The organism is Metapseudomonas boanensis (assembly GCF_018704125.1).
Lineage (GTDB): Bacteria > Pseudomonadota > Gammaproteobacteria > Pseudomonadales > Pseudomonadaceae > Metapseudomonas > Metapseudomonas boanensis.
In genome coordinates this window covers 1-56,914 of the sequence record NZ_JAGTIS010000015.1, presented here as the reverse complement: position 1 = coordinate 56,914, position 56,914 = coordinate 1, and the positions used below count along the sequence as shown (strand labels likewise).

The window sequence follows — 56,914 nt, the reverse complement described above, 5'->3', positions numbered from 1 at the left end:
CTCCTATCAGGAGTATTGAGGCAAATCTATGAGTGAGCAAGAATCTCGCCGCGAATCGCTACCTGCAAGTGTTAATCACTATCCGGAGCAGGTGCCGATGGCCGGCAGGCGACAGGCTATGTGCATGGAACTTGAGCGGGGGCGGCTAGTTGCCATGCTCAAGCGAGTTTCATTTAAGGGTACAAAAAGCTTTCTGTCCTGTAAGCAGGTGCTTTCTGGCGATCTTTTAGAATCCTATCTGACGCAATGGGACTGGGCTGGAATATCCTGTAATAGAGCCTTGGTTTGGTCAATCGATTTGATTGAGCGTTATGAGGATCGCTGGAACTGGAAAGCCCTTTCCATGAATACCGCGTTACCTTGGTCATTCGAATTGATTGAGCGTTTTGAGGAACGATGGTGCTGGTCGGGTCTTTCTCAAAATAAATCATTGCCATGGTCAGACGAACTGATAGCGCGCTTTGAGAGTCGTTGGGACTGGTGGGGGCTGTCCATAAGACAAGACTTGCCATGGTCAATCGAACTGATTGAGCGCTTTGAGGGGCGCTGGGACTGGGAGGCAATGGAGGGGCTTTCTAGTAATGAGTATCTGCCGTGGTCACTCGGGCTAATTGATCACTTTAAAGATCGTTGGGAGTGGGAGTGTCTTAGTTATAACTTTTCCATTCCGTGGTCGGCGGAGTTGATAGTGTATTATGCGGATTCTTTGAATTGGCGAAGTCTGAGTCTTGTTCCCACGCTTCCTTGGTCATTTGGGTTGCTCAAGTGTTTTGAGGGGCGTTGGGACTGGTCTGGGTTGTCTGAGAATAAAGGGTTGCCATGGTCAGTAGATCTGATTGAGAACTTTGAGGGTCGCTGGAATTGGCTGCAGCTTTCCAATAATACTGCTCTACCATGGTCCGTCGAGTTGATCGAACGTTATGAGGATTGCTGGTGTTGGTCTACGCTGTCTCGCAATGTGGCTTTGCCTTGGTCAATTTTTCTTGTGGAGCGTTTTAAAGATCACTGGGATTGGGATGTGTTGTTTAAAAATAAAAAGATCCCGTGGTCTGTCGGCTTTATCGATTATTTTTCGGGGCGATTTAAGTTGTCTGCATTGTCTGAAAACCAAGCCCTACCTTGGTCGATTGATTTGGTCGAACGTTTCGAAGATCATTGGGATTGGGTGGGTCTTTCTAGAAATATGGCTTTACCTTGGTCGCTTGAGTTGATTGAACGATTTCAGGGGAAATGGTTTTGGGAGGTGCTTTCTTCAAATGAGGCTCTGCCTTGGTCAGTAGAGCTAATTGAACGGTTTGAAGGGCTCTGGGGGTGGAGGCAATTATTTTCCAATAAAACCATTCCATGGTCTTTTGGATTAATTGATCGTTTTTCGGATAAATTGAAATGGAGTGCGCTGGGGAGTAGGAATCCCTTTTCTTTAACAGAGGCGCAGGTGGAGTATTTTGAGAGTGACTTAAATTGGTATAAGCTTTTGAGGGGGAATGACATCCTTTTTCCTGATCTTCGATTGATGGATGTAGAGGATGTTATGGCGCATCATTGCGCTGGAGCTTAACTTGTTAAAGGTAATGATGCGGTAGGGGCGTGTGGGTGGTTTGATTGTCGCTCTGGTCGTGCTTAAAGAATCGCCTTGCTATTAGGGTTTGGCGAATCTGAATTGAATTTCATGCGCTTTTATCAGGTCCTGAATTTTTTGGTGTGACGCGGGGGCTGTTTATAATGCGTGTTCCCAATTCAAATAAGGCTAACGCTGTCAGGGCTGCAATTGATGCTGCCAAGAAAGAGCGGTATGGTCTTTATATGCTCCGGTTGTGCTTGTTCGATGTGCTGAATGGGACTGCGCTAGAGGCGGCTTGGGTCGCTGAGATACTGCTTCCTCGGAGCGGAAAGCTGGATGAAGAGGGTCTGGAAATGATTTCAATGCTTCCTGGGTGGATTGATGCAGCGGAGGATGAGAGTCTTTGCGGCGTTCGGGAGGTAATAGAAATGGCTTTGCTTGTTTATTATCGCACATAAGGGTTTCAGAGCCTCACCATGACAGAGTTTTGTAGAAAGCGTTGGGAAGCCTGGGTAAGCGAAATTCGCATTACGTGGGTTTTAGTGCTTCTGCTCACAGTTGTACCTGCTGTGCTATTCGGCACGGCGATTCTTTCAATGATGGTGCTGATTGGTGTCGTTCTGCTGGGGATTCCCACTGCGCTGGCAGCATTTCTCGTTATTAAAGATAAAGCGTGGTGCGCACGCCTGTGCCGGCGAGTGGTCGTGATGATGGTTGTTTCAGCCCTGGCGGTTGTGGCGGTGTTAAAAACCGACAAGCTTACCCCGGGAATGGCATCGCCTATCGCCAAGGCGATCGAAGACTTCAAGCAGGAAAATGGGGGCTATCCGGAAACTCTTGCGGCCCTCAGCCCCAAGCATCTGCCAAGACTTCCGGCAGTACGGATTGCCGTCTTCCAGCCGGAGGTGATCTACCGAGTGAGGGAAGGACGTCCCTATTTGGCTGTGCCTTCAGCCGCCGGGGACTCCTTTTCAAAATACGAATACAGCTTCGAAGATCAACGCTGGGTTCACTACGATTGAATTACTACTGATCTTGTTGGGGCAGTATGGCTGCTTTCCGGTAGTTACCCATTTATCAGCGTATCGAAACGACTTTTCTGTCCCGATTCTCCTTGACAGCTGACACCGACAGATTGCCCATAGCTGCTTCTTGGATGTGCTCGCTCCACCAGGTCATCATCGGGCGCCTGCGCTCAATGTAGTCCGCCCGGTTGTAGGCGCTGCGAACCTCGTCCTTGTCGACGTGGGCAAGCGCTACCTCGATCAATTCTGGATCCCAGCCGTGTTCGTTGAGGATGGTGCTGGCCATTGATCGCATGCCATGGCTGACCAGGCGCCCTTCGAAACCCATGCGTTTCAGGGCCATGTTGGCAGTCTGACTATTGCAGTGGGTGCGCGGGTTACGGTCTGCAGGGAAGACGTATTCGCGATGTCCGCTGTAAGGCTTGATCGCTTCCAGAAGCGCCAGCGCCTGTTCCGTGAGCGGGACAATGTGCGTGCGGCGTTTCTTCATTCGTTCGGCGGGAATTGTCCAGACCTTCTTCTCGATGTCGATGTCCGCCCAGCGGGTGGTCGCTGCCTCGGCTGGCCGGGTCATGGTGTGAAGCTGCCATTCAATCAGGCAGCGGGTCGTTCTTTTGATGCTGGCATTGGCGATTGCCACCATGAGCTCTTTCAGCTCATCTGGGGGCAGTGCCGCCATGTTCTTCTTCTTCGGCTTCTTGAAGACGGAGCGGATCCCACTGAGCGGGTTCGCGTGAATCAGTCCCGAGTTGACCCCGTAGGTCATGATTTCGTTGAGCCGCTGCGTCAGCCGTTTAACGGTCTCAAGGCTGCCCTTGGTTTCGAGCGGGCGGAGCAGATTGATGACCTGAGGGGCGTTGATGGCAGAGATGGGGGTGGTGCCCAAGTCAGGGAAGATGTGTAGCGTGAGAGAGCGCCAGATGTCCTCGGCGTAGGCCTGGGTAACCGCATCCTTTTTCAGTTCATACCAGGCCGTTGCCACGTTCTGGAACGTATGCTCAGTCGCTGCCTTTTTGGCTTGTCGATCAGCATTGCGCCTTTCTTTGGGATCTAGTCCCTGAGCGACGAGCTCCCTGGCCTCAACGGTTCGCTTGCGTGCTTGAGCCAGGCTCACCTCGGGGAAGGTGCCTAGTCCCATGTTGATCCGTTTTTTGGTTACGGGATGGATATAGTTGAAATTCCACAGCCTTGAGCCATTGATTCTCACTCGCAATTGAAGTCCATTGCCATCAGTGAGCGTGTAGTCCTTTTCCTTAGGTTTGGCGGCTTTGACTTTGAGGTCTGAAAGGCGCGTGGCTTGGGCACCCATGGTGTATTCCAGTGCTGTTTGTGTATTCCAAAAATTACCAGCTGAGGGCTTGGAATACCACTTGGAATACAGAATCTCATGGATCCCGCTGGACGCTATCGGATCGTGATAACGCTGAAAGCCCCGTTTTTACTGGGTTTCAGGCACAAAAAAAGACGTCCGAGGACGTCTTTAGATGGTTGTATGGTGGAGCCGGGGGGACTTGAACCCCCGTCCGCCAGCTCTCCGCTTTCGGGACTACATGCTTAGCCAAGTCTACTGAGTTAGCTCATTGCGGCCCGACTGGCAGGGTGCTCTGAGCGAGCTGTATGAGTTTTAGCCGTTACGTCTACAGCGAACTTGGCGGCGATCCTGTTCTATCTGACAGTCGTTTCGGGTTTACAGGCATCCCCTAGTGACTGCTGGCAGCCGAAGCCGCCAGAAGGGTTAGGCCGCGAGGGCCGCCCCGTAGTTGTCGTCGTTGGCAACTAATAGTTTGCAGCAGCTAATTTACGAGGTCTGCTACCAGCTCGGCATGCCCCTAGAGTTTTGTTACCGGCGTCGAATCCTAATCGGCCCCAAAACTGCTGGGTGTACAACATCGTCTATTCTACGGCATGGGCCGCGCAGCGTCGACTGCGCATTTGGTGTATTCGTCCATGCCAGCTATATGGGGGCTTGCGGTATGATTGCAAGCTATCGTCAGGAAGACTTTTTGAGCTGAGACGTCGCCATGCCGCGTTCCGCCCGAACTCCCCTGCGCCAGTGGATATGGCGTGCATTCGTCCAAAGCGCCCTGATCCCGTTGGTGCTGGTGGAGTCAGTGCTGATCACTGCCTACCTGCTGACCAACAGCGCGATCCGTGATGCGCAGGTCGATTACCTGCAGCAGAGTGCGCTGGAGGACTTGAGCAGTGCGGTGCAGCGTGAGGGCAAGGTCATCGACGTGCGCCTGCAAAGTATCGAGGTGCCTACGCGACTGTTTCGTGACGCGGTTGGGCGTGCGCTGCAGGATCGCAGCTTCAAGCCGGACCAGCTCGAGCGTGACCGTCATGTGCTGAGTTCGGACGGTGTGCTCTATACCAAGACCGACAACGGCCGGGCCGCCTCCTTTTATGCCAGCAGCACGCCGGTAGAACGCCAGGACCACGACAAGGCGCTGCGTCTGTCGCAGGTGGACCCGCTGATGCGTTCGATCCGGGAGGCCAATCCGTTGGTGGCGGCGGTCTATTTCAACAGCTGGGACAGCTATAACCGCATCTTTCCTTTCTTCATGACGCCCGAGCAGTATCCCCATGACATGGTGATACCGAACTACAACTTCTATTACCTCGCCGACGCCAAGCACAACCCGCAACGCAAGATGGCCTGGACCGACGTCTACCTGGACCCTGCCGGGTTGGGCTGGATGATGTCGGCCATTGCGCCGGTCTACCGAGGCGACTTTCTGGAGGGGGTGGTCGGGCTGGATATCACCGTCGGGCAAATGCTCAGCGAAATCGGTGATCTCAAAGTGCCCTGGCAGGGATACGCAATGCTGGTGAGCCGCGACCACAGCATCATGGCCCTGCCCGAGGCGGGGGAGCGTGATTTCGGACTGCGTGAGCTGACCCGTTATTCCTATGAAGAGGCCGTTCGCCGCGAAGTGCTTAAGCCAGAGGATTTCAGCCTGACCCGCCACCGCGAGATGCAGCCGTTGCTGGATGCCATGGCCGCCGGCAAGGGCAACGTGCAGGAGGTGGAGTTGGGGGGACGCAAGCAGTTGGTGGCCTGGAGCGAGATTCCGCAGACCGGCTGGCGGTTGATGATGGTGGTGGACGAAGCGAACATCTTTCGCGAAACCAACCGCCTGGCCGAGCGCTACCAGCAGATCGGTTACCTGCTGATCGCCGGCTTGGCGTTCTTCTATGCCTTGTTCTTCGCTTGGATGTGGTCGCGCTCGCGGCGTCTCAGCAATGAGCTGGCGCAGCCCATGGCAGGCATCATGGGGATGATGCAACGCATTGGCGTAGGCGATTTCCGGCCTCCTGCACCGACCAGCCGAATCGCTGAGTTGCAGGCACTCGCTGAGGCTGTGCAGCTGAGCGGCTCGCAGCTGCAGGCCAGCGAGGAGGAGCGCCTGGAGGCCCGGCGCAACCTTGACCTGGTACTTGAGAGCACCACGGAAAGCCTGTGGGAGGTGGATGCGGGCAGCCAGTCGATCAAGATGAGCGGGCGCTTCGTGAAGCGTTTTGGTTTGCGCAGCGACCACTTGCCCCTCAACGAATTCAACGATCGGGTGCATCCGGATGACGTCGAGCGAGCGCGGCGCCTGCGCTTGCTGTTCTCCAGCAGCGAGCAGGACAACTTCGATGCCGAGTATCGCTTTGCCGACGCCGAGGGGAACTATGCCTGGCTGCTTAGTCGCGGCAAGGTTCTGGAGCGCGATTCCGACGGTCACGCCTTGCTGGTGGCGGGCACCCATGTGGACATCACGCGCTTGAAGGAAGTGGAGGAAGAGTTGCGTCTGGCAACGCGCGAAGCCCAGGCCGCCAGCCAGGCCAAGAGCCGATTCCTCTCCAGCATGAGCCACGAGCTTCGCACGCCGCTCAATGCGATCAATGGATTCGCCCAGTTGATCGGGCTGGAAGCCGAGGGGCGGGAGGATCGCAAGGTAGAGGGCGACTACGCCCACGAGATCGTCAACGCCAGTCGTCACCTGACCTCGTTGGTGGACGACATTCTCGACCTGTCGAGCATCGAGAGTCGCCGCCAACAGCTGCAATTGACGCCCGTGGATATCGGGCCGCTGCTGGCCAGCTGCGCTGAGTTGATCCAGCCGGAATTGCAGGCGCGCCGATTGCAGCTGCAACAGATGCCTCCGCCCGAGCCGCCTTTGCATGTGTTGGCGGATGCGCGCCGGCTGCGTCAAGTGGTGCTGAACCTGTTGTCCAACGCGATGAAGTACAACAGCCCGCAGGGAATGGTCAGCATGGGTTATGAGGTGCGTGCCGCAGGCGTGCGTCTGTGGGTGGCCGACAGTGGTCCGGGCCTGAGCCCGGAACAGCAGGCCATGCTCTTCCAGCCCTTCCAGCGGCTGGGGCGAGAGAATTCCACCATTCCCGGAACCGGGATCGGCCTGGTGCTCTGCCGTGAACTGGCAGAGCTGATGGGCGGTGAGATGGGCGTCAGTAGTGCGCCGGATGTCGGCAGTCGCTTCTGGATCGACCTGCCCAGTGCGGCGGAGCGCAGTGAGGCCGAGGTGCCGGCCGAGCCGGAGGTCAGCGAGCCTCAATCGCTGCCAGAGGTGCTATGCGTGGAGGACCACCCGGCCTGCCTGAAGGTGCTGCAAGAGGGGCTCAGGGACTTGGCTGATGTTCGCGGTGCCGGGTCGGTGGGTAGGGCCGTGACGATGCTGGAGGCCAGTACGCCGGCGTTGTTGCTGCTGGATCTGGATCTGCCTGACGGCGACGGTTTGGAGGTGCTCGATTTCGTTCGCGGCGATGCCCGCCTGGCGCAAACGCCGGTACTGGTGGTGAGCGCTGCGGTAGACGAGAAACTCCTGGCCGAAGCGCGTCGCCGGGGGGCGGATGCTTGCTTGAGCAAACCCGTGGACCTCAAGCAGGTACGGCGAATCGCGCTGTCGTTGCTCGGCCAGGAGGCTTAGGGCTACTCGCTGGATTGCAGCAGGTTCAGGGCTTCGCCCAGCACCTTGACCGACTCTGCGTGGTCGCCGGACTTGTGCAGCGCTTCACCCTCGGCGCGAAGCTTTTTCACTTCTTCAAGCACTGTGGGGTCGGCAGGCGGGTCGGTTTTCAGCAGCTGATCGATCTTGGCCATGTCGGCTGGGCAGTGTGCAGCCCAGAGCGGAGTACTGAGCACAGCGGCGGCAAGGAAAATGGCAAGACGGCGCATAGCGAACCTCCAGTCAGGATGGGGTGCCCTGCAGTATAGGAAAGGTCTGGAGGGGCGTTGGATTTGCCGTGGGGTGGATTGAGCGAAGTGGTACCCACCGTCCCACAGCGATGGGTATCGCGCATTTTACCAACTTGGCCGACCCCATCCGACGGTGTGACGAAAAGCTCCGCCCGCGCCTGCTCAGGCGTCGGGGCGGGGGCGGGTGACGCGGTCTACCAGGTAGACCAGCCCGTGATAGTCGATACCGCCGTGCTGGGTCAGGCCGACTTCGCAGGTTCGGCTGGTAGAAACACCTTCCTCGCAGTACTGCACCGCTTCCTTCAGCGAGCGCAGCGAATGGGCGTTCAGCTCGGGGGTGGTGAAGCCCTTGTCGCCGGCGAATCCGCAGCAGTGGATGCCTTCGGGAATGACGACCTCATTGGTGCAGCGCCGTACGATGTCGATCAGTCCTTGGGCTTCACCCAGGTGCTGGGTGCTGCAGGTGACGTGGACGGCCACCGGCTTGTCCTGCGGGGTGAACTCCAGGCGGTCGAGCAGGTGGCTGCGAATGAAACGCACCGGGTCGAATAGCTTGAGGCGATCATCCAGGGCGTCTTGCACCAGGCGCAGGGTGCAGGGGCTGGTATCGCAGTAGATCGGATCGAGCCCACCGCGGCTGGCCTTTAGCAGGGCGTCGATCAGCTCCCGACGCTTGTCATCGGCCTGCTGTGGATAACCCTTGGAGGCGAAGGGCTGGCCGCAGCAGAGGCTTTCCAGATTCTCGGGGAAAACGACCTGGTATCCGGCCTTCTCCAGCAGCATGCGAGTCTTGTCGATCAGCGGCACCTGCTCTCGGTCAGAGGCCGCTGGCCCCATGGCGCGGGATACGCAGGCGGTGAGGTAGATCACGCGCGGGCGTGCATCCACGGTCGCCGGGGTGAGCTGGATGGGCCGCGCAGCCTGGGGCACTGCTGGTGTCCATTGCGGCAGCCGGTTGCCGGAGAGCTGGCGCAGGGCGCCGGAGGTTTTCGCCAGCAGCGGCGCACCGAGTACCTTGCGCGCGCCGTTGGCCACGCGCAGTGTCAAACGCGCGCCCTTGAGCGCGGTCGCGAAGTGCCCCGCGAGCCAGGCGGCGCTGCCCGCGTGGTGGGCCTGGCCGCCGCGCAGCTTGCGTACCAGGTCGCCGGTGTTGATGCCGACCGGGCAGCGCTGGGCGCACAGGCCGGTAGCGGCGCAGGTTTCGATGCCCTGGTATTGATAAGCCTGCTCCAGCTCGGTGGTGTCGAGGCCGGCGCGCTTCTTGGCCTGGATATCTCGCCAGATGACGATGCGCTGGCGCGGGCTCAGGGTCAGCCCCTTGGACGGGCAGACCGGCTCGCAGAAGCCGCATTCGATGCACTTGTCGACGATCTCGTCGGCAGCGGGCAGCGGCTTGAGGTTCTTCAGATGAATATCTGGGTCTTCGCTTAGGACCACGTCGGGGTTGAGGATGCCCCGCGGGTCCAGCAGGCGCTTGATGCGCCACATCAGCTGGTAGGCGTCGCTGCCCCATTCCAGCTCGACGAAGGGCGCCATGTTGCGTCCGGTCCCGTGTTCGGCTTTGAGCGAGCCGCCGAACTCCACCGCTACCAGCTGCGTCACGTCCTGCATGAAAGCGTCGTAGCGGGCCACTTGTTCCGGGCTGTCGAAGCCCTGGGTGAAGACGAAGTGCAGGTTGCCCTCCAGGGCATGGCCGAAAATGATGGCTTCGGCGTAATGGTGCTTGTCGAATAGGGCGATCAGGCGGTTGACGCCTTCGGCAAGTTGTTCGATGGGGAAGGTGACGTCTTCGATGATCACCGTGGTGCCGGTCTGGCGAACGGCGCCGACGGCGGGGAAGGTGTCCTTGCGGATTTTCCACAGTTGGTTGTAGACAGTCGGGTCTTCGCTGAAATCGACCTTCTGCTCCAGCGGGAACACAGCGATGGACGCCATGATCTGGTTGAGTTGCTCGTGTAGCAGGCTCTGGCTGGCGGCGCGCGACTCGATCAGTAGGGCGCAGGCGCTGGCCGAAAGGCCTTTGACCCATTCCGGCATGCCCGGCTTGTTCTCCACCGAGCGCAGGCTGCGCCGGTCGAGCAGCTCCACCGCGGACACCGGCTGGCTTTTCAGCAGGGTGACGGCCTTGCAGCAGCTTTCCACATCGGGGAACACCAGCAGCGCCGAGGCCTTGTGCGGGTGTTCGGGCACGGTGTCGTAGGTCACCGCGCTGATGAAACCGAGCGTGCCTTCGGAGCCCACCAGCAGGTGGCTGAGGATGTCCAGCGGTTCGTCGTAATCGACCAGGGCATTGAGCGACAGGCCGGTGGTGTTCTTCAGGCGGTACTTGTGGCGGATCTTGATGGCCAGGTCGGCATTGGCGCGAGTCTGCCGTCCCAGTTCAGCCAATTGGTCCAGCAGGGTGGCGTGGCTGTTTCGGAAGGCGGCCACGCTGGACGCGTCTTCAGTGTCCAGCAAGGTGCCATCGGCCAGTACCAGACGCAGGCCGGCAAGGGTGTGGTAGCTGTTTTGCGCCGTGCCGCAGCACATGCCGCTGGCGTTGTTGGCGACGATGCCGCCGATCTTGCAGGCGTTGATCGAGGCCGGATCAGGGCCGATCTTGCGGCCGAAGGGGGCAAGCCAGGCGTTGGCCTGGGCGCCGATGACGCCAGGTTGCAGGCGAATCTGGGCGCCGCCGTCACGAATTTCGCGGCCGTTCCAGTTGTCGCCCAAAAGCAGCAGCACCGAATCGGTAATGGCCTGGCCGGAAAGGCTGGTACCAGCGGCGCGGAAGGTCACCGGCACGAGTTCGGTGTGGGCGGCCTGGAGCAGGGCGATGACTTCGGCTTCGCTCTCGACGCGGATCACCAGCTTGGGAATCAGTCGATAGAAACTGGCATCGGTACCGAAGGCCAAGGTGGACAGCGGATCATCGTAGCGACGTTCGCGGGGGATCAGCTTTTCGACCGTATTGAGGAACGGAATCGGCAGGCTCATGCATCCTCCAGGATCAACACCACCAGATCCTTCGGCCCATGGGCGCCGTAGGCGAGCACCTGCTCGATGTCAGCGGTCTTGGAGGGACCGGAAACGAGCAGGGCGTTGGTCGGCATGCCGGCCGCCCAGCGGTGCTTCTGCTGCACCTCGTAGAAGTTGTCCTGCACCTCGCTGGCGCTCAGGAGGGCGAAATGCACGGGTGGCACCAGGCTCATCAGCCGTGGCTCATCAGGCGTTGGCCATATGATCAGACTGCCGGTGGCGGCGATGCCGCCGAGGGTGCCGGTCAGGCTGGCGGCGGTGTCGTTGAAGAGCTCGGCCTTCCACTCTTCGATAGGTCGATCGTAGGCCTTGAGCGGAGTCTGAATGGCGTGTTGCTGCCAGTATTCCTGGACTTTCCGACCATGCTCGGTGCCAGGGGCGATCAGCAGGTTGGGCAGGCCGCGTTCGGTGACCAGGCGCGCGAGCAGGGCCGGCCACTCGTCACGACAGGTGAGGTGAGTTTCGGTGTGCACCGCTTCCATCAGTTGGCGCAGACGCGGGATGCGCTGCTCGACCGGGTAACTCCAGGGCTGGGTCACCAGGGCTTCGTCGAACTCGTCGGCAATCGGCGTGGTGCCTTCCAGGCTTCTCTTCAGCTTGGCGAGGATGTTCTGCTTGGCGCTCATGTCAGTCGTTCCCCAGGTGTTCGCGGGCCAGTTCGTGCAGGGAGCGCGAGGCCGGTTTCGGCGCGCTGTGGTTCTGCGTCCAGGGGCCGATGTTATTCGGCGTGAGGCCGCGCAGGCGGGTGGCCAGGAAGCTGAAGGCGCGGTACAGCGCAGGCGAGGTGTTGAGCATGCGCCAGCCTTTCCACAACAGCCGTTCGCGGGGCGAGTACTTGCTGCCTTGGCCGCGCATGACCTTGTGCGGATCGTCCGGTGCCTTGATGTTCTCTTCGCGCAGGCGGCGTAGAAGCGAGGGAATCGGAATCTTCACCGGGCACACTTCGCCACAGGCGCCGCACAGGGAGGAGGCGCTTGGATGGTCCGGGACCTTGTCCAGGCCCACAAGATGCGGGGTGATGATCTTGCCGATCGGGCCGGGGTAGACCTCGCCATAGGTGTGGCCGCCAACGCGGGTGTACACCGGGCAGTGGTTCATGCAGGCGCCGCAACGGATACAGTTCAGCGTCTGGCGCAGCTCGCTGTCGGCGAAGGCTTGGCTGCGGCCGTTGTCCAGCAGCACCAGGTGGACTTCATCTGGGCCGTCCAGTTCATCAGCCTTGCGTGGGCCGGAGATCATGTTGACGTAGGTAGTGATCGGCTGGCCCAGCGCGGAGCGGGTCAGCAGGGACAGCAAGGGCACCACGTCGCGCAGGTTCTGCACCACTTTCTCGATGCCGGTCACGGCAATGTGCACCGGCGGCACAGTGGTGGACATTCGGCCGTTGCCTTCATTTTCCACCAGCAGCAGGGTGCCGGTTTCTGCCACGGCGAAGTTGACCCCGGAGACGCCGATATCGGCCTCGAAGAACTTCTGCCGTAGGGTACGCCGCCCGATCTGGATAAGCTGGTCGACGTCCCTGGTGTACTCTACGCCGAGCTTGTCGTGGAACAGGGACGCGACCTGGCCGGCATTCTTGTGGATTGCCGGCATGATGATATGAGAGGGCTTCTCGTGGTCGAGCTGGACGATGTACTCGCCCATGTCCGATTCCAGGCATTCGATGCCATGGCCTTCGAGGACATGGTTCATTTCCATTTCCTCGCTGACCATCGATTTGCCTTTGATCACTTGCCGGGCCTCGTGAGCCTGGATGATCGAGAGGACGATGGCATTGGCCTCGTCCACCGTCTCCGCCCAGTGCACTTTCACACCGTTGCGGGTCAGGTTCTGCTCAAGCTGCTCGAGCAGCTCGGGCAGCCTGGATAGCGCGCGGGCGCGGATGCGGTTGCCCAGGGCACGCAGTCGCTCGCGTTCGTCGGCATCGCTGAAGGCGCTGGCGCGCTTGGCCATCAGCGAGTCCATGGCACTGCGGAAGTTGCGCCGCAACTGGCCATCCCCCAGGGCTTCGTGGGCCCTGGATTTGAAATCATCGTGCAGTTGCACCGCCGGGATACGGGCTTCCATGTTCATCGCCTTCCTCCGGTGCGTTGCCAGAGGAAGGTCGCCAGATGTTGCCCGCGCAGCGCTTCCTTTTGTTTCTCAAATGCGCCGTTGATGTTCATCAAGCAGCCGCAGTCAGCGCTGATCACCTGGTGGGCGCCGGACTCCTTCAGGGCACGGGTCTTGTCCGCGACCATGGCACCGGAAATATCCGGCATGCGTACCGAGAAGGTGCCGCCAAAACCGCAGCACTCACTCTCATGGTCATGATCGATCCGTTCCACCTGGCCCAGCTGCGCCAACAAGGCACGGCCGTGCAGGTGGGTGTTCATTTCGCGGCGTGCGCTGCATGACGTGTGCAGCGCCACCTTCACCGGGCTGCCTTGGTCCTTGAGCTGCACTTTGCATACATGCAGGAGGAACTCGGCCAGCTCGAAGGTCCGTGCCGCTAAAGCGCGGGCCTGCTTCAACAGTTCCGGCTCGTCCTTGAACAGCTCTGCATAGTGCTCACGCAGCATGCCGGCGCAGGAGCCGGAAGGCACCACGACGGGCCAGTCCTCCTGGAACAGCGCCAGCTGGGCCCTCGCGACCTTGCGTGCTTCCTCGGTGTAGCCGGATGTATAGGCCGGCTGGCCGCAGCAGCTCTGCCCTTGTGGGAAGTGCACCTTGATGCCTTCGCGTTGCAGCAGGCGGATGGCATCCAGGCCGGCCTCGGGGAAGAACAGATCGACTACGCAGGTACCGAAGAGGTAGACCTGTGCCGGCTTTTGCACGGGGTAGGTGCGTGGGGCTGGCAGGGGCGGCGCAACGCGGGTGGCGTTAGGCGCGGCGTCATGGAAAAGCTCGCTCATCTGGCGTTTCTCCGGGTGGTCCCGGTTATCCGTCCAGCATAGGCGCCAAAGCTTTCGGCAACCTTGCAGGGCGGGTTCTGGGTTGCTGGCGCCGGGCTGGCCGGCACCGTTTTATCTCAAGTCTTATCAACAGTCCTGTCGAGAGAGTCGACTGCCGCCCGGCTTGTCGAGAGCGGCAGGGAGACTCCCACGGCAGCTATCAATGAACCAGCATGCCGGTGAACACGTAGGCCTGGGCCAAGGTGATCAGGCCGACCATGGTGGCAAAGATCAGACTGTGCTTCAGGGTGAAGCGGAACAGGTCCGACTCCTTGCCGACCATTCCGGTTGCGGCGCAGGCAACGGCAATGGATTGCGGGGAGATCATCTTGCCGGTCACGCCGCCGCTGGTGTTGGCCGCGACCAGCAAGGTGTCGTTGACACCGATCTGGTGGGCAGTGGTTGCTTGCAGCGAGCCGAACAGAGCATTGGAGGAGGTGTCCGAACCGGTCAGGAACACGCCCAGCCAGCCGAGGAACGGCGAGAAGAACGGGAACAGCGCGCCGGTACCGGCCAGAACCAGGGCCAGGGTGGTGGACATGCCGGAGAAATTGGTGACAAAGGCAAATGCCAGCACCATGCCGATAGAGAGGATCGGCCACTTCAGCTCGACGAATGTTTCCTTAAGAGTGGTAAGACCAATTTTTACATGGATGGAAAGGACGGCCATGGAGATCAGGGCCGAAAAGAAGATCGCGGTACCGGTAGCCGATACCGGGTCGAACTTGTACACGGCCGGGATGGCTGTGGCGGTCGCAACGATCGGAGCGCCTTTCATCACCAACTGGTCCAGGTGCGGGATGGCGAACAGGAAGACGAACTGCTCCAGTGCGCCGCCCGGGGCGAACATGGCCTTGAAGGGTTTCAGGGTCCAGATGGTCACCAGCACGGTGAGAACCAGGAAAGGCGACCAGGCCTTGACGATTTCGCCAAAGCTGTAGGGTGAAGGTGTGGTGGTGCGCGGACCGCCGAAGCCGCCCAGCACGGCTGCGCCACCCGAAATGCCGACCACTTCAGCGTCTTCTGCACGCTTGGGTTGCCATACCTTGAGGAACAGGGTCAGGGAAACCAGGCTGACCAGCGCCGAGGTGATGTCCGGCAGTTCCGGACCGATGAAGTTGGATGTGAAGTACTGGGTGACGGCGAAACTGGCGCCGGCCACCAGGGCTGCTGGCCAGGTTTCCTTGATGCCGCGCCAGCCGTCCATCATGGCGACCAGCCAGAAGGGCACGATAATCGACAGCAGCGGCAGTTGACGGCCTGTCATGGCGCCGATCTTGAACGCATCGATGCCGGTGACTTGGCCTGCGACGATGATCGGGATGCCCAGGGCGCCGAAGGCTACAGGTGCAGTGTTGGCGATCAGGCAGAGGCCAGCCGCGTAGAGCGGATTGAAGCCCAGGCCGACGAGTAGGGCAGCGGTGATCGCTACCGGAGCGCCGAAGCCAGCAGCCCCCTCAAGGAATGCGCCGAAGGAGAAGCCGATCAGCAGCACCTGCAGGCGCTGGTCGTCGGTGATCGACAGCACCGAGCTGCGGATCACTTCGAACTGGCCGCTCTTTACCGTGAGTTTGTAGAGGAATACAGCGGCCACGATGATCCACGCGATCGGCCACAGACCATAGGCAAAGCCATAGCCGGCGGCGGCAAAGGCCATGTCAGCGGGCATGTCGAAAGCAATGATGGCGACTGCCAGTGACAGCGCCAGAGTAATGGTGCCGGCGATGTGGCCCTTCATGCGGAAAACCGCAAGGGCGAGGAAGAAGAACACGATGGGGATCAGGGCTACGAGCGCCGACAGCCCGAGGCTGCCGAGGGGGGTATAGAGCTGCTGCCAGGTTTGCATCTTGGGGTGGCTCCCTAATTGTTTTTGGAGTGCCTGTTAGCCGGATCGGGCGGTGACCGCCTCGCTTGTGGCGAAACGGCAGGCTAAGACCGAGTCGGCGCTATTTGTCGAATAATTGGTAATACCAATTTACAAAAGCGACGGCTCAGAGTAAAAGCCTTGTTGTGGTTGTGTCAATTTGTCGCCCTACAACTTTGGTCGATCGGTTGTTTTGGATGTTGTTCTTGTCTGTGTGTGATGCTCTGGTTAGGCTGCTGCGGCAAGCGCCAAAAGCGCCGAGTTATAAGGCCGCCTGAGGGGCGTGGAAGGGTGGATGGAGCTATGGGTTTTGGTCAGGTACGGCAGCGCCGTCTGTCGGACGATATCGTCAGCCAGCTGGAGTCGATGATTCTCGAAGGCACCTTGAGGGCGGGAGAGCGTCTTCCGGCTGAACGGGCGCTTGCCGAGCAGTTTGGCGTGTCCCGGCCATCGCTTCGCGAGGCGATCCAGAAGTTGGTAGCCAGAGGGTTGTTGGTCAGTCGGCAGGGCGGTGGCAACTACGTGGCGGCCGAGTTGGGCTCGACCTTCAGTGATCCGTTGCTGCTGCTGCTGGAGAACAACCCGGAGGCCCAGCGCGATCTGCTGGAATTCCGCCATACCCTGGAAGGCTCGTGCGCCTTCTATGCGGCGCAGCGCGCGACGCCGGTGGACCATGAGCGCCTGACCGAAGCCTTCGAGGCGCTGCAGGGGTGCTATGCGCCAGGCAGCAACGCAACTCGCGAGGAGGAGGGGGCGGCGGATGCTCGTTTCCACCTTGCAATAGCCGAGGCGAGCCACAACGCGGTGCTACTGCATACCATCAGAGGCTTGTTCGATCTGCTCAAGCACAACGTGGTAACCAATATTGGCGGCATGTACATGCAGCGCGGTGAAACCCGCGAGATGCTGATGAGCCAGCATCGCGCGCTGTACGAGGCCATCATCGAGAGGCGGGCGATCGAGGCGCGGGAAATCTCACATCAGCACATCCAGTATGTGCAGGAAGTGCTCGAGGAGTCGCAGTTGGAGGCTCAGAGAATGGCCCGGGCGCAGCGCCGTCAGAGGCACTGAGACGGCGGGCGAAGACTCGCCCGTTATTCCTTGCCTTTGCTGCGAATGGCGCGCTGGATCTCGCGGTCGGAATCGCGTTCCCGCTCCGTGGCGCGCTTGTCGAATTCCTTCTTGCCTTTCGCCAGCGCGATCTCGCACTTGATCAGGTGCTTCTTCCAGTACAGCGACAGTGCCACGCAGGCGTAGCCTTTCTGCTGGACTGCACCGAACAGTTTGCCCAGTTCGCGCTTGTGCAAGAGCAGCTTGCGCGTGCGAGTCGGGTCTGCGATCACGTGGGTGCTGGCGGTTTTCAGCGGGGTAATGTGGCTACCGAGCAGCCATGCCTCGCCGTCCTTGAGCAGCACGTAGCTGTCCACCAGTTGCGCCTTGCCAGCGCGCAGACTCTTCACTTCCCAGCCGGCGAGAGCCAGTCCGGCCTCGAACTTCTGTTCGATGGAATAGTCGTGCAGCGCCTTCTTGTTAAGGGCGATGGTGCCTTGGGGGTGTTTCTTTTGCTTAGCCATAGGCGGCGCATTATAGGGAGTCGAAGACGGCGCGGCTACGGTGGCGTAGGCTTGAGCGACGTCGGCGAATCCCTGACAATGCGGATCTTTTTTTGACCAGCCCGTCCCGGCACGTATCCGTGTGGCGAGGCTCGGTATCTGTTTCGAGGCCAAGATGACCACGCATATCCAGCGCTCCGCCCTATTGCCGTTCCCTGCGCAGGCGCTCTACGACTTGGTCAACGATGTTGAGAGCTATCCGGATTTCCTGCCTTGGTGCTCGGCTGCCGTGGTGATGGAGGAGAGTGAGGTGCATATGCTGGCTAGCCTAGAGGTGGCCAAGGGTAGCCTTACTCAGCGCTTCGTGACTCGTAATGCGCTGGTTGCCGGCCAGAGCATCGAGATGAATCTGGCAGAGGGGCCTTTCTCCCAGTTGCACGGTATCTGGCATTTCAAGGCGTTGGGCGACAAGGCATGCAAAATCAGCCTTGACCTGACCTTCGACTACGCCGGTCCTATCGTGAAAGCCACATTAGGTCCGCTGTTCAACCAGGCCGCCAATACCCTCGTCGATGCCTTCTGCCAGCGTGCGAAGCAGTTGTATGGCTGAGTCTTTGATCAAGGTCGAAGTGGTCTACGCGCTGCCTGATCGGCAGCAGTTGCTGTGTGTGCAGGTGGCGCCAGGAACCACCGCCAGGGCTGCGGTGCTGCACTCGCGAATGGGGGCGTATTTTCCGGAATTGGACTTGGCGACTTGCTCGCTGGGCATATTTGGCAAATCCCTGCCCAGGCCCGAGGAGCGAGTGCTGGAGGAGGGGGATCGGGTGGAGATATATCGGCCGCTGGTTGCTGACCCCAAGGAAGTGCGTAAACAACGTGCGGCCAGGGCGGTCCAGGCGCGGCAGGGGTCGCTGGGCGACTGATGCCGCAGGCAAGAAAAAGCCCGGGTCCAGCCCGGGCTTTTTTGTTTGTCGCGTATTACTGGGGCGCGGTTTCCAGCGGCTCCGGCATGGGCACAGGGATCGTTTCGACGCTGTCCACTTCCTTCTGGATTTGTTCTTGCAGTGAACCGGGTTTCGGCGGCTCGTCAGCCTTGGGTTGCTCGGCAGCTTGCGAGGGCTTGACCTCGGTGGTGCCGCTTTCGGTCCCCAGAATGGCTTCGTCGCGGCTCACGCCAGGCATGAAGTCACCGGCCAGGCCGATCAGTTGATCGTTGTTGTCGAACATCAGGCTGACGCGCTCTTGCATGCGCTGGCTTCCGCCTGGCTGCATGCTGTACAGATAATCCCAGCGGTTGGCGTGAAACGTATCGGTAATCAGCGGGTTGCCCATGATAAACCGCACTTGACGTCGGGTCATTCCAGGCTTCAACTGGTCTATCATGTCCTGCGTTACGACGTTGCCCTGCTGGATATCGATCTTGTAGACCCCAGGGAACGAGCAACCGGCGAGTGCGAGCAAGCCTGCGAAGGAGAGGCTGGTCAGCAGGAGCTTGGTGTTTTGCATCGGTGGGAGACTTCCACTATCTTGGCTGGGCATTAAAAGCCCGATCATACCTGCATTAAGGGAAGCTGCGAAAGCCGCATTCCTCGAGAAAGCTGACCATGGTTGAAAACAACGAACTGCGAAAAGTCGGCCTGAAGGTAACCTTGCCTCGGGTCAAAATCCTGCAGATGCTCGACTCTGCCGAGCAGCGCCACATGAGCGCCGAGGATGTCTACAAGGCGCTTATGGAGGCTGGCGAAGATGTGGGATTGGCCACCGTTTACCGGGTCTTGACCCAGTTCGAAGCGGCCGGTCTGGTGGTTCGCCACAACTTCGATGGTGGTCATGCCGTGTTCGAGTTGGCCGATAGCGGCCATCACGATCATATGGTCTGCGTGGACACCGGCGAGGTTATCGAGTTTTTCGATCCTGAGATCGAAAAACGCCAGAAGGAGATCGTCAAGGAGCGCGGCTTCGAGTTGGTCGACCACAATCTGGTGTTGTACGTGCGCAAGAAGAAATAATTCTTGCTGCGTGATGAGAAAGGCGGCCCTGGGGTCGCCTTTTTTGTTTCCCTGGGGCCGTTTCAGCCCTTCGCGCTGGTGACCATCTTCCTGGCGTGTGCCAGGGATTCGTCGGTCAGGTCGAGGCCGCCGAGCATGCGCGCGATTTCCTCGATGCGCGGAGCCTCGCCCAGCTTGGTCACTGCCGTCCGGGTTTCCTGGCTGCGGCGATCCTTGTGTACGAAAAGGTGGTGGTGCCCTTGGGCGGCAACCTGTGGTAGGTGGGTCACGGTCAGCACCTGGCCACGCTCGCCAAGGCGGCGCAGTAGCTGGCCGACCACTTCTGCGGTAGGGCCGCCGATGCCGACGTCGACTTCGTCGAACACCAGGGTTGGGACTCGCGAGGTTTGTGCGGTGATGACCTGAATCGCCAGGCTGATACGTGACAGTTCGCCACCTGAGGCGACCTTGGCCAACGTCTTTAGTGGGTGGCCGGGGTTGGCGCTGACGAGAAACTCCACTTGCTCCAGGCCGAAGTGCTGCGGCTCGTCGGTTTGGCTGGCGCGTAACTGGATGCTGAAGCGTCCGCCGGGCATTCCCAGGCGTTGCATCTCCGCCTCGACCGCGCTTGCGAGGTGGTCCGCTGCCCGGGCGCGCAGGTTGCTGAGCTCGCTGGCTTTCTCCTGATAGTGACGGGTATAGGCAGTCAGCTCCTCGGCGAGGCGCTCGGCGGCTTCGTCGTCGGCGTTGAGCGTTTCCAGCTCTTCCAGAAGGCTCTGCTGAAGATTAGCGAGGTCGCTCGGCTGGACCCTGTGTTTGCGCGCCAGGGTGTAGATCGTGTCTAGACGTTCTTCCAGCTGTTGTTGGCGCTCCGGGTCGGCATCGAAGTGGTCTAGGAATCGATTGAGCTCGCCCATGGCCTCCTCCACCTGAATCTGTGCGCTGGACAGTAATGTGACGGCTTCGCCAAGGGCCGTCGGTTGCGTCGGGAAGGCGGTCAGCCGGTTGAGGCTGGAGGTCAGTGCGCTTAGCACGTTGCCGGCGTCGCTTTCACTGCAGAGCTCGACCACTTGCCGGCAAGCCGCCAGCAGGCTTTCTGCATTCGCCAGGTTCTTGTGCTCGATTTCAAGCTGCTCGAGTTCGTTCTCGCCCAATGCGAGGCTTTCCAGTTCGTCGAGCTGGTAGCTCAGCAGTTGGTGGCGGGAGCGGTGTTCATCGCTCGATCGGGATATCCGTTCAAGTTCATGGCGGGTCTGCCGCCAGCGCTGCGCAGCCAGCTGGACTTGGCGGGCGAGTTCGCTGGCGCCTGCGTATTCGTCGAGCAGTCGACGGTGCGTATCGGTCTTCAGGAGTGACTGGTGTTCGTGCTGGCTGTGAATGTCGATCAGCAGCTCGCCGAGGGCCCTGAGGTCGCTTTGTGGGCAGGGGCTGCCGTTGATGTAGGCGCGAGAGCGGCCTTCTGCCGTGATCACTCGGCGAAGAATGCAGGGGCCTTCATTTTCCAGGTCGCGTTCGGCCAGCCAGGCGCGGGCCTCAGGGATATCGCCAATGTCGAAGCTGGCCAGGATATCCGCCTTGTCCGCGCCGGGTCGGACCACGCTGTTCTCGGCGCGGTCGCCGAGCGTCAGGCCAAGTGCGTCGAGCATGATCGACTTGCCGGCACCGGTTTCACCGGTGATCACCGACATGCCGCCTTCGAGCTCCAGGTCCAGATGCTCGACGATGGCGTAGTTGTGAATAGACAGGTGTACCAGCATGGTGCGACTCCCGCGCTGTGATGGCTGTCTATTTATACAGTGTTTGTTTTCTGGCTGACAATTACCCCTGGCCCTTGAACCGACAAATTGCGACCCCATATAGGCCGGCAGAACGGCGGGTTATTCCCGCAGCCGTCTTTTATGAGGAGGAACACATGGCCGACGAACAGACCCTGGATACCCAGACCCCGGAAGCGAATCCCACTGCCGAGGCCGCGTCGGGCGACGATCTGGCTGCTCGCGTGCAGGTGCTGGAAGAGCAACTGGCCGCAGCCCAGGATCAGTCGCTGCGTGTCGCCGCTGAGTTGCAAAACATTCGTCGCCGTGCCGAGCAGGACGTGGAAAAGGCGCACAAGTTCGCCCTCGAAAAGTTCGCCAACGACCTGCTGCCTGTAGTCGACAGCCTGGAGCGCGGCTTGGAGCTGACCAGTGCTGATGACGAGTCGATCAGGCCGGTGCGTGAAGGTATGGAGCTGACGCTCAAGCTGTTCCACGACACCCTCAAGCGTTACCAGTTGGAGCCGGTCGACCCCCATGGCGCCCCGTTCAATCCGGAGCACCACCAGGCCATGGCGATGGAAGAGAGCACTCATGCCGAGCCGGGCAGCGTGCTCAAGGTGTTCCAGAAGGGGTATTTGCTCCACGGTCGCCTGCTGCGCCCCGCCATGGTGGTGGTGAGCAAGGCGCCCACGCAAACCCCGCCCTCGATCGATGAGAAGGCTTGAAATCCTGGCTCGGGGCCCCATCTGTTAGATCAAGCGTTTATTTGCTGGCGCGGCTGGTTTGGTAGGCCGCGACGAATTCAAAAGTTTCGGGAGAGAGAATATGGGCAAAATTATCGGTATCGACCTGGGGACCACCAACTCCTGTGTGGCCATCCTGGAAAACGGTAGCGTCAAGGTCATCGAGAACGCCGAGGGCGCGCGCACCACGCCATCCATCATCGCCTACACCAACGATGGTGAGACCCTGGTGGGCCAGTCCGCCAAGCGCCAGGCTGTGACCAACCCGCACAATACTCTGTACGCAGTGAAGCGCCTGATCGGTCGTCGCTTCGAAGAAGACGTCGTGCAGAAAGACATCAAAATGGTCCCTTACAAGATCGCCAAGGCCGACAACGGTGACGCCTGGGTCGAGGTGAAGGGCCAGAAGATGGCGCCGCCGCAAATCTCCGCGGAAGTGCTGAAGAAGATGAAGAAAACCGCCGAAGACTACCTCGGCGAGCCGGTGACTGAAGCGGTGATCACCGTTCCGGCATACTTCAACGACAGCCAGCGCCAGGCTACCAAGGACGCAGGCCGCATTGCCGGTCTGGACGTCAAGCGCATCATCAACGAGCCGACTGCGGCCGCACTGGCCTATGGCATGGACAAGGCCAAGGGCGACCATACCGTGATCGTCTATGACCTGGGTGGCGGTACCTTTGATGTGTCGGTGATCGAGATCGCCGAAGTCGACGGCGAGCACCAGTTCGAAGTGCTGGCCACCAACGGTGACACCTTCCTGGGTGGTGAGGACTTCGATATTCGTCTGATCGACTACCTCGTCGACGAATTCAAGAAAGAATCCGGCATGGATCTCAAGGGCGACCCGCTGGCCATGCAGCGCCTGAAAGAGGCTGCCGAGAAGGCCAAGATCGAGCTGTCCTCCGCCCAACAGACCGACGTCAACCTGCCGTATATCACTGCAGACCAGACCGGTCCGAAGCACCTGAACGTCAAGATTTCTCGTGCCAAGCTGGAAGCGCTGGTGGAGGATCTGGTCGCGCGCACTATCGAGCCGTGCCGCATTGCGCTGAAAGATGCCGGCCTGGACGTGTCCGACATCCAGGAAGTGATCCTGGTTGGTGGTCAGACTCGTATGCCGCTGGTGCAGAAGCAGGTCGCCGACTTCTTCGGAAAAGAGCCGCGCAAGGATGTGAACCCGGACGAAGCTGTCGCCATCGGCGCTGCCATTCAGGGTGCCGTACTGGCCGGTGACGTGAAAGACGTGCTGCTGCTCGATGTGTCCCCGCTGACCCTGGGTATCGAAACTCTGGGTGGCGTGATGACTGCGCTGATCGAAAAGAACACCACCATCCCGACCAAGAAGTCCCAGGTGTTCTCGACCGCTGACGACAACCAGTCTGCGGTGACCATTCATGTGCTGCAGGGCGAGCGCAAGCAAGCCGCGCAGAACAAGTCCCTGGGCAAGTTCGACCTGGCCGAGATTCCGCCGGCTCCGCGTGGCGTGCCGCAGATCGAAGTGACCTTCGATATCGACGCCAACGGCATTTTGCACGTGTCCGCCAAGGACAAGGCCACTGGCAAGCAGCAGTCCATCGTGATCAAGGCTAACTCAGGCCTGTCCGAGGAAGAGATCCAGCAAATGGTGCGCGATGCCGAGGCCAACGCCGAGGAAGATCGCAAGTTCGAAGAGCTGGCTGCTGCGCGCAACCAGGGCGATGCGCTGGTTCATGCGACCCGCAAGATGGTTTCCGAGGCTGGCGACAAGGCCACTGCCGACGAGAAAGCGGCCATTGAGAAAGCGGTGGGCGAACTGGAAGTGGCCGTGAAGGGTGACGACAAGGCTGAGATCGAGGCCAAGATGAACGCGTTGTCCCAGGCTTCTACCCCGCTGGCGCAGAAGATGTATGCCGAGCAGGGCCAGCAGCCGGGCGAGCAGGCTCCGGGTGCCAGCGAAAAGGCGGGTGACGATGCGGTCGACGCCGAGTTCGAAGAGGTCAAGGAAAACAAGTAAGTGTCACGCTTGCTTCCGCACCAGTGTGCGGGGTTGATCGCCCCGCACGCCTGAACCGCCACGCGGGAGCTTGCTCCCGCGTTGACGTGTCTGGAGGGGGCGAAATTTAGAGTGCAGGAAACCTATGGCTAAACGTGACTTTTACGAAATCCTCGGTGTAGAGCGCGGTGCGAGCGAGGCCGAGCTGAAGAAGGCGTATCGGCGCCTGGCAATGAAGCATCACCCGGACCGTAACCCGGATGACAAGGCCGCCGAAGAGAAATTCAAGGAGGCCAACGAGGCCTACGAAGTGCTGTCCGACGCCAGCAAGCGTGCAGCGTACGACCAGTATGGCCATGCGGGCGTCGATCCGCAGATGGGGGCTGGCGCGGGTGCTGGATTCGGTGGTGCGAGCTTCTCCGATATCTTCGGTGATGTGTTCAGCGACTTCTTTGGTGGTCAGCGCGGTGGCCAGCGCGGCGGTCCGCAGCGTGGCAGCGACCTTCGCTACACGCTGGAGCTGGATCTGGAAGAGGCGGTACGCGGCACGACCGTAACCATTCGCGTACCGACCTTGGTCAACTGCAAGACTTGCGAAGGTTCAGGGGCGAAGAAGGGCACCAGTCCAGTGACCTGTACCACTTGCGGTGGTATCGGGCAGGTGCGTATGCAGCAGGGCTTCTTCTCTGTGCAGCAGACCTGCCCGCGTTGCCATGGCAGCGGCAAGATGATCGCTGACCCATGCGGCAGCTGCCATGGTCAGGGGCGCGTCGAGGAGCACAAGACGCTGTCGGTAAAGGTTCCGTCCGGCGTTGACACAGGCGATCGCATTCGGCTTTCGGGCGAAGGCGAGGCGGGCGCCCACGGCGGCCCGGCGGGTGACCTCTACGTAGTGGTCAATGTGCGTGAGCACCCGATTTTCCAGCGCGACGGCAAGCATCTTTACTGCGAGGTTCCGATCAGCTTCGCTGATGCGGCGCTGGGGGGTGAGCTTGAAGTGCCGACCCTGGATGGCCGAGTGAAACTGAAGATTCCTGAGGCGACCCAGACCGGCAAGCTGTTCCGTCTGCGTGGCAAGGGCGTGGCGCCGGTGCGTGGTGGTGGCGCTGGCGACCTGATGTGCCGCGTTGTGGTCGAGACGCCAGTGAACCTCGACAAGCGTCAGCGTGAGCTGCTCGACGAGTTTCGCAAGACGCTCCAGAGCGATGGTTCCCACTCGCCCAGGGCCAGTAACTGGTTCGAAGGCATGAAGCGCTTTTTCGGCGATCTCTAAATAGCCGGGCAGAGGCGGGAGGTCGGAAACACGGCTTCCGGCTTCCGGCCTCGAGCTTCCAGCTTGGAGCTTTCTTCTATGCGACGTATTGCAGTAATGGGCGCCGCCGGGCGCATGGGCAAGAACCTGATCGAGGCGGTGCAGCAGGCGCAGGGCGCTGGCTTGACTGCGGCAGTCGATCGCCCTGACAGCAGCTTGGTAGGGGCTGATGCCGGTGAGTTGGCAGCCCTGGGGCGCATTGGTGTTCCGCTGTCTGGTGATTTGGCCAAGGTTGTCGACGAATTCGACGTGCTGATCGACTTCACTCACCCATCGGTGACCCTGAAGAACCTCGAAATTTGCCGTCAGGCCGGCAAGGCAATGGTCATTGGCACCACTGGCTTCTCTGCTGAGGAAAAGGCCCTGTTGGCTGCTGCGGCGAAGGACATTCCGATCGTCTTCGCTGCCAACTTCAGTGTCGGCGTGAACCTGTGTCTCAAACTGTTGGATACGGCTGCGCGCGTGTTGGGTGACGATGTCGATATCGAGATCATCGAGGCGCATCACCGGCATAAGGTCGATGCGCCGTCCGGTACCGCTCTGCGCATGGGTGAAGTAGTGGCTGAAGCGCTGGGGCGTGATCTCGCCAAGGTCGCTGTTTATGGGCGCGAAGGACAGACAGGTGCGCGGGCTCGTGAAACCATTGGTTTCGCCACTGTGCGTGCAGGTGACGTGGTGGGCGATCACACCGTCTTGTTTGCAGCCGATGGTGAGCGTGTTGAAATTACGCACAAGGCATCCAGCAGGATGACCTTCGCCAAAGGGGCTGTCCGCGCGGCCTTGTGGCTGGATGGCCAGTCGGCGGGCCTGTACGACATGCAGGACGTGCTTGGGCTTCGCTGAGTCGCTGAATTGGGGGTGTCATTCGGGTGGACCAAAATGACGCATTCCTGTAAACTGCAGCTTTAGTGTGTCCACTAAAAGTTACGCAGAATGGCTCAGATAAAAAAGCGGGGTGACGGTATCAACGTCATCCCGCTTTTTTACAACCTGCGTTTGCTTCAGCCTTGATCTACGGGAGGTCTTCTTGACTAAGCCAGCCATACTCGCGCTTGCCGACGGCAGCATTTTTCGCGGCGAAGCCATTGGGGCCGATGGCCATACCATCGGCGAGGTAGTGTTCAACACTGCCATGACCGGCTATCAGGAAATCCTTACCGATCCTTCCTATGCCCAGCAAATCGTTACCCTGACTTACCCACATATCGGCAACACCGGGACTACCCCGGAGGATGCCGAGTCCAACCGTGTGTGGGCTGCGGGCCTGATCATTCGTGATCTGCCACTGCTGGCCAGCAGTTGGCGAGACAAGCAGTCGCTGCCGGATTACCTGAAAGCCAACAATACGGTCGCCATCGCCGGCATCGACACCCGTCGCCTTACCCGCATCCTGCGTGAAAAGGGCTCGCAGAACGGTTGCATCCTTGCGGGCGCGGACGCCACCGAGGAGAAAGCACTGGAGCTGGCTCGCAGCTTCCCGGGCCTCAAAGGCATGGACTTGGCCAAGGTGGTCTCCTGTGAAGAGCGCTATGAGTGGCGCTCCAGCGTTTGGAACCTTGCGACCGACAGCCACCCGGAGATCGCTGCAAGCGACCTGCCTTACCATGTCGTGGCCTATGACTTCGGCGTGAAGCTGAACATCCTGCGCATGCTGGTCGCCCGTGGTTGCCGCTTGACCGTGGTGCCGGCCCAGACTCCGGCCAGCGAAGTGCTGGCACTGAACCCGGACGGCATCTTCCTCTCCAATGGCCCTGGCGACCCCGAGCCTTGCGACTATGCCATCCAGGCTATCCGCGAGTTCCTCGAGACCGACATCCCGGTATTCGGCATCTGCCTCGGCCACCAGCTGCTGGCCCTGGCCTCCGGCGCAAAGACCCTGAAAATGGGGCACGGCCACCACGGTGCCAACCACCCGGTGCAGGACCTCGATTCCGGTGTGGTGATGATCACCAGCCAGAACCACGGTTTCGCTGTGGAAGAGTCCACTCTGCCGGGCAATCTGCGCGCCACCCACAAGTCGTTGTTCGACGGCACCCTGCAGGGTATCGAGCGCACCGACAAGGAGGCCTTCAGCTTCCAGGGTCACCCAGAAGCCAGCCCCGGTCCGCACGACGTGGCTCCGCTGTTCGATCGCTTCATCGAAGCCATGGCCAAGCGCCGCTAAGCAAGCCTGCCGACTGACCAAAGGATTCGAGTAACAAACATGCCAAAACGTACAGATATCAAAAGTATCCTGATCCTCGGCGCCGGCCCGATCGTCATCGGCCAGGCCTGCGAGTTCGACTACTCCGGCGCCCAGGCCTGCAAGGCGCTGAAGGAAGAGGGTTTTCGTGTCATCCTGGTGAACTCCAACCCGGCCACCATCATGACCGACCCGGCCATGGCTGATGCGACCTATATCGAGCCGATCAAATGGGCCACTGTGGCCAAGATCATCGAGAAAGAACGTCCTGACGCCCTGCTGCCCACCATGGGTGGCCAGACCGCGCTGAACTGCGCCCTGGACCTGGAGCGCCACGGCGTCCTGGAAAAGTTCGGCGTCGAGATGATCGGCGCCAATGCCGACACCATCGACAAAGCCGAAGACCGCTCCCGTTTCGACAAGGCCATGAAATCCATTGGCCTGGCATGCCCGCGCTCCGGCATTGCACACAGCATGGAAGAAGCCTACGGCGTTCTGGAAAAGGTCGGCTTTCCCTGCATCATCCGTCCGAGCTTCACCATGGGCGGTACCGGCGGCGGCATCGCCTACAACCGTGAAGAGTTCGAAGAAATCTGTGCTCGTGGTCTGGACCTGTCCCCGACCAACGAGTTGCTGATCGACGAATCGCTGATCGGCTGGAAGGAATATGAGATGGAGGTTGTCCGCGACAAGAAGGACAACTGCATCATCGTCTGCTCCATCGAGAACTTCGACCCGATGGGCGTGCACACCGGTGACTCGATCACCGTTGCCCCGGCGCAGACCCTGACTGACAAGGAATACCAGATCATGCGCAACGCCTCCTTGGCGGTGCTGCGTGAAATCGGCGTCGAGACCGGCGGCTCAAACGTGCAGTTCGGTATCTGCCCGAACACCGGGCGTATGGTCGTGATCGAGATGAACCCGCGAGTATCGCGTTCCTCGGCCCTGGCCTCCAAGGCGACCGGTTTCCCGATCGCCAAGATCGCCGCCAAGCTGGCCGTCGGCTACACCCTGGACGAGTTGCAGAACGACATCACCGGCGGCCGCACCCCGGCGTCCTTCGAGCCGGCCATCGACTACGTGGTGACCAAGGTTCCGCGCTTCGCCTTCGAGAAGTTCCCCAAGGCTGACGCTCGTCTGACCACTCAGATGAAGTCCGTGGGCGAAGTGATGGCTATTGGCCGTACCTTCCAGGAGTCGGTGCAGAAAGCCCTGCGCGGCCTGGAGGTGGGCGTTGCAGGCTTCGATCCGAAGCTGGACCTGAATGATCCTGAAGCTGAAAGCATCCTCAAGCGTGAGCTGACGGTACCGGGCGCCGAGCGCATCTGGTACGTCGCCGACGCCTTCCGTGCCGGCAAGTCGATCGAGGAAATTTTCGACCTGACCCGCATCGACGAGTGGTTCCTGGTGCAGATCGAGGACCTGATCAAGGACGAGGAGCGGATCAAGACCCTCGGCCTGTCCGGCATCGACGCCGACCTGATGCGCAAGCTCAAGCGCAAGGGCTTTTCCGATGCGCGCCTGGCCAAGTTGCTCGGCGTAACCGAAAAGAACCTGCGCAGCCATCGCCACAAGCTCAAGGTGCTGCCGGTCTACAAGCGCGTCGACACCTGCGCAGCCGAGTTCGCCACCGACACTGCCTACATGTACTCGACCTACGAGGAAGAGTGCGAGGCCAATCCGTCGACTCGCGAGAAGATCATGATCCTCGGTGGCGGCCCCAACCGTATCGGCCAGGGCATCGAGTTCGACTACTGCTGCGTGCATGCTGCGCTGGCGATGCGCGAAGACGGCTACGAGACCATCATGGTCAACTGCAACCCGGAAACCGTCTCCACCGACTATGACACCTCCGACCGCCTCTACTTCGAGCCGGTGACCCTGGAGGATGTGTTGGAGATCGTTCGCGTCGAGCAGCCCAAGGGCGTGATCGTACAGTACGGCGGCCAGACTCCGCTGAAGCTTTGCCGCGCCCTGGAAGAGGCAGGCGTGCCGATCATCGGAACCAGCCCGGACGCCATCGACCGTGCTGAGGACCGTGAGCGCTTCCAGCAGATGGTGCAGCGCCTCAACCTGCGTCAGCCGGCCAACGCTACTGCACGGAGCGAGGACGAAGCATTGGCTCACTCCAAGACCATCGGCTATCCGCTGGTGGTGCGTCCGTCCTACGTTCTGGGCGGTCGTGCGATGGAGATCGTCTACCAGGAAGAAGAGCTCAAGCGCTACATGCGCGAGGCTGTAAAGGTTTCCAACGACAGCCCGGTGCTTCTCGACCACTTCCTCAATTGCGCAATCGAGGTGGACATTGATGCTGTGTGTGACGGTGAGCAAGTGGTGATTGGCGCCATCATGCAGCACATCGAGCAGGCCGGTGTGCACTCCGGTGACTCCGCATGCTCGCTGCCGCCGTACTCGCTGCCCAATCACATCCAGGACGAGATTCGCGACCAGGTCAAGAAGATGGCCCTGGAACTCGGCGTCGTCGGTCTGATGAACGTGCAGATGGCGGTGCAGGGCGAAGACATTTACGTCATCGAGGTGAACCCGCGAGCCTCCCGTACCGTGCCTTTCGTCTCCAAGTGCATCGGCGAGTCGCTGGCCAAGGTGGCTGCGCGTGTCATGGCTGGCAAGAGCCTGGCTGAACTGAACTTCACCCGGGAGATCATCCCGCCGTTCTTCAGCGTCAAGGAAGCTGTGTTCCCGTTCAACAAGTTCCCGGGTGTCGACCCGATCCTTGGCCCGGAGATGAAGTCCACCGGCGAGGTGATGGGCGTGGGCGACAGCTTCGGGGAGGCTTTTGCCAAGGCCCAACTGGGGGCGAGCGAGATCCTGCCGAACTCGGGTTGCGCCTTCATCAGCGTGCGCGATGATGACAAGCCGTTTGCCGCCAAGGTCGCCCGTGACTTGGTCGAGCTGGGCTTCGAAGTCGTTGCTACCGCAGGGACCGCGCGCATCATCGAGGCTGCTGGGCTGCCGGTGCGCCGTGTGAACAAGGTGACCGAGGGTCGTCCTCATGTCGTAGACATGATCAAGAACGACGAAGTGACCTTGATCATCAACACCACCGAGGGGCGTCAGTCTATTGCTGACTCCTACTCGATCCGTCGTAACGCCCTGCAGCACAAGATCTGCATCACCACCACCATTGCTGGTGGCGAGGCGATCTGTGAGGCGCTCAAATTCGGTCCTGAGAAGACCGTGCGCCGCTTGCAGGATCTCCATGCAGGAATCAAGGCATGACCAAGTTCCCGATGACCGTCCAGGGCGCTCGCGCCCTGGAAGAAGAGTTGAAGCACCTGAAGACCGTGTTGCGTCCGCAGATCACCCAGGCAATCGCCGAGGCGCGTGAGTTGGGCGACCTGAAGGAAAACGCTGAGTACCATGCCGCCCGTGAGCAGCAGGGCATGGTCGAGGCACGTATCCGTGATATCGAAGGGCGTTTGCAGAATGCCCAGGTGATTGACGTCGCTTCCTTGCCGCGCACTGGCAAGGTGATCTTCGGAGTGACCGTGGATATCGCCAACGTCGATACCGACGAAGCCGTGACCTACCAGATCGTTGGTGACGACGAGGCGGATATCAAGCAAGGCAAGTTGTCGGTCAGTTCGCCAATCGCTCGGGCCCTCGTGGGCAAGGAGGAGGGCGACGTGGTGACCGTCAAAACTCCTAGCGGTATCGTCGAGTACGAGATTGTCGAAGTCCGCCACGTCTGATCGGAGACTGCTCAGCAGGGCGGGCGTGATGGCATGGCAGCTGGCCCAGGCATTCTGGGTCGGTGGCCTGTGGTTGCTGCACTTCGTTGTATTGCCGGCGCTGGACCGGATTGGTCTGGCGCCGCTCCTCGTTGAGATGGTGGCGGGGAGTTTGCGTCCGTTGTTGGTTGCTTTTGCAGGATTCTGCACGCTGGTTCAGGCATTGCTGCTGATTCAGGCGGTGGGGGCTACGAGCCTCTGGCGGGACCTGCGCGGCCAGCTGCTCTTGGTGGCAATCGCGCTTTCCGCGGTTTTCCTGCTGACGCGCTTATGGGCGCCGACCGCGCTGTTCTGGTTGAACTTCAGCTATCTGCTGTTGGCTTTGTGTGGATTGATATTGGTTGTGCAGGCGGCCCCTTCGAGGGCTGCAAGTGGCCGGGCGCGCTGAGCGCGCGCCCTCATTACGGCCTTAAAGACCGCTGAAACGGCTGATGTTGGACAGGTTGCGGTTAGGCTTGGGGTTCCTGCGGTAGACGACGGCCATCTTGCCGATGATCTGCACCAGCTCGCAGTTGCCGGCCGAGCAAAGTTCCTCGATCAGCGCCCGACGATCATCGCGCTCGGTGATGCGGAACTGCACCTTGATCAATTCGTGATCGTTCAGTGCGCGTTCGAGCTCGGCGAGCACGCCTTCGGTCAAACCATTCTCGGCCACCGTCAATACCGGTTTCAGGTGATGGCCGATAGATTTGTATTGCTTCTTGTGCTCTGGTGAGAGCGCCATAATCAGACCCCTGCGAAAAAAGGCTGCTAGTTTACCCGAGTGCCTCCGGGGCGCACAGCCGAACACGAGGTATCCCGTGGTCCGTTCCAAGACTAGCCAACGTTGGCTGAAAGAACATTTCGATGACTCTTACGTCAAGATGGGGCAAAAGGACGGTTATCGTTCGCGTGCAAGTTACAAGTTGCTCGAGCTTCAGGAGAGGGACCGCATCCTTCGGTCTGGCTTGGCTGTGGTCGACCTCAGTGCCGCGCCGGGAGGGTGGTCTCAGGTCGCCAGCCGGGTGTTCGGTGACCGTGGTCGATTGATCGCTTCCGACATCCTGGAGATGGGCAGCATCCCTGACGTGACCTTCATTCAGGGCGACTTCGTCGACGATGCCGTGTTCGCGCAGATTCTCGAGTCCATCGGCGAACACCCGGTAGACCTTGTGATTTCTGATATGGCCCCCAATATGAGTGGGGTGAGGGCTGCCGATCAGTCTCGATCCATGTACTTGTGTGAACTGGCTCTGGATCTCGCGGGGCGTGCGCCACGGGCGGGTGGGGGATTTTCTGATCAAGATATTCCAAGGCGAAGGCTTCGACGTCTACCACAAGCAAGTGTGTGAAATGTTCGACAAGGTGCAGATGTGCAAGCCGCTTTCGTCGCGTGATCGCTCCTAGGAGCAATACATGCTCGCGCGAGGCTTTCGCGGGGAATAGACTGCAGCGGATGCTTGGTTCGTCGGTCCTACGCCAGGATTCGTCGCTACCGGGAGGCCAGAGGCCTCATAAAGGGTTACAGACGGCGCCTGCCAGGGGCAGGGGTTGTGTAGTAAGTTAGGCCGGTTATTCACCAGCCGTCATGCGGGGTTCGTGCCAGGACGGTACTCGCTCCAGAGGGTAGCTAATTGAACGATATGGCAAAAAATCTCATCCTATGGTTGATCATCGCCGCTGTGCTTGTCACGGTGATGAACAACTTCTCCAGCCCGAGCGAGCCGCAGACGCTGAACTATTCCGAATTCATCGAGCAGGTGAAGGAAGGCAAGGTCGAGCGGGTGACCGTCGATGGCTTCGTCATTACCGGGAAGCGCAATGACGGCGAACCGTTCAAGACCGTTCGTCCCGCCATTCAGGATGGTGGCCTCATTGGGGACCTGATTGACAACAACGTTGTCATCGAGGGCAAGCAGCCGGAGCAGCAGAGCATCTGGACACAGTTGCTGGTGGCCAGCTTCCCGATCCTGGTGATCATTGCTGTCTTCATGTTCTTCATGCGCCAGATGCAGGGTGGCGGCGGCGGTCGTGGAGGTCCTATGAGCTTCGGCAAGAGCAAGGCCCGACTGCTCTCGGAAGATCAGGTCAAGACTACCTTTGCCGATGTTGCGGGTTGCGACGAGGCCAAGGAAGAGGTCAGTGAGCTGGTCGAATTCCTGCGTGATCCGGGCAAGTTCCAACGTTTGGGTGGCCGCATCCCTCGTGGCGTGCTGATGGTCGGCCCGCCCGGTACCGGTAAGACCCTGCTGGCCAAAGCCATTGCTGGCGAGGCCAAGGTACCGTTCTTCACCATTTCCGGTTCCGACTTCGTCGAGATGTTCGTAGGGGTCGGTGCGTCCCGCGTACGAGACATGTTCGACCAGGCCAAGAAGCATGCTCCCTGCATCATCTTCATCGACGAGATCGATGCGGTTGGCCGTCATCGCGGTGCCGGCCTGGGTGGCGGTCACGATGAGCGTGAGCAGACCCTCAACCAGTTGCTGGTCGAAATGGATGGTTTCGAGATGAATGACGGCATCATCGTCATCGCTGCGACCAACCGTCCGGATGTGCTCGACCCCGCGCTGCTGCGTCCTGGCCGCTTCGACCGTCAGGTCGTGGTGGGGCTGCCGGATATCCGTGGTCGTGAGCAGATCCTCAAGGTGCACATGCGCAAAGTACCGATGGGGGACGATGTCGATCCTGGGGTCATTGCACGTGGTACGCCGGGCTTCTCCGGTGCCGACTTGGCCAACCTGGTGAACGAGGCCTCGTTGTTCGCGGCGCGCGTCAATAAGCGCCTGGTCGAGATGAAGGAGTTCGAGTTGGCCAAGGACAAGATCATGATGGGCGCAGAGCGCAAATCGATGGTCATGTCCGAGAAAGAGAAGCTCAACACCGCCTACCACGAGGCAGGGCACGCTATCGTTGGCCGCCTGGTACCGGAGCATGATCCGGTCTACAAGGTGTCGATCATTCCGCGTGGCCGTGCTCTTGGCGTTACCATGTTCCTTCCTGAGGAGGACCGTTACAGCCTTTCCAAGCGTGCCCTGATCAGCCAGATCTGCTCGCTGTTCGGTGGTCGAATCGCCGAGGAGATGACCCTGGGCTTCGATGGTGTTACCACGGGTGCCTCCAACGACATCATGCGTGCAACCCAGATTGCCCGGAATATGGTGACCAAGTGGGGGCTGTCCGAAAAGCTTGGCCCACTGATGTACGCCGAGGAGGAGGGCGAGGTGTTTCTGGGGCGCAGTGCTGGTTCGCAGCATGCCAATGTGTCCGGTGAAACGGCGAAGATGATTGACCAGGAGGTTCGTCGTATCATCGATGACTGCTACACCACCGCCAAGAGCCTGCTCGCGGAGAACCGTGACAAGCTGGACGCGATGGCTGAAGCCTTGATGAAGTACGAAACCATCGACTCCGAACAGATCGATGACATCATGGCGGGTCGTACTGCGCGCCAACCCAAGGACTGGGAAGGTGGATCGGGAGCTTCCGGTACGCCGGCACCGCGTGAAGAGGCCAAGCGTCCCGAAACCCCGATTGGCGGGCCGGCAGGCGAGCATTAAGGCCTTTAAATGAAGTCACTGCAGTACCCGACCCGGTTGCCTTGCGGCAGCCGGGTTATTGATTTGGCCCGGCCGCAGGTAATGGGCATCCTCAATGTCACTCCTGACTCATTCTCCGATGGCGGTCGCTTCAGCGCGCGGGACTCCGCGTTGCGCCATGTCGAGGAGATGGTGCTGGCCGGCGCAACCCTGATCGATGTCGGCGGAGAGTCGACTCGTCCAGGGGCCAGGTCCGTATCACCAACCGAGGAGTTGGAGCGGGTCGCTCCTGTTGTCGAGGCAATAGCCAAAGAGCTGGATGTTGTGATCTCGCTGGATACGTCCACGCCCGCTGTGATGCGGGAGGGGGCTCGTCTTGGTGCGGGTATGATCAATGACGTGCGCGCATTGCGTCGCGATGGCGCGCTGGACGCCGCAGCGGAAACCGGATTGCCCGTTTGCCTGATGCATATGCTTGGGGAGCCAGGGAATATGCAGGAAAATCCCCATTACGAAGATGTTGTGTGCGAGGTGCGGGATTTTCTTGTCGAGCGTATGTCAGCATGCGCGGCTGCCGGCATTCCCGCTGAGCGAATCGTACTTGATCCGGGGTTCGGCTTTGCAAAGACACTGGCGCACAACCTGAGCTTGTTCAAGCACCTTGAGGAGCTGCACTCGCTCGGGCGTCCTCTGTTGGTTGGCGTTTCGCGTAAAAGCATGATCGGCCAGGCCTTGGGGCGCGAGGTCGATCAACGACTGTATGGAAGCATTGCCCTTGCCGCGCTCGCGGTGGCCAAGGGTGCCTGCATTCTTCGCGTGCACGACGTCGCCGAGACGGTCGACGCGGTACGCATGATCGCTGCAGTAATGGCGGCGGAATAAGAAAAGACGGAGCATTTTCATGAGCAGAAAGTATTTTGGCACCGACGGTATTCGTGGGCATGTTGGTCAATTCCCGATTACTCCGGACTTCATGCTCAAGCTCGGCTGGGCAGCCGGCATGGCGTTTCGCAAGCAGGGCAAGTGTCGCATCCTGATCGGTAAGGACACGCGTATTTCCGGGTACATGTTCGAATCGGCCCTGGAGGCGGGTCTGTCGGCAGCCGGCGCCGATGTCATGTTGCTCGGGCCGATGCCTACCCCGGCGATTGCCTATCTGACTCGCACCTTCCTAGCCGATGCCGGCATCGTGATCAGTGCTTCTCATAACCCGCACGAAGACAACGGCATCAAGTTCTTTTCCGGAAAGGGAACCAAACTCTCGGATGAGCTGGAGCTGATGATCGAATCGCTCCTGGATCAGCCCATGGAGGTTGTGAGCTCGGAGCAATTGGGCAAGGTTTCGCGTATCAACGACGCGGCAGGGCGATACATCGAGTTCTGCAAGAGCAGCGTCCCCATGAGTACCGATTTCGGTGGCCTGAAACTGGTCATCGACTGTGCTCATGGTGCTACCTACAAGGTTGCCCCTAGCGTCTTTCGTGAACTCGGAGCGCATGTGACTGTGCTGGCCGCTCAGCCGAATGGACTGAACATCAATGAAAACTGCGGCTCGACGCATATGGCGAGCCTGCAGGAGGCAGTGGTGGCTCAGAAGGCGGACTTGGGGATCGCATTTGATGGTGACGGTGACCGAGTGCTGATGGTCGATCACGCGGGGGCAGTGGTCGATGGTGACGAGTTGCTGTTCCTGATTGCCCGCGATCTGCTTCGTCGCGGCAAGTTGCAGGGTGGTGTGGTCGGCACGCTGATGAGTAACCTGGGTCTTGAATTGGCATTGAAAGAACTGGATATCCCCTTCGTTCGCGCCAAGGTCGGTGACCGCTACGTAATGAGTGAGTTGCAGACTCGCGACTGGGCAATTGGTGGCGAGAACTCCGGCCACATCGTGTGCGGTCATCTCACTACCACGGGAGATGCCATTATTTCTGCGCTGCAAGTGCTACTGGCGCTGCAGCGAGGCGGGGAGAGTCTGGCGCAGGCCCGGCAGGCCATGCGCATGTGTCCGCAGGTCCTGGTAAATGTCCGTTTTGCTGGTGGTCAGGACCCGGTCGAGCATCCGGCAGTCAAGGAGGCCTGTGAGCAAGTTACCCAGCGCATGGGTGGCAAGGGGCGAGTGCTGTTGCGCAAGTCCGGTACTGAGCCATTGGTGCGGGTAATGGTCGAAGGTGAGGACGAGACGCAGGTTCGTTCTTATGCCGAGGAGCTCGCTAAAGTGGTTAAAGAGGTATGTGCTTGATTTGGCTTGCTTGTTTGAAAAGTCTTGGGTAACATCTGCGCCCACTTTGATCGACGAGGTTAAGCATGCGCCGCCCTCTGGTAGCCGGTAACTGGAAAATGCACGGTACCCGCGCCAGCGTCGCAGAGCTGATCAAGGGCTTGCGCCAATTGGTGCTGCCGGCTGGTGTTGAAGTCGCGGTAATGCCGCCCTGTCTGTTCATTGATCAGGTTGTTCAAGGCCTGGATGGCAAGTCGATTGCCATTGGTGCGCAGAATTGTGCGGTAGAGCCGGCTCAGGGAGCCCTGACCGGTGAAGTTGCGGCAAGTCAGTTGGCAGACGTTGGGTGCAGTCTTGTGCTTGTTGGTCACTCGGAGCGTCGTCAGGTTCTTGGTGAGAGCGATGAGGTTGTGAGTCGCAAGTTTGCAGCGGCTCAGTCGTGTGGTCTGGTTCCGGTGCTCTGTGTCGGTGAGACTCTGGCGGAGCGCGAAGCTGGCAAGACGCTTGAGGTTGTTGGGCGTCAGCTGGGTAGTGTGATTGAAGAGCTTGGAGTGGGCGCGTTCTCGCAGGCGGTGGTGGCTTATGAGCCTGTATGGGCGATAGGCACTGGTCTGACGGCTGAACCGGCGCAGGCGCAAGAGGTTCATGCTGCCATTCGTGCGCAGTTGGCGGCGGAGAGTGCAGAGATCGCTCGTGGTGTGCGGATTTTGTATGGCGGCAGTGTGAAGGCGGCCAGCGCGGCTGACCTGTTCGGCATGCCGGATATTGATGGGGGGCTCGTTGGTGGTGCCTCCCTGAATGCGGATGAGTTCGGCGCGATTTGTCGTGCCGCAGGAAGCTGACGAGATGCTGGAAACTGTCGTTATTGTTGTGCACTTGCTGGTTGCTTTGGGTGTTGTTGGCCTGGTGCTGATCCAGCAGGGTAAGGGTGCAGATGCTGGTGCTTCTTTTGGTGCTGGCGCTTCGGGGACTGTTTTCGGAAGCCAAGGTTCTGCTACCTTTTTGAGTCGAGTTACTGGTATACTCGCCGCGGTTTTTTTCATAACCAGTCTGGGCTTAGCGTTCTTCGCTAAAGAAAAGGCTGATGCGCTGAGCAACGTTGGTCTGCCGGATCCGGCAGTTCTCGAGGTTCAGCCAAGCAAGCCGGCGGCAAGTGATGTGCCGGTGCTCGAAGAGCAAAAGCCGGCAGGTGGTGCGGCGGAAGTGCCTCAGGCTCCAGAGCAGAAGTAAGGCAAGTTTTTGCCGAGGTGGTGGAATTGGTAGACACGCTACCTTGAGGTGGTAGTGGCCATAGGCTGTAGGGGTTCGAGTCCCCTCCTCGGTACCATATACAAGAGCGCCCGCAGTGATGCGGGCTTTCTTTCTAGTTAGCGGGATGTGCGGTTGACCGCCTTAGGTCGTGGCCGTATAATCTCGCACCAGCTTTGACGCGGGGTGGAGCAGTCTGGTAGCTCGTCGGGCTCATAACCCGAAGGTCGTTGGTTCAAATCCAGCCCCCGCAACCAGTAGTCGCTAAGCCCCTTTTTAGGGGCTTTTTGCTAGCTGGACAGTCGACCCCGGTCTTCGATCAGGGAGTTTAGTAGGGATGGGCGTTTCGCCCATTTTTTATTTGCACAGCATGCGAGAGGCAATCAGGTGTCGAGCAAGCTAGAACAGTTGCAGGCCTTGTTGGCCCCGGTAGTCGAAGCGCTCGGATATCAGTGCTGGGGTATCGAGTTCCTGTCCCAAGGTCGGCATTCATTGCTGCGGATCTACATCGATCACGAGAACGGCATCCTTGTCGAAGATTGCGAAAAGGTCAGCCGTCAGATTAGCGGCGTTCTCGACGTCGAGGACCCGATCAGCAGTGAGTACACCCTCGAAGTTTCTTCGCCCGGCATGGATCGTCCGCTGTTTACAATTGAGCAGTTTGCGGCCCACGCCGGTGAGTTGGTGAAGATCAAACTGCGCTCCCCCTATGAGGGGCGACGCAATTTTCAGGGCCTCCTCCGCGGGGTGGAGGATCAGGATGTGGTGGTTCTTGTGGACGATCACGAATACCTGTTGCCGATCGACTCGATCGATAAGGCCAACATCATTCCCCGTTTTGACTGAGACGCGGATCCCGCGGGTCCAATGGATTGCGAAAGGCGAGGCGTACGATGAGCAAAGAAGTACTGCTGGTTGTTGAGTCGGTGTCCAACGAAAAGGGCGTACCGGCTGGCGTAATTTTCGAGGCGTTGGAGCTTGCCCTGGCCACCGCCACAAAGAAGCGTTACGAAGATGAAGTCGACCTGCGTGTGGCGATTAATCGTCAAAGTGGCAACTACGACACATTCCGTCGCTGGACTGTCGTCGATGAGGCAGAGCTGGAGAATCCGGCGGCTGAGTTGACCGCCGAGCAGGCCCAGGAGAAAGAGCCTGGTGCCAAGATCGGTGAAGTGGTTGAGGAAAAGATCGATTCCATCGAGTTCGGCCGCATTGCCGCACAGACTGCTAAGCAAGTCATCGTGCAAAAGGTCCGCGAGGCCGAGCGCGCTCAGGTGGTTGAAGCCTACCGTGAAAAGCTGGGCGACATCATCTCCGGTACCGTGAAGAAGGTTACCCGCGACAACGTGATCGTCGACCTGGGCAACAATGCCGAGGCACTGTTGGCCCGCGAGGACATCATTCCGCGCGAAACTTTTCGGGTTGGCGCCCGTGTGCGTGCATTGCTCAAAGAAATCCGCACCGAAAACCGTGGCCCTCAGCTGATCCTTTCCCGCACTGCTCCGCAGATGCTGATCGAGCTGTTCCGCATCGAAGTGCCGGAAATCGCTGAAGAACTGATTGAAGTAATGGCCGCTTCCCGTGATCCGGGCTCGCGCGCCAAGATTGCCGTGCGCTCCAAGGACAAGCGTATCGACCCCCAAGGCGCGTGCATCGGTATGCGTGGTTCCCGTGTACAGGCCGTTTCCGGTGAGCTGGGTGGTGAGCGCGTTGATATCGTGCTTTGGGATGACAACCCCGCACAGTTCGTGATCAACGCCATGGCTCCGGCCGAAGTGGTTGCGATCATTGTCGACGAAGATGCCCACGCGATGGACATCGCCGTCGCCGAAGACAATCTGGCCCAGGCTATCGGTCGCGGTGGCCAGAATGTTCGTCTCGCCAGCCAGCTGACCGGCTGGACCCTTAACGTAATGACCGAAGCAGATATCCAGGCCAAACAACAGGCCGAAACCGGCGACATCATGCGCGCCTTCGTCGACGAGTTGGAAGTCGACGAGGAATTGGCGCAGGTACTGGTCGAGGAAGGTTTCACCAGCCTGGAAGAGATTGCCTACGTTCCGATGGAAGAGATGCTCAGCATCGACGGTTTTGACGAGGACATCGTCAACGAGCTTCGTGCTCGTGCCAAGGACCGCTTGCTGACCAAGGCGATCGCGACTGAAGAAAAGCTGGCGGATGCCCAGCCGGCCGAAGACCTGCTTTCCCTGGAAGGCATGGACAACGACCTGGCTGTAGAACTCGCCGTACGAGGCGTAATTAACCGCGAAGATCTGGCCGAGCAGTCGATCGACGATCTGCTCGACATCGACGGCATGGATGAAGAGCGTGCCGGCAAGCTGATCATGGCCGCCCGAGCCCATTGGTTCGAGTGAGTTTCGCGGCCTGAGGAGAGAAGTGCATGACGCAAGTCACGGTGAAAGAACTGGCCCAAGTGGTCGATACACCGGTGGAGCGCCTGCTGCTGCAGATGCGCGAGGCGGGATTGCCGCACACCAGCGCCGAGCAGGTGGTGACCGATAATGAGAAGCAGGCCCTGCTGGCCCATCTCAAGAGCAGCCACGGTGAGCGACTGGAGGAGCCACGCAAGATTACCCTGCAGCGCAAGACCACTACCACGCTGAGAGTTGCCGGTAGCAAGACCATCAGTGTCGAAGTGCGCAAGAAAAAAACTTACGTAAAGCGCAGCCCCGACGAGATCGAGGCGGAGCGTCAGCGTGAGCTGGAGGAGCAGCGTGCAGCTGAGGAGGCCGCTCGCCTGAAGGCTGAGGAAGCCGCTCGCCAGCGTGCTGAGGAAGAAGCCCGTCGCGAAGCGGCGGCACGTGCCAAGCAAGCGACGCACGCTCCGGCGGTTGGGGAGGCTAAGCCAGCTGTTGAGACCGTAGTAGCGGCGCCTGTCGCCGCTGAAGCTGCATCGACAGTGGCGCCTGGTGCTGCAACGGATGCAGCGGGTGTCGAGCGCAAGAAGGAAGAACCTCGTCGTCCCGAGCGTGCTCGCGACGAAGATGAGCGCCGCGATCGCAAGCATGCGCAGCATCGTCCTTCCCTCAAGGAGAAGGAAAAGGCTCCGGCTCCCCGCGTTGCGCCGCGCAGCACCGAAGAAGAGAGCGATGCTTTTGGTCGTCGCGGCGGTGGTCGTGGTGGCAAGTCGAAGCTGAAGAAGCGTAACCAACATGGGTTCCAGAGCCCAACAGGACCGATTGTGCGCGACATCAGCATTGGCGAAACCATCACCGTGGCCGAATTGGCCGCGCAGATGGCGGTCAAGGGCGCAGAAATCGTCAAGTTCATGTTCAAGATGGGCACTCCGGTGACCATCAACCAGGTGCTTGATCAAGAAACTGCCCAGCTGATTGCCGAGGAGTTCGGTCACAAGGTCAAGCTGGTCAGCGAGAACGCTCTGGAAGAGCAATTAGCCGAATCCCTGAAGTTCGAAGGTGAAGCGCTTACTCGTGCTCCGGTCGTGACCGTAATGGGTCACGTCGACCACGGTAAGACTTCGCTGCTCGACTATATCCGTCGCACCAAGGTGGCCAGCGGCGAGGCCGGTGGTATTACCCAGCACATCGGTGCATATCACGTCGAAACCGACCGTGGCATGGTGACCTTCCTGGACACCCCCGGCCACGCGGCGTTTACCGCCATGCGTGCTCGCGGTGCCAAGGCTACCGACATCGTCATCCTTGTGGTGGCAGCGGACGACGGCGTGATGCCGCAGACCGAAGAGGCCGTCCAGCATGCGAAAGCGGCCGGCGTACCGATCGTCGTTGCGGTGAACAAGATCGACAAGCCTGAAGCCGACCTGGACCGGATCAAGAACGATCTGGCCGGCCGTGACGTGATTCCGGAAGAGTGGGGTGGCGACACCCAGTTCGTCCCTGTGTCGGCCAAGGTCGGTACCGGTGTTGACGAGCTCCTGGAAGCTGTCCTGCTGCAGGCGGAAGTACTGGAGCTCAAGGCAACTCCATCGGCCCCCGGTCGTGGTGTGGTGGTCGAGTCCCGCCTGGACAAGGGTCGTGGCCCGGTTGCTACTGTGCTGGTTCAGGACGGTACCCTGCGTCAGGGCGACATGGTTCTGTGCGGCGTCAACTATGGCCGCGTTCGCGCCATGCTCGACGAGAATGGCAAGCCGGTGAAAGAAGCTGGTCCGTCTATTCCAGTCGAGATCCTCGGCCTGGATGGCACTCCGGATGCCGGTGACGACCTCACCGTGGTTGCGGACGAGAAGAAAGCTCGCGAAGTTGCCCTGTTCCGTCAAGGCAAGTTCCGCGAAGTCAAACTGGCTCGTCAGCAGTCTGCCAAGCTCGAGAACATTTTCGAAAGCATGGGCCAGGACGAGAAGAAGACGCTCAACATCGTGCTCAAGTCCGATGTGCGCGGCTCGCTCGAGGCTCTGCAAGGCGCCTTGGCTGACCTCGGCAACGAGGAAGTCCAAGTTCGCGTAGTCGGTGGCGGTGTGGGCGGTATCACCGAGAGTGATGCCAACCTGGCGCTGGCTTCCAACGCCGTGCTGTTCGGCTTCAACGTGCGTGCCGATGCCGGTGCGCGCAAGATTGTCGAGCAGGAAGGTCTGGACCTGCGTTACTACAACATCATCTACGACATCATCGAAGACGTTAAGAAAGCGCTTTCCGGCATGCTCGGCAGCGAAGTCCGAGAGAACATCCTGGGTATCGCCGAGGTCCGCGATGTGTTCCGTTCGCCGAAGTTCGGTGCGGTCGCCGGCTGCATGGTCCTCGAGGGCATGGTGCACCGCAACCGTCCGATCCGTGTTCTGCGCGACGACGTGGTGATCTTCGAAGGCGAGCTGGAATCCCTGCGCCGCTTCAAGGACGACGTGTCCGAGGTGCGTGCCGGCATGGAGTGCGGTATCGGCGTGAAGAGCTACAACGACGTCAAGGTCGGTGACAAGATCGAAGTGTTCGAGAAGGTCCAAGTGGCGCGGACGCTCTGATCGCGAGTCATCCGTAAGCTGGGGGCCTGGGGTTGGAAGCAGCAATAAGCGGCTTCCAGCTTCGGGCTTCCAGCTTTCCGCTTTTATGAGTGCAACGAATTTATGGCCAAAGAATATAGCCGTACCCAACGCATCGGCGACCAGATGCAGCGCGAACTGGCGTTGCTGATCCAGCGTGAGATCAAGGATCCGCGTCTGGGCCTGGTCACCATCACCGCGGTCGAAGTGACCCGGGATCTGTCCCACGCCAAGGTGTTCATCACCGTGATGGGGCAGGACGACAATGCTGAGAAGATCAAGTCCAACCTGGATATTCTCCAGGACGCCGCAGGTTTCCTGCGCATGCAACTGGGTAAGGCCATGAAGCTGCGCAGCATGCCGCTATTGCACTTCTACTACGATGCCAGCATCCGCCGCGGCGCTGAGCTTTCCGCATTGATCGAACGCGCCGTAGCAGAAGACCGCAAGCACCCGGGCAACGCCGAGGAGTAACGACGTGGCCCAGGTGAAACGTATCCGTCGTAACGTCAGCGGTGTGCTGATTCTCGACAAACCACGCGGCATGAGCTCCAACGCTGCGCTGCAGAAAGTCCGCTGGTTGCTCAACGCAGAGAAGGCCGGGCACACGGGAAGCCTCGACCCACTGGCGACCGGCGTTCTGCCGCTTTGCTTCGGCGAGGCGACCAAGTTCTCCCAGTACCTTCTGGATGCCGACAAAGGCTACGAAACCCTGGCTCAACTAGGTGTGAAAACCTCTACGGGGGACGCCGAAGGCGAGGTTGTGGAGCGTCGGGAAGTGACCGTTGGTCGTGAGGATGTCGAGGCGCTGCTTCCGCGTTTTCGCGGCGAAATCAAGCAGATACCCCCGATGTACTCGGCGTTGAAGAAGGACGGTCAACCCCTCTACAAGTTGGCTCGTGCAGGGGAAGTAGTGGAGCGCGAGGCGCGTTCTGTTACTATTGCGCGCTTGGATTTGCTGGCCTTCGAGAATGGCCAGGCGCGTCTTGCTGTGGCATGTAGCAAAGGTACCTATATCCGTACCTTGGTCGAGGATCTCGGCCAGGTGTTGGGGTGTGGCGCCCACGTCGCAGAACTGCGGCGTACCCAGGCCGGCCCCTTTGTGCTTGCCCAGGCAATCAGCCTGGAGGCGTTGGAAAAGGCTCATGCTGAAGGTGGTAGCGAGGCGCTGGATCAGTTTCTCCTGCCGGTCGACAGTGGCCTTGAACACTGGCCGCTGATCCAGCTGACCGAGCACAGTGCTTATTACTGGTTGCATGGTCAGCCGGTGCGAGCACCGGAGGCGCCGAAGTTCGGCATGATGCGGGTGCAGGATCATACCGGTCGCTTCATCGGTATCGGTGAAGTGAGCGACGATGGGCGCGTAGCGCCGCGTCGACTGATTCGGTCGGAATGACCGAACCGAGGATGGCTGTTAGTAGGCACGGTCAATCCTCTTTTTTAAACACGGGGCAAAGGTCCCGGCCTATTACCTCAGAGGAAGCCCATCATGGCACTGAGCGTTGCAGAAAAAGCCCAGATCGTTAACGAGTACAAGCAAGCTGAAGGCGATACCGGTTCTCCGGAAGTGCAGGTTGCCCTGCTGACCGCCAACATCAACAAGCTGCAGGATCACTTCAAGGCCAACGGCAAAGACCACCACTCCCGTCGTGGTCTGATCCGCATGGTCAACCAGCGCCGCAAGCTGCTGGACTACCTGAAGGGTAAGGACACCACTCGTTACAGCGCCCTGATCGGTCGTCTGGGTCTGCGTCGTTAAGCGACACAGACGAGCATGAAGCTGGAAGCCGGAAGCTGGACATCGTTCCAGCTTTCGGCTTTCCAGCTTCATGCTTTTTTAGGGATTGAATCGGGTCCGACTCCCCTCATTCCTACAATTTCCCCCAAGGCAACAAAGAGAAGGTAAATACACCGTGAACCCGGTAATCAAACAGTTCCAGTTCGGTCAATCGACCGTAACCCTCGAGACCGGCCGTGTGGCCCGTCAGGCCAGTGGCGCAGTCCTGGTCTCCATGGACGAAGTGACCGTGCTGGTCACCGTCGTTGGCGCCAAGCAGGCCGACCCGGGCAAGGGCTTCTTCCCGCTGTCCGTCCACTACCAGGAAAAAACTTACGCGGCCGGCCGCATTCCCGGCGGTTTCTTCAAGCGTGAAGGCCGTCCTTCCGAGAAAGAGACCCTGACCTCGCGCCTGATCGACCGTCCGATCCGCCCGCTGTTTCCGGAAGGCTTCCTGAATGAAGTGCAGGTCATCTGCACCGTGCTTTCCACCAACAAGAAGACCGATCCGGACATCGCCGCCATGATCGGTACCTCTGCTGCCCTGGCTATCTCCGGCATCCCGTTCAGTGGCCCGATCGGTGCCGCTCGCGTGGCCTTCCACGAAGAGACCGGCTACCTGCTGAACCCGAACTACGAGCAGCTCAAGGCCTCCAGCCTGGACATGGTCGTTGCTGGTACCGAAGACGCGGTTCTGATGGTGGAATCCGAAGCCCAGGAACTGACCGAAGACCAGATGCTCGGCGCTGTGCTCTTTGCTCATCAGGAATTCCAGTCCGTGATCAAGGCGGTCAAGGAATTCGCTGCCGAAGCTGGCAAGCCGACCTGGAACTGGTCCGCTCCAGTGGAGAACACTGCCCTGCTCAGCGCCATCAAGGCCGAGTTCGGCGAAGCCATCTCCCAGGCTTACACCATCACCATCAAGCAGGACCGTTACAACCGCCTCGACGAGCTGCGTGACCAGGTCATTGCCCGCTTCGCTGGCGAGCAAGACGGTCAGTTCCCAACTGGCGAGGTCAAGGACGCATTCGGTCTGCTGGAATACCGCACCGTCCGCGAGAACATCGTCAACGGCAAGCCGCGTATCGACGGCCGTGACACCCGCACCGTGCGTCCGCTGAAAGTGGAAGTCGGTGTGCTCGACAAGACCCATGGTTCCGCTCTGTTCACCCGTGGCGAAACCCAGGCCCTGGTCGTTGCGACCCTCGGTACCGCCCGTGACGCGCAGCTGCTGGACACCCTGGAAGGCGAGCGCAAGGACCCCTTCATGCTGCACTACAACTTCCCGCCCTTCTCGGTCGGTGAGTGCGGTCGTATGGGCAGCGCTGGTCGCCGCGAAATCGGCCACGGCCGTCTGGCCCGTCGTGGCGTTCAGGCGATGCTGCCGACCGGTGACGAGTTCCCTTACACCATTCGCGTGGTTTCCGAAATCACCGAGTCCAACGGTTCCAGCTCCATGGCTTCGGTCTGCGGTGCTTCCCTGGCGCTGATGGATGCGGGCGTGCCGATGAAGGCTCCGGTTGCCGGTATCGCCATGGGTCTGGTGAAGGAAGGTGACAAGTTCGCCGTCCTGACCGACATCCTGGGTGACGAAGACCACCTGGGCGACATGGACTTCAAAGTAGCCGGTACCGCCAAAGGCGTGACCGCGCTGCAGATGGACATCAAGATCAATGGCATCACCGAAGAGATCATGGAAATCGCCCTGAACCAGGCGCTTGAAGCGCGCCTGAACATTCTCGGTCAGATGAACCAGGTCATTTCCCAGTCCCGCAGCGAGCTGTCGGCCAACGCACCGACCATGCTGGCGATGAAGATCGACACGGACAAGATCCGTGACGTCATCGGTAAGGGCGGCGCCACGATTCGCAGCATCTGCGAAGAGACCAAAGCTTCGATCGACATCGAAGACGATGGCAGCGTGAAGATCTTCGGCGAGACCAAGGAAGCGGCCGAGGCTGCCAAACAGCGCGTTCTGGCCATCACCGCGGAAGCTGAGATCGGCAAGGTCTACGTCGGCAAGGTTGAGCGCATCGTTGACTTCGGTGCCTTCGTCAACATTCTGCCTGGCAAGGACGGCCTGGTGCACATCTCGCAAATCAGCGACAAGCGCATCGACAAGGTTACCGACGTGCTGCAGGAAGGCCAGGAAGTCAAAGTCCTGGTTCTGGACGTCGACAACCGTGGTCGCATCAAGCTGTCGATGAAGGACGTAGAAGCTGCCGAGGCTTCGGGCGTCTGATCGACGACTCGCTTTGCGAAATGAGAAGAGGGCCCCTTGTGGGCCCTCTTTTTTTGTCCAGCGATTAGCACCCAGGTGACCCGGGCAGATTGGATCTGAGGGGCGGTGAGCAGTGGGTCGTCGTGCAGACTGCACGACGGTACTTGTCCAAACGTGCAGAGTGCCTGTTCGAGGCTAGATGCTCGTTTCCCTAATACAATGATTCATATGGTGTTTTTCTTTCCCACCCGGGTGGCACAGGAGTTGCCGTCTTTTTCGTAACCCTGCAGGAGGAAGCTGCTGCAGACGTTGTGGAGTAGAAGAGGAGAAGCGCCTCATGAAACAGTCTTTCAACAAGTGGACCTTTGCCGCTGTCACTGCCGCTGCCCTGAGCCTCCCGTTCGCATCCGGTGCCTTCGCCGAGACAGCCTCCCAGCCGATCATGCTTGCGGCGAGTGAGACTGTGCAGAAGGCGGAAGAGGCGGTGTCCGACACCTGGATCACCAGCAAGGTCAAATCCAGCTTCCTGGCTGACAAGAACCTCAGTGCCCTGGACATTAAGGTGGAAACCAACAAGGGCGTCGTTTCCTTGTCCGGTATGGTCAAGAGTGATGCCGAGCGTGAGTTGGCGATCACAACGGCCAAGGGAATCAAAGGCGTGATGGCTGTATCCGCCGATGGCCTCAAGTCGGCCAATTGATAGCCTGGGATAACCATAGTGTGGCGGGTCACTCCGCCATCTGCAAACTCCAAGCCCCGCTAATCAGTCGGGCTTGGAGTTCTCGAGCGTTCAGTCGTGTCAGTTGCGCTTGCTATCGATGTTGCGCAGGCGGTTACCCTCGAACCGGAGGAATTGGTACATGCCGTTGCGTGGTCCGTAGACCCATTCCTCGACCCGAACTTCACTGCGCTGGCGGTACTCGTCAACCACCTCCTTGTAGCCGAGGTCACTGCGGCTAGCCGGTTCGCCGCACTTTTCCAGAACTTCACCGACGGTGTCATCGACGCTGATCAGGCCGCTGTTGCAGCGCAGGGTGGAGGACGCTTCGGTGTTACTCAGCACAAGGAGTAGAGACAGGCTAAGCAGGAGTCGGGGGTGCACGAGGTGGTCCTGGAATCGAGTGATGGGCACAGCCTACACCCGAGCCAAGGCCCCGTCAGTGGTCGCGGCGGGTCTCGATGCTTTTCAGTCGATTACCCTCGAAGGTGAGGATGCGGAACATGCCATTGTTGGGGCCGTACACCCACTCCTCGATCTTGTAATCGCGCTGGTCATATGAACCCAGCGTGTATCCGATCAGATCGCGGCTGACGGGCTCCCCGCATTTCTGCAAGACCTCGAAGCTACGGTCGCCAACACTCACCAGCTTGCTGCCACAGCGCATGGTCTCGGCCCCGGCGGAAGTGGCCAGGGCTAGAAGGCAAAGGGCGGCCGGCAGCTTGCGCATGGGCGTACTATTCACTTCCCAGGTGCAGCGGAGTCACGACCTTACCGCTCGGGTCGGCCTCGCCGATGCTGACATCCAGCAGGTATACCCGCTCATCGGCCAGGCCGCCACGGTCCACCAGGTAATCCTTGATGCTGGCCGCGCGAGCCTGGGCCAGTTGGCGCAACAGGAGGTCACTCTGCGCCCAGTTGGCCAGCACTGCTTCTTGAAGCTTGGCGGCACGCTGCTCGCCGTCCAGTTCAGCCCATTCGGTCGGCGGCTGTTGTTTCAGTCGGCTGCGGTAGATGCCTTCCAGCATGGGGGCCTTCTCGTCATCCGGGACTTCGATCTGCTTGGCTTCTGCCGGCACCTTGTCACCGCGCCGTTGAGCAATCTTGTAGTAGGTGCTCTGGTATTCGCGCTCCAGGCGCTGTTCGGCCAGCAGAGGCCCATCCGCAGCCTTGGCACTGAGGCCTTCGATCTCCAGGCGCAGGGCCGGGCGTTCCTTGAGTGCATTGGCCAGGGTATCGAGGTTGCGTTGGGCATCGCTCTCCAGTTCGCTGCTACCTGCGTTGAAGGGAACCTGGCCAAGTTCCTCAGTACCGCCCTCGACTAGGCCCGCAACGAACTTGAAGGGCGCCTGGACTGCACGCAGGATCAGATTGCGCAGGGTCTGCCAGATGATGGGAGCCACGCTGAATTGAGGGTCATTGAGGTTGCCAGCTACCGGAAGCTCGATGTCGATTTTGCCTTCGGCGTCCTTCAGCAGAGCCACGGCCAGGCGGATGGGGAGGTCTACCGCATCCGGGCTGCTGACTTGTTCTCCCAACTGCAATTGCTCGAGGACCAGGTGATTGTCCGCGTTCAGCTGGCCTTGCTTGATCCGGTAATGAAGATCCAGATTCAGGCGGCCCTTGCGAATGCGGTAGCCGGCGAACTTGCCGGAGTAGGGCGTCAGGGTGGTCAGTTCTACGCGCTTGAAGCTGGTGGCTATGTCCAGGCTGTCGAGTGGGTTGAAGGGGTTCACGCTGCCTTTGATGGTGACCGGGGCATAACGGTCGACCTTGCCTGCCACCTGCACCTTGGCTGGCTCAGGTTTTCGGCTATCGAGGGTGCCTATTTCACCGTTGAGCTGCTGGATAGCGGTTGCGAAGTTCGGGGTCAGGCTGAAGTCGGCGAAGTTGGCGGAACCCTCCTTGATGTTGATGGCGCCGATGTGGATGCCCAGCGGCTTGCCAGCAGGTTCGGCCTGGGCCGGTGTTGGCTGGGAGGGCTGTGGAATCATCAGGTCGTTGACGTTGGTGGTGAGGTCTTCGTTGATGATGAAGCGTGCGTAGGGTTGGTTGAGGCTTACCGTGGCGATGCTGAGGGTGTCGCCGTGCTGGTAGTCCAGACCTTCGACCAGAAGCTGCTGCCATCTGACGAAATCGCGCTCCTTGAGCGTATCCAGCGTGTGCAATTGGTTGACCAGGGCACGACCGGTGACGCCGAGAGCCAAGGGCTCGGTGCCCTTCAGGCTAACCTCGAGATCGCTGTCCAGCATGCCGCTGCGCAGTTCGAGGCGTACGAAGGGCTCCATGTAGGCTTGCGCCAGACGCAGGTCGATATCCCGGGTTTGTACTTGCAGCTTCGCGGTGGTCGGCTTGAGCTGGGCCTGACCGACGGCCTGTAGCTTGCCCTGCTTGCCTAGACCGGTATCCAGGCTCAGGTTGAAGGGAGATTCGCCGCGGCTGTCGAAGTCCTTGATGTCCAGGTTCAGCGGGCCTACATCCAGCTCAACGGCCTTCTTGGGGACGCGGTCCGCGAGGTGGACCTTGTAGCCGCGCAGCTGCGTATCGCGCAGTACGACAACCCAGGGCTTGGCGGGAGAGTCCGCGACCTTGGTGGCTTGTTCAGCGGTTCCCGCTGCGGGCTTCTCCTCGGCATTTGCCGCAGGTTTGGGTTGTCCGGCGAAGAGCTTCTGCCAGTCGAGTTGGCCATCAGCTTCGCGGGCTGCCCAGGTTTCCAGGTTCTGGCTGCGGACCTTGCCGACCACTACCTCCTGCTTGGCAAGGTCCAGCGAGGTTTCACTGACCTCCAGCTCATCCAGGCGCACCAACGGCCGATTATCGGGGGCCTTGATGGCAAACGGAGCGATCTTGATCCAGATGTTGTCCAGGTTGAGCTGGGTGCCTTCCGCCAGGCTCAAGCGATAATCACCGGACAGGCTGACTACACCATTCTCGAGGACCAGGGGTACGGCGTCGCGAACGTAGGGCCAGATGCCTTTCAACTTGCCATCGGTGATCTTCAGTTGGCCGCTGGAGGTGAGTGGCACCAGGCTGACCTGGCCTTGCCAGTCGATACGACCGCCGTGGGGACCGGTCGCCACCAGCGACATCTCGGCAGAGTCGTCCGGGAGGGTGCTGAGATTGCGCAGTTCAAGGTTGAGCGAGTCGTAGACGAATTCTATGGCTTCGCTCGGGCGCAGGTCCTCAAAGTGCAGGCCACCTTCGATCAGTTCGATGCGGTCGATACGCAGAGGGAACGGCCCGCTGGCAGGGGCCGCCGGCTTTGGCTCGCTGGGCGGCACCTTGAACAGTTGCGCCAGGTTGAGGGTGCCGTCCTTCGCGAACAGCACCTCGGTGGTGGATTTTTCGAGCTCGACGTCCGCGAGGTGCAGGGCGCCAGTCCACAGGCTGTCCAGCTCAACGTTGGCGTAGAGGCGCTGGAAGCCTGCCTGTTCGGCGTCCTGCTCGCCAATGCGCAGGCTCCAGAGGTTCAGCTCCAGGCTATAAGGGTTGAACTGGATACGCTCCAACCGTGCCGGCACCGTGGCGTATTGGGCCAGTTGCTGGTTGGCCACCCGTAGGGCGATACCCGGAATGATCAGAAAGCCAAGCAGGCTATAAAGTGCAACGACGATCAACAAGGCGCAAACAGCGCGTTTCAGTCCTTTGTACATGGTGAGGCGCCATCTATCCCGGCAAAGATGCGTTGGATTATGGCACGGCCTCAAGGTTCCGCTCGTTGCAGTAGGAGCGTTTGAGTGGTGGTTCTCCTGATCAGAAGTTCAGCACCAGGGTCTTCAGGGGCGGGCGGGCGTCCAGGGATGGAAAGTCGCCTGCCGGCGTCAGTACCTGCCAGTCACGTACCGGCCGACCCAGCTTGCTGGCACAGCGCAGCACCTGCTCTCGCCAGCCTTCCAGGTCGACCTTCGCCAGGTTGTTGTTGCAGACCAGGGTGCCCCCCTCGGCGGTGGCCAGCAGGGCAGGTTTGAGCAGGCTCTGGTAGTCACGTTGCAGGTCCACGGTGCCAAAGGCACTCTTGGCCCAGGCGGGCGGGTCGAGAAATACCAGGTCGAAGTGCCGTTGCTCCAGTCTTGGGTAGCTGGGCAGGCGCTGGCCATGGCGCCGCGCAATGGGCAGCCCGGCCAGCTGGCGAATGGCGGGGAAGTAGTCGGACTGCAGGAAGCGCATGGGCGCCAGCTCGGGATTCAGCGCCGCATTCTCACGACCGACCGCCAGGTTGCCTTCTGCGAAATCCAGGTTCCAGACTTCCCGCGCGCCACCAGCCGCTGCGCAGAGACCGACGCCGCAGGTGTAGGCGAAGAGGTTGAGCACCGACTTGTCTGCGCTGTTCTGGCGCACCCAGCCACGGGCATTGCGCAGGTCGAGAAACAGCAATGGATCCTGACCGGCGTGGCGCCCACGCACACGGTACTTCAGGCCCCATTCGTGCCCGACCAGGTCCTCCAGCGCAGCAGGTTCCGCTTGGTAGATGGGGTCGCGGCGGTCGACTCGGGAATTGCCTTGGGAGCGGTCGTTGTAGACCAGCAGCAGTTGTTGATCGAGGGTCTTATTGATCAGGTCGGCCAAGCCCAACAGCGCTTCGCGCTCCAGCGTCTCATGGAAACTTTGCACCAGCAACTGGGGGCCGTAGCGATCGACTGTGAGCCCGGCCGCGCCTTCCTGGCTGCCGTGGAACAGGCGGTAGCAATCGGTACCTTGCTGGTGGAGTTCGGCCAGCAGCGCTTGGCGGGATAGAAGGGCGGCGCGCAGCGCCTGGTCGAGAGAGGAGGGCATGCGCGACGTCTCGTTGAAGGGGTGGGTAGTCTATCAGTCTGGGGCTGAGGGTAGCTGGTGCACCTACAAAAGCGCCGACCCAAGGGTCGGCATCCTCACCTATAACATCGCAATCAACGCTCGATCGCCAGCGCCACGCCCTGGCCCCCACCGATGCACAGCGTTGCCAAACCCTTCTTGGCATCACGCTTGATCATCTCGTGCAGCAGCGTCACCAGAATGCGGCAGCCCGACGCCCCGATCGGGTGACCCAGGGCAATCGCACCACCGTTGACATTGACCTTGGCCGAGTTCCAGCCCAGTTCCTGGCCCACCGACAATGCCTGGGCGGCGAACGCTTCGTTTGCTTCGATCAGATCCAGTTGCTCGAGGCTCCAGCCGGCCTTTTCCAGGCACCGGCGGGTGGCGGACACCGGGCCGATGCCCATGATCGCCGGGTCGACACCGGCATTGGCGTAGCCGGCGATGCGCGCTAGCACTGGCAGGCCCAGTGCCTTGGCCTTCTCGGCGCTCATCAGCAGCACGGCGGCAGCGCCGTCGTTCAGGCTGGAGGCGTTGCCGGCGGTGACGCTGCCGTCCTTCTTGAAGGCCGGCTTCAACTTGGCCAGTGCTTCAGCGGTGGTGCCGGCACGCGGATTTTCGTCAGTGGCGAAGGCAATGGAGTCACCCTTGCGCTGCGGGATCATGATCGGGGTGATCTCGTCCTGGAAGCGACCCGCTTCAATGGCGGCCACCGCCTTCTGCTGCGAGGCTGCGGCGAAGGCATCCTGGGCCTCGCGGGTGATGCCATATTTCTCCACCAGGTTCTCGGCAGTGGTCCCCATGTGATAGTCGTTGAAGGCGTCCCACAGGCCGTCATGGATCATGGTGTCGATCAGCTTGGCGTGCCCCATGCGCAAGCCGGTGCGAGCACCAGGCATCACGTACGGAGCCAGGCTCATGTTCTCCTGGCCACCGGCAATGATCACTTCCGCGTCGCCGCAGCGGATGGCCTGGGCGGCCAGGTGCAGGGCCTTGAGGCCGGATCCGCAGACTTTGTTCAGGGTCATCGCTGGCACCGCATGGGGCAGGCCGGCGAAGATCGCCGCCTGGCGTGCCGGGTTTTGCCCGGAGCCTGCGGTGAGTGTCTGGCCGAGGATCACTTCGTCTACCTCGGCACCGTCCAGGCCAGTCTGTGCCAGTAGCTGGCGGATCACCGCAGCGCCCAATTCGGGGGCGGGGATAGTGGCCAGGGCGCCCTGAAAGCTGCCAATGGCGGTGCGGGTGGCGGCGACGATAACGACTTCACGCATGAAACGGTCCTCACTGCGATGGAAAACGGTCGAACATTGACCGCGAAGGACTCAATGGTCGCACAGCGATAAGGGCCGGACCAACCTCAACGAGCCGGAAGGCCCATGCGCCGACGAGCGCGGTGGACCGCGCCATTGCGCACAGCCCAACGCAGGATCGGGGCGATCTGGTTCACGCCGTGGTGGATCAGTCGACGCTGCCACGGCGATTGCTGGAGTTCCAGCAGCGTACTGGCCCAGTCTGGAAGCAGTTCGATGCCGGCGCGCAACATCAGCCAGCCAAAGGGTTTGGCGAGGGCGCTGGGAGCGGGCGCGGCCAGCAGGACCCGGACGATTTCCTGGCTGCGTTCATCACACCTCAATTGTGGGCGCATCGCGTCGAGGTATTCCGCCACGGCCTGGCGTGAGCGCGGCACGTCCCGTGCGCCGAGTCGCTCGGCGACCAGGGCGATTTCGGCGTAATAGCGGTCCTGCTCTTCACCCGGGAGCTGTGGGTTGAGGTAGCGCAGGTGTGCTTTCAGAAAGCTGCTGACTTCGGCCACGTGGACCCAGGTCAGAAGGTCAGGGTCGCTGGCAGCGTAGGGGCGGCCGTCAGGAGCGTGTCCCGCCACTTGCAGGTGGATGGTGCGGACTTTATCGATCAGCCAGTCAGCGTCTCGGCGCGTGCCATAGGTGGTGCCCGAGATGAATTGGCCGGTGCGGCGCAGACGGCCGAGTAGGTCCTGGCGGAAGTTTGAGTGGTCCCAGACACCTGCCAGTGCCAGGGGGTGTAGGGCCTGCAGCAGCAGGGCACTGATGCCACCGATGAGCATCGAGGTGAAGTCGCCGTGAACCCTCCAGCAGGCGGAGTCAGGCCCGAACAGGCCGGGATCGCCCTTGGGCGTTTCGAAGTCGATCTGGCCCAGGGCAAGCCCGGTGAGACCGATGACCTGGGATTCGATGCGGCGGCGGATGAGGTCCATGAGGCGCTTAGGTCGGTTGTGATGCCGGCTCCGGGCTGCAGTCTCGGGGCCGGCGTGCGTGGCCTTACTGATTAAGGCGTTTATCGATCAGGCTCTGCACCACGGAAGGGTCGGCCAGAGTCGAGGTATCGCCCAGGTTATCCAGTTCGTTGCAGGCGATCTTGCGCAGAATTCGACGCATGATCTTGCCGGAGCGAGTTTTTGGCAGACCTGGTGCCCACTGGATCAGTTCCGGTTTGGCGAAGCTGCCAATCTCCTTGCTGACCAGGGCCAGCAGTTCCTTCTTCAGCTCCTCGCTGGGTTCCAGCCCCTTCATCGGCGTGACGAAGGCGTAGATGCCCTGGCCCTTGAGGTCGTGCGGATAGCCCACAACTGCAGCTTCGGCCACGGCATCGTGAAGTACCAGCGCGCTCTCGACCTCGGCAGTGCCGATGCGATGGCCGGAGACGTTGATCACATCGTCGACGCGTCCGGTGATCCAGTAATAACCGTCCTCGTCGCGGCGGGCGCCGTCACCGGTGAAGTAGTAGCCGGGGTAGGCCGAGAAATAGGTGTCGATCATGCGCTTGTGATCACCGTAGACGCTGCGGATCTGGCTCGGCCAGCTGGCCTTGATCGCCAGTACACCAGAGCCTGGGCCGTCGATCTCGTGGCCTTTCTCGTCGAGCAGCACAGGCTGGACTCCAAAAAAGGGGCGAGTCGCAGAGCCAGGCTTGAGCATTGTCGCGCCGGGCAGCGGAGTGATCAGAATGCTGCCGGTTTCGGTCTGCCACCAGGTATCGACGATCGGGCAGCGCTTCTCGCCTACCACGTTGTAGTACCACTCCCAGGCTTCCGGGTTGATCGGCTCGCCAACGCTGCCGAGCAGGCGCAGGCTGCTGCGCGAGGTTTTGCGCACCGGTTCCTCGCCTTCGCGCATGAGCGCGCGGATCGCAGTGGGCGCGGTGTAGAAGATGTTCACTTGATGCTTGTCGATTACCTGCCAGAAGCGCGACGCATCCGGGTAGTTGGGCACGCCCTCGAACACTAGCGTTGTGCCGCCGTTGGCCAGAGGTCCGTAGACGATGTAGCTGTGGCCGGTGACCCAGCCCACGTCCGCGGTGCACCAGTAGATGTCGCCGTCGTGGTAGTCGAACACGTATTTGTGGGTCATGGCGGCGCCCAGAAGATAGCCACCCGTGGTATGCAGGACTCCCTTGGGCTTGCCGGTGGAGCCGGAGGTGTAGAGGATGAACAGTGGGTCTTCGGCGTCCATCCACTCGGGGGCACAATCCTCGCTGGCCTCGCGCAGGGCCTCGTGGTACCAAAGGTCACGTCCTTCGACCCAGGCGATCTCGCCCTGGGTGCGCTCGACCACCACTACTGTGGCGACCTTCGGGCAGTCCTTGAGGGCCTTGTCGACGTTCTGTTTGAGCGGTACGTATTTGCCGCCGCGCACGCCTTCGTCTGCGGTGATCACCGTGCGGCAATCGGCATCGAGGATGCGGTCACGCAGGGCGTCCGGGGAGAAGCCGCCGAATACCACGGAATGGACGGCACCGATGCGCGCGCAGGCAAGCATGGCGTAGGCCGCTTCGGGAATCATCGGCATGTAGATGCAGACCCGGTCGCCTTTCTGCACGCCACGGCTCTTCAGCACATTGGCCAGACGGCTGACATGGTGATGCAGCTTGCGATAGGTGATGTTCGCCGATTCAGCAGGATTGTCACCTTCCCAGATGATGGCCACCTGATCGCCGCGTTGCTCCAGATGCCGGTCGATGCAGTTGTAGGCGACGTTCAGTTTGCCGCCCTTGAACCACTCGGCCTCGCCCTTCTTCAGGTCACTGCGGTGTACCTGGTCCCAGGGTTTGAACCAGGTCAGGAAGCTGGTGGCCTGTTCGCTCCAGAACGCATCGGGCTGCTCGACCGATTGCTGATAAAGGCGCAGGTAGGCGTCGTTGTCGAGCAGCGCGTGCTTGCGCACGGCCTCAGGCACGGGGTGAAGGCTGATCTCGTACATGGCGGGTCCTTGTTGTTGTTTAGCCGAGATAGCCGCTAGGGTGCCTCCAAGCCATGGCCGGGTTCAAGAGATGACTGGTCGTTCATGGCTCTTCGAGGATTCAGAGGGGGCTTCCGGTGCGGAGGAGCGAGCTTGCTCGCGAAGAAGACACGCGCAGTGTCTTCTGCGAGCAAGATGCTTTTGCCGAGAGCCTCAGCCGCGATGGCGGGCGCGGAAAAAGTCGATCAGGCCCTGGGTCGAGCCATCTTCGGCGGCCGCGTCTTCCTGGCCGACCAGCCGCGAGTAGACACCCTTGCCCAGCTCCTTGCCCAGTTCGACGCCCCACTGGTCGAAGGCGTTGATGCCCC

At 60.4% G+C, this 56,914-nt stretch carries 47 protein-coding genes, 2 tRNA genes, 1 other RNA gene and 1 pseudogene; 31 read left to right on the top strand and 20 right to left on the bottom strand.

The window, feature by feature from the left end; all coding sequences use genetic code 11:
* Positions 1–28 precede the first annotated feature (28 nt).
* Positions 29–1,558, top strand: a complete 1,530-nt coding sequence (locus J7302_RS21655; protein ID WP_215379502.1) for a hypothetical protein — start codon at positions 29–31, stop codon at positions 1,556–1,558.
* 479 nt (positions 1,559–2,037) lie between these two features.
* Positions 2,038–2,583 (top strand): hypothetical protein, encoded by a 546-nt coding sequence (locus J7302_RS21650; protein ID WP_215379499.1) that lies wholly within the window; start codon positions 2,038–2,040, stop codon positions 2,581–2,583.
* 55 nt (positions 2,584–2,638) lie between these two features.
* Here J7302_RS21650 and J7302_RS21645 read toward each other — a convergent pair whose 3' ends face one another.
* The gene (locus J7302_RS21645; RefSeq protein ID WP_215379496.1) at positions 2,639–3,895 is read right to left on the bottom strand and encodes an integrase domain-containing protein; all 1,257 of its coding nucleotides are present in this window, start codon (positions 3,893–3,895) and stop codon (positions 2,639–2,641) included.
* A 184-nt stretch (positions 3,896–4,079) separates the two neighbouring features.
* Positions 4,080–4,454: a transfer-messenger RNA gene (gene ssrA, locus J7302_RS21640) on the bottom strand.
* 153 nt (positions 4,455–4,607) lie between these two features.
* Between ssrA and J7302_RS21635 the strand changes: the two genes are divergently transcribed.
* Complete coding sequence (locus J7302_RS21635) at positions 4,608–7,520, top strand: ATP-binding protein (protein ID WP_215379493.1); 2,913 nt, start codon at positions 4,608–4,610, stop codon at positions 7,518–7,520.
* Positions 7,521–7,522: 2 nt separating this feature from the next.
* Here J7302_RS21635 and J7302_RS21630 read toward each other — a convergent pair whose 3' ends face one another.
* The 6 genes from J7302_RS21630 to J7302_RS21605 form a co-directional block, all read right to left on the bottom strand.
* Positions 7,523–7,768: a hypothetical protein gene (locus tag J7302_RS21630; protein WP_215379490.1), complete on the bottom strand. Its 246-nt coding sequence runs from the start codon at positions 7,766–7,768 to the stop codon at positions 7,523–7,525.
* Positions 7,769–7,951: 183 nt separating this feature from the next.
* Entirely contained in the window at positions 7,952–10,765 is a 2,814-nt protein-coding gene (locus tag J7302_RS21625; protein WP_215379486.1) for an FAD-binding and (Fe-S)-binding domain-containing protein, read from the bottom strand.
* Complete coding sequence (locus J7302_RS21620; RefSeq protein ID WP_215379482.1) at positions 10,762–11,433, bottom strand: LutC/YkgG family protein; 672 nt, start codon at positions 11,431–11,433, stop codon at positions 10,762–10,764. The genes J7302_RS21625 and J7302_RS21620 overlap by 4 nt, the downstream gene beginning before the upstream one ends.
* A gap of 1 nt (position 11,434) precedes the next feature.
* Entirely contained in the window at positions 11,435–12,880 is a 1,446-nt protein-coding gene (locus tag J7302_RS21615; RefSeq protein WP_215379479.1) for a LutB/LldF family L-lactate oxidation iron-sulfur protein, read from the bottom strand.
* Entirely contained in the window at positions 12,877–13,701 is an 825-nt protein-coding gene (locus J7302_RS21610) for a (Fe-S)-binding protein (RefSeq protein WP_215379477.1), read from the bottom strand. Before J7302_RS21610 ends, J7302_RS21615 begins: the two co-directional genes overlap by 4 nt.
* Positions 13,702–13,900: 199 nt before the next feature.
* Complete coding sequence (locus J7302_RS21605; protein ID WP_215379475.1) at positions 13,901–15,586, bottom strand: lactate permease LctP family transporter; 1,686 nt, start codon at positions 15,584–15,586, stop codon at positions 13,901–13,903.
* 321 nt (positions 15,587–15,907) lie between these two features.
* Here J7302_RS21605 and J7302_RS21600 point away from each other — a divergent pair, with 321 nt between their 5' ends.
* The gene (locus J7302_RS21600) at positions 15,908–16,675 is read left to right on the top strand and encodes an FCD domain-containing protein (RefSeq protein ID WP_215379472.1); all 768 of its coding nucleotides are present in this window, start codon (positions 15,908–15,910) and stop codon (positions 16,673–16,675) included.
* Between the two features lie 23 nt (positions 16,676–16,698).
* Here the strand turns inward: J7302_RS21600 and smpB are convergent, their stop codons facing one another.
* Positions 16,699–17,178 carry an SsrA-binding protein SmpB gene (gene smpB, locus J7302_RS21595; RefSeq protein WP_215379470.1) on the bottom strand — a complete coding sequence of 160 codons (480 nt, stop codon included), beginning with the start codon at positions 17,176–17,178 and terminating at the stop codon, positions 16,699–16,701.
* A gap of 154 nt (positions 17,179–17,332) precedes the next feature.
* Between smpB and J7302_RS21590 the strand changes: the two genes are divergently transcribed.
* Both J7302_RS21590 and J7302_RS21585 read left to right on the top strand, forming a co-directional pair.
* Entirely contained in the window at positions 17,333–17,767 is a 435-nt protein-coding gene (locus tag J7302_RS21590) for a type II toxin-antitoxin system RatA family toxin (RefSeq protein ID WP_215379468.1), read from the top strand.
* A complete protein-coding gene (locus J7302_RS21585; RefSeq protein ID WP_215379464.1) occupies positions 17,760–18,080 on the top strand; it encodes an RnfH family protein in 321 nt (106 codons plus the stop codon). The genes J7302_RS21590 and J7302_RS21585 overlap by 8 nt, the downstream gene beginning before the upstream one ends.
* Before the next feature lie 55 nt (positions 18,081–18,135).
* Here the strand turns inward: J7302_RS21585 and J7302_RS21580 are convergent, their stop codons facing one another.
* Positions 18,136–18,663, bottom strand: a complete 528-nt coding sequence (locus J7302_RS21580) for an outer membrane protein assembly factor BamE (protein WP_215379461.1) — start codon at positions 18,661–18,663, stop codon at positions 18,136–18,138.
* Between the two features lie 98 nt (positions 18,664–18,761).
* Here J7302_RS21580 and fur point away from each other — a divergent pair, with 98 nt between their 5' ends.
* On the top strand, positions 18,762–19,166 hold the full coding sequence (fur, locus tag J7302_RS21575; RefSeq protein ID WP_215379459.1) for a ferric iron uptake transcriptional regulator: 405 nt from the start codon (positions 18,762–18,764) through the stop codon (positions 19,164–19,166).
* A 62-nt stretch (positions 19,167–19,228) separates the two neighbouring features.
* On the opposite strand, the gene recN is transcribed toward fur, so the two are convergent.
* Positions 19,229–20,902, bottom strand: a complete 1,674-nt coding sequence (recN, locus tag J7302_RS21570) for a DNA repair protein RecN (protein ID WP_215379455.1) — start codon at positions 20,900–20,902, stop codon at positions 19,229–19,231.
* A 155-nt stretch (positions 20,903–21,057) separates the two neighbouring features.
* On the opposite strand from recN, the gene grpE reads away from it, so the two are divergent.
* The 8 genes from grpE (at position 21,058) to J7302_RS21530 (ending at position 31,257) form a co-directional block, all read left to right on the top strand.
* Positions 21,058–21,627 (top strand): nucleotide exchange factor GrpE, encoded by a 570-nt coding sequence (grpE, locus tag J7302_RS21565; RefSeq protein WP_215379452.1) that lies wholly within the window; start codon positions 21,058–21,060, stop codon positions 21,625–21,627.
* A 100-nt stretch (positions 21,628–21,727) separates the two neighbouring features.
* Positions 21,728–23,641: a molecular chaperone DnaK gene (gene dnaK / locus J7302_RS21560; RefSeq protein WP_215379449.1), complete on the top strand. Its 1,914-nt coding sequence runs from the start codon at positions 21,728–21,730 to the stop codon at positions 23,639–23,641.
* A 124-nt stretch (positions 23,642–23,765) separates the two neighbouring features.
* Positions 23,766–24,893, top strand: coding sequence for a molecular chaperone DnaJ (gene dnaJ, locus J7302_RS21555; RefSeq protein WP_215379447.1), 1,128 nt, complete (start codon positions 23,766–23,768; stop codon positions 24,891–24,893).
* A gap of 78 nt (positions 24,894–24,971) precedes the next feature.
* A complete protein-coding gene (gene dapB / locus J7302_RS21550; RefSeq protein WP_215379445.1) occupies positions 24,972–25,775 on the top strand; it encodes a 4-hydroxy-tetrahydrodipicolinate reductase in 804 nt (267 codons plus the stop codon).
* A gap of 184 nt (positions 25,776–25,959) precedes the next feature.
* The gene (carA, locus tag J7302_RS21545; RefSeq protein WP_215379443.1) at positions 25,960–27,096 is read left to right on the top strand and encodes a glutamine-hydrolyzing carbamoyl-phosphate synthase small subunit; all 1,137 of its coding nucleotides are present in this window, start codon (positions 25,960–25,962) and stop codon (positions 27,094–27,096) included.
* 39 nt (positions 27,097–27,135) lie between these two features.
* Positions 27,136–30,357 carry a carbamoyl-phosphate synthase large subunit gene (gene carB / locus J7302_RS21540; protein ID WP_215379441.1) on the top strand — a complete coding sequence of 1,074 codons (3,222 nt, stop codon included), beginning with the start codon at positions 27,136–27,138 and terminating at the stop codon, positions 30,355–30,357.
* Positions 30,354–30,830 carry a transcription elongation factor GreA gene (gene greA / locus J7302_RS21535; RefSeq protein ID WP_215379439.1) on the top strand — a complete coding sequence of 159 codons (477 nt, stop codon included), beginning with the start codon at positions 30,354–30,356 and terminating at the stop codon, positions 30,828–30,830. The genes carB and greA overlap by 4 nt, the downstream gene beginning before the upstream one ends.
* On the top strand, positions 30,808–31,257 hold the full coding sequence (locus tag J7302_RS21530; RefSeq protein WP_215379436.1) for a DUF4149 domain-containing protein: 450 nt from the start codon (positions 30,808–30,810) through the stop codon (positions 31,255–31,257). Before greA ends, J7302_RS21530 begins: the two co-directional genes overlap by 23 nt.
* A 21-nt stretch (positions 31,258–31,278) precedes the next feature.
* Here J7302_RS21530 and J7302_RS21525 read toward each other — a convergent pair whose 3' ends face one another.
* Entirely contained in the window at positions 31,279–31,593 is a 315-nt protein-coding gene (locus J7302_RS21525; RefSeq protein WP_215379433.1) for a YhbY family RNA-binding protein, read from the bottom strand.
* Between the two features lie 76 nt (positions 31,594–31,669).
* On the opposite strand from J7302_RS21525, the pseudogene J7302_RS21520 reads away from it, so the two are divergent.
* From J7302_RS21520 to J7302_RS21445, 16 genes and pseudogenes are all read left to right on the top strand, one after another.
* Positions 31,670–32,255 (top strand): annotated as a pseudogene (locus J7302_RS21520) (RlmE family RNA methyltransferase).
* 236 nt (positions 32,256–32,491) lie between these two features.
* Complete coding sequence (ftsH, locus tag J7302_RS21515; protein WP_215379429.1) at positions 32,492–34,405, top strand: ATP-dependent zinc metalloprotease FtsH; 1,914 nt, start codon at positions 32,492–32,494, stop codon at positions 34,403–34,405.
* A 9-nt stretch (positions 34,406–34,414) separates the two neighbouring features.
* On the top strand, positions 34,415–35,266 hold the full coding sequence (gene folP, locus J7302_RS21510) for a dihydropteroate synthase (protein ID WP_215379426.1): 852 nt from the start codon (positions 34,415–34,417) through the stop codon (positions 35,264–35,266).
* A gap of 19 nt (positions 35,267–35,285) precedes the next feature.
* Complete coding sequence (gene glmM, locus J7302_RS21505) at positions 35,286–36,623, top strand: phosphoglucosamine mutase (RefSeq protein WP_215379423.1); 1,338 nt, start codon at positions 35,286–35,288, stop codon at positions 36,621–36,623.
* Between the two features lie 65 nt (positions 36,624–36,688).
* Positions 36,689–37,444 carry a triose-phosphate isomerase gene (tpiA, locus tag J7302_RS21500; RefSeq protein ID WP_215379420.1) on the top strand — a complete coding sequence of 252 codons (756 nt, stop codon included), beginning with the start codon at positions 36,689–36,691 and terminating at the stop codon, positions 37,442–37,444.
* A 4-nt stretch (positions 37,445–37,448) separates the two neighbouring features.
* Complete coding sequence (secG, locus tag J7302_RS21495; protein ID WP_215379416.1) at positions 37,449–37,832, top strand: preprotein translocase subunit SecG; 384 nt, start codon at positions 37,449–37,451, stop codon at positions 37,830–37,832.
* A gap of 11 nt (positions 37,833–37,843) precedes the next feature.
* A tRNA-Leu gene (locus J7302_RS21490) sits at positions 37,844–37,929 on the top strand.
* Positions 37,930–38,030: 101 nt separating this feature from the next.
* Positions 38,031–38,107, top strand: a tRNA-Met gene (locus tag J7302_RS21485).
* Between the two features lie 130 nt (positions 38,108–38,237).
* Positions 38,238–38,696 (top strand): ribosome maturation factor RimP, encoded by a 459-nt coding sequence (gene rimP / locus J7302_RS21480; protein ID WP_215379414.1) that lies wholly within the window; start codon positions 38,238–38,240, stop codon positions 38,694–38,696.
* 47 nt (positions 38,697–38,743) lie between these two features.
* A complete protein-coding gene (gene nusA / locus J7302_RS21475) occupies positions 38,744–40,225 on the top strand; it encodes a transcription termination factor NusA (protein WP_215379412.1) in 1,482 nt (493 codons plus the stop codon).
* Between the two features lie 26 nt (positions 40,226–40,251).
* The gene (gene infB / locus J7302_RS21470; protein ID WP_215379410.1) at positions 40,252–42,804 is read left to right on the top strand and encodes a translation initiation factor IF-2; all 2,553 of its coding nucleotides are present in this window, start codon (positions 40,252–40,254) and stop codon (positions 42,802–42,804) included.
* A 102-nt stretch (positions 42,805–42,906) separates the two neighbouring features.
* On the top strand, positions 42,907–43,296 hold the full coding sequence (rbfA, locus tag J7302_RS21465) for a 30S ribosome-binding factor RbfA (protein WP_215379408.1): 390 nt from the start codon (positions 42,907–42,909) through the stop codon (positions 43,294–43,296).
* Positions 43,297–43,300: 4 nt separating this feature from the next.
* Positions 43,301–44,218: a tRNA pseudouridine(55) synthase TruB gene (gene truB / locus J7302_RS21460; protein ID WP_215379406.1), complete on the top strand. Its 918-nt coding sequence runs from the start codon at positions 43,301–43,303 to the stop codon at positions 44,216–44,218.
* Between the two features lie 93 nt (positions 44,219–44,311).
* Complete coding sequence (rpsO, locus tag J7302_RS21455) at positions 44,312–44,581, top strand: 30S ribosomal protein S15 (protein WP_215379404.1); 270 nt, start codon at positions 44,312–44,314, stop codon at positions 44,579–44,581.
* Between the two features lie 154 nt (positions 44,582–44,735).
* Positions 44,736–46,841, top strand: a complete 2,106-nt coding sequence (gene pnp / locus J7302_RS21450) for a polyribonucleotide nucleotidyltransferase (RefSeq protein ID WP_215379402.1) — start codon at positions 44,736–44,738, stop codon at positions 46,839–46,841.
* 316 nt (positions 46,842–47,157) lie between these two features.
* Positions 47,158–47,520 carry a BON domain-containing protein gene (locus J7302_RS21445; RefSeq protein WP_215379400.1) on the top strand — a complete coding sequence of 121 codons (363 nt, stop codon included), beginning with the start codon at positions 47,158–47,160 and terminating at the stop codon, positions 47,518–47,520.
* A 99-nt stretch (positions 47,521–47,619) separates the two neighbouring features.
* Here J7302_RS21445 and J7302_RS21440 read toward each other — a convergent pair whose 3' ends face one another.
* The 8 genes from J7302_RS21440 to J7302_RS21405 form a co-directional block, all read right to left on the bottom strand.
* Positions 47,620–47,922: a DUF2845 domain-containing protein gene (locus J7302_RS21440; protein WP_215379398.1), complete on the bottom strand. Its 303-nt coding sequence runs from the start codon at positions 47,920–47,922 to the stop codon at positions 47,620–47,622.
* Between the two features lie 55 nt (positions 47,923–47,977).
* Positions 47,978–48,268 (bottom strand): DUF2845 domain-containing protein, encoded by a 291-nt coding sequence (locus J7302_RS21435; RefSeq protein ID WP_215379396.1) that lies wholly within the window; start codon positions 48,266–48,268, stop codon positions 47,978–47,980.
* Between the two features lie 7 nt (positions 48,269–48,275).
* Positions 48,276–51,191 (bottom strand): DUF748 domain-containing protein, encoded by a 2,916-nt coding sequence (locus J7302_RS21430; protein ID WP_215379392.1) that lies wholly within the window; start codon positions 51,189–51,191, stop codon positions 48,276–48,278.
* Positions 51,192–51,291: 100 nt separating this feature from the next.
* Entirely contained in the window at positions 51,292–52,311 is a 1,020-nt protein-coding gene (locus J7302_RS21425) for a class I SAM-dependent rRNA methyltransferase (protein WP_215379389.1), read from the bottom strand.
* A 113-nt stretch (positions 52,312–52,424) separates the two neighbouring features.
* Positions 52,425–53,603 (bottom strand): acetyl-CoA C-acetyltransferase, encoded by a 1,179-nt coding sequence (locus J7302_RS21420; RefSeq protein WP_215379387.1) that lies wholly within the window; start codon positions 53,601–53,603, stop codon positions 52,425–52,427.
* A gap of 86 nt (positions 53,604–53,689) precedes the next feature.
* Positions 53,690–54,565 (bottom strand): oxygenase MpaB family protein, encoded by an 876-nt coding sequence (locus J7302_RS21415; RefSeq protein WP_215379385.1) that lies wholly within the window; start codon positions 54,563–54,565, stop codon positions 53,690–53,692.
* Positions 54,566–54,629: 64 nt separating this feature from the next.
* Positions 54,630–56,567, bottom strand: a complete 1,938-nt coding sequence (gene acs, locus J7302_RS21410) for an acetate--CoA ligase (protein WP_215379383.1) — start codon at positions 56,565–56,567, stop codon at positions 54,630–54,632.
* 192 nt (positions 56,568–56,759) lie between these two features.
* Positions 56,760–56,914, bottom strand: a 155-nt coding sequence (locus J7302_RS21405) for a hypothetical protein (RefSeq protein ID WP_215379635.1), incomplete at its 5' end; no start/stop codon positions are given.

What these genes read in the sequence shown, in the direction of transcription:
- J7302_RS21585 (WP_215379464.1), top strand. Translation starts at nt 17,760, where the DNA reads ATGGCTGAGTCTTTGATCAAGGTCGAAGTGGTCTACGCGCTGCCTGAT.
- smpB (WP_215379470.1), bottom strand. Translation starts at nt 17,178, where the DNA reads ATGGCTAAGCAAAAGAAACACCCCCAAGGCACCATCGCCCTTAACAAG.
- J7302_RS21525 (WP_215379433.1), bottom strand. Translation starts at nt 31,593, where the DNA reads ATGGCGCTCTCACCAGAGCACAAGAAGCAATACAAATCTATCGGCCAT.
- J7302_RS21445 (WP_215379400.1), top strand. Translation starts at nt 47,158, where the DNA reads ATGAAACAGTCTTTCAACAAGTGGACCTTTGCCGCTGTCACTGCCGCT.
- secG (WP_215379416.1), top strand. Translation starts at nt 37,449, where the DNA reads ATGCTGGAAACTGTCGTTATTGTTGTGCACTTGCTGGTTGCTTTGGGT.
- glmM (WP_215379423.1), top strand. Translation starts at nt 35,286, where the DNA reads ATGAGCAGAAAGTATTTTGGCACCGACGGTATTCGTGGGCATGTTGGT.
- J7302_RS21610 (WP_215379477.1), bottom strand. Translation starts at nt 13,701, where the DNA reads ATGAGCGAGCTTTTCCATGACGCCGCGCCTAACGCCACCCGCGTTGCG.
- J7302_RS21590 (WP_215379468.1), top strand. Translation starts at nt 17,333, where the DNA reads ATGACCACGCATATCCAGCGCTCCGCCCTATTGCCGTTCCCTGCGCAG.
- J7302_RS21605 (WP_215379475.1), bottom strand. Translation starts at nt 15,586, where the DNA reads ATGCAAACCTGGCAGCAGCTCTATACCCCCCTCGGCAGCCTCGGGCTG.
- J7302_RS21635 (WP_215379493.1), top strand. Translation starts at nt 4,608, where the DNA reads ATGCCGCGTTCCGCCCGAACTCCCCTGCGCCAGTGGATATGGCGTGCA.
- J7302_RS21630 (WP_215379490.1), bottom strand. Translation starts at nt 7,768, where the DNA reads ATGCGCCGTCTTGCCATTTTCCTTGCCGCCGCTGTGCTCAGTACTCCG.
- greA (WP_215379439.1), top strand. Translation starts at nt 30,354, where the DNA reads ATGACCAAGTTCCCGATGACCGTCCAGGGCGCTCGCGCCCTGGAAGAA.
- dnaJ (WP_215379447.1), top strand. Translation starts at nt 23,766, where the DNA reads ATGGCTAAACGTGACTTTTACGAAATCCTCGGTGTAGAGCGCGGTGCG.
- rbfA (WP_215379408.1), top strand. Translation starts at nt 42,907, where the DNA reads ATGGCCAAAGAATATAGCCGTACCCAACGCATCGGCGACCAGATGCAG.
- J7302_RS21415 (WP_215379385.1), bottom strand. Translation starts at nt 54,565, where the DNA reads ATGGACCTCATCCGCCGCCGCATCGAATCCCAGGTCATCGGTCTCACC.
- tpiA (WP_215379420.1), top strand. Translation starts at nt 36,689, where the DNA reads ATGCGCCGCCCTCTGGTAGCCGGTAACTGGAAAATGCACGGTACCCGC.
- J7302_RS21435 (WP_215379396.1), bottom strand. Translation starts at nt 48,268, where the DNA reads ATGCGCAAGCTGCCGGCCGCCCTTTGCCTTCTAGCCCTGGCCACTTCC.
- J7302_RS21625 (WP_215379486.1), bottom strand. Translation starts at nt 10,765, where the DNA reads ATGAGCCTGCCGATTCCGTTCCTCAATACGGTCGAAAAGCTGATCCCC.
- J7302_RS21425 (WP_215379389.1), bottom strand. Translation starts at nt 52,311, where the DNA reads ATGCCCTCCTCTCTCGACCAGGCGCTGCGCGCCGCCCTTCTATCCCGC.
- grpE (WP_215379452.1), top strand. Translation starts at nt 21,058, where the DNA reads ATGGCCGACGAACAGACCCTGGATACCCAGACCCCGGAAGCGAATCCC.
- J7302_RS21430 (WP_215379392.1), bottom strand. Translation starts at nt 51,191, where the DNA reads ATGTACAAAGGACTGAAACGCGCTGTTTGCGCCTTGTTGATCGTCGTT.
- J7302_RS21620 (WP_215379482.1), bottom strand. Translation starts at nt 11,433, where the DNA reads ATGAGCGCCAAGCAGAACATCCTCGCCAAGCTGAAGAGAAGCCTGGAA.
- ftsH (WP_215379429.1), top strand. Translation starts at nt 32,492, where the DNA reads ATGGCAAAAAATCTCATCCTATGGTTGATCATCGCCGCTGTGCTTGTC.
- fur (WP_215379459.1), top strand. Translation starts at nt 18,762, where the DNA reads ATGGTTGAAAACAACGAACTGCGAAAAGTCGGCCTGAAGGTAACCTTG.
- J7302_RS21655 (WP_215379502.1), top strand. Translation starts at nt 29, where the DNA reads ATGAGTGAGCAAGAATCTCGCCGCGAATCGCTACCTGCAAGTGTTAAT.
- nusA (WP_215379412.1), top strand. Translation starts at nt 38,744, where the DNA reads ATGAGCAAAGAAGTACTGCTGGTTGTTGAGTCGGTGTCCAACGAAAAG.
- carB (WP_215379441.1), top strand. Translation starts at nt 27,136, where the DNA reads ATGCCAAAACGTACAGATATCAAAAGTATCCTGATCCTCGGCGCCGGC.
- J7302_RS21420 (WP_215379387.1), bottom strand. Translation starts at nt 53,603, where the DNA reads ATGCGTGAAGTCGTTATCGTCGCCGCCACCCGCACCGCCATTGGCAGC.
- J7302_RS21580 (WP_215379461.1), bottom strand. Translation starts at nt 18,663, where the DNA reads ATGCAAAACACCAAGCTCCTGCTGACCAGCCTCTCCTTCGCAGGCTTG.
- recN (WP_215379455.1), bottom strand. Translation starts at nt 20,902, where the DNA reads ATGCTGGTACACCTGTCTATTCACAACTACGCCATCGTCGAGCATCTG.
- J7302_RS21645 (WP_215379496.1), bottom strand. Translation starts at nt 3,895, where the DNA reads ATGGGTGCCCAAGCCACGCGCCTTTCAGACCTCAAAGTCAAAGCCGCC.
- infB (WP_215379410.1), top strand. Translation starts at nt 40,252, where the DNA reads ATGACGCAAGTCACGGTGAAAGAACTGGCCCAAGTGGTCGATACACCG.
- acs (WP_215379383.1), bottom strand. Translation starts at nt 56,567, where the DNA reads ATGTACGAGATCAGCCTTCACCCCGTGCCTGAGGCCGTGCGCAAGCAC.
- J7302_RS21600 (WP_215379472.1), top strand. Translation starts at nt 15,908, where the DNA reads ATGGGTTTTGGTCAGGTACGGCAGCGCCGTCTGTCGGACGATATCGTC.
- folP (WP_215379426.1), top strand. Translation starts at nt 34,415, where the DNA reads ATGAAGTCACTGCAGTACCCGACCCGGTTGCCTTGCGGCAGCCGGGTT.
- J7302_RS21615 (WP_215379479.1), bottom strand. Translation starts at nt 12,880, where the DNA reads ATGAACATGGAAGCCCGTATCCCGGCGGTGCAACTGCACGATGATTTC.
- rpsO (WP_215379404.1), top strand. Translation starts at nt 44,312, where the DNA reads ATGGCACTGAGCGTTGCAGAAAAAGCCCAGATCGTTAACGAGTACAAG.
- J7302_RS21650 (WP_215379499.1), top strand. Translation starts at nt 2,038, where the DNA reads ATGACAGAGTTTTGTAGAAAGCGTTGGGAAGCCTGGGTAAGCGAAATT.
- dnaK (WP_215379449.1), top strand. Translation starts at nt 21,728, where the DNA reads ATGGGCAAAATTATCGGTATCGACCTGGGGACCACCAACTCCTGTGTG.
- dapB (WP_215379445.1), top strand. Translation starts at nt 24,972, where the DNA reads ATGCGACGTATTGCAGTAATGGGCGCCGCCGGGCGCATGGGCAAGAAC.